The organism is Paenibacillus ferrarius (genome assembly GCF_002027705.1).
In the GTDB taxonomy this organism is placed as follows: domain Bacteria; phylum Bacillota; class Bacilli; order Paenibacillales; family NBRC-103111; genus Paenibacillus_E; species Paenibacillus_E ferrarius.
Map to the genome: position 1 here is coordinate 1 of NZ_MBTG01000015.1, position 57,671 is coordinate 57,671.

Consider the following 57,671-nt stretch of genomic DNA (forward strand, 5'->3'; position numbering starts at 1 on the left):
TTATCCGGTCTTAGCTATCGTTTCCGATAGTTATCCCGATCTGATAGGCAGGTTACCTACGTGTTACTCACCCGTCCGCCGCTAAGCATTCCCCGAAGGAAATACTCCGCTCGACTTGCATGTATTAGGCACGCCGCCAGCGTTCGTCCTGAGCCAGGATCAAACTCTCCATAGTAGCGAACGATTGCTCGTCCGTATATCTGAAAGCTGAAATGCTCAATTGACTTGCTAGCGAGATTTTACAATCTCTTTTTTTGAACGATTGCTCGTTCGTGCTTACTCACTCGTTGTTCAGTTTTCAAAGATCAATTTCTTTCGTTTTCTTCGCCATCCGTTTAGCGGCGACTTTTATAATATATCACATCCGAACCATTCAATGCAAGCTTTTTTTATTTTTCTTTTTTCAAGCTTGGCTTGCATCGTGTAATTCATTTGGTTTTAAATGCGAACCGTTTTTAGCGGCGAGAGTTAATTTATCATAGAATCGCAACCAAAGTCAAGCAATAAAATAAGAATAAAAAAAGAATCAGATTAACTCCTGATTCTTCGCGGGTTTATCCCCTTAAATGCTTGTATATTTGAGCTCAATTTCAGAAATTTCCTCATCCATCAGAATGGCGACTTCTTTGATCAAACCTTTTTTAACAAGCTTATTCAATAATAAAGGAAGTTCAGCCTTCACTTCTACTAATTGAACATGCTGCTGAAGTTCATCTGCGCTTAGAGGCTGTTCACTTTCTCTGAGGATTTGAATTAATGCCTCACAACAACGCTCCATTTTGGACATAACCGAAAATTCGCAAGCAAGCAAAACAAGCTGAACTCTTTGTTTGAGGGTCTCCTTACTCATGGTCAATTCTTCATAGAGCTTGTAAACACCAGGATTAATAGCCCTAATCTGTCTCCAAACCGTGATTTCCGGGTGATAGCCATCTTCAATAATGACGATACGCGCCCAATGATGCAGAGCCTCGAGAATATTATTGTAAGCATCCAATAGATGCTCATCGAGCACATATTCCTTGCTTTGCAAATACTTGCGCAGGAAATGCGAGAATTCAACTAGCAGCTTATGCTCACGCAGATCACTTGGAAATTCCAAAATACGATGGCGCAGGCCTTCTAAATAAGTGTTCTGATCCAGAAGTATCTCCCCTTTTAGCAGCCAGTGAAGAATATTTCGATTGAGACCTTGACGTACCCATAGCTCGAGTGATGAAGGATCTACCCATCTTTCTTGTATCCTCGAATCGTCTCTTATATAATTAGTCGTATGATTGTTCAGGTTCAGGTCGTTCGTTACGATAAGAAATAGCGTATCAAAACCATCTGTCAATGAGGGAAGTTGCTTAGGATTATCAACCGCCATGACACTTATGATCCGCTGGTCGTTTCGAAATTTAAGCAAAAACTGCCCTTTATCGATTCCCATGGGTATCCAAAGCTCCTGTCTCCAAAATGTTTATATCTTAGTTCTACAATGGTGACGGAGTTTCCTGCTGATTTCTGTGACAAATCATACAAAACATGATGGCTAAATGATGGGGAGGAACAAAAATTGCGTTTCAGATCAAGTAAAGTAAATGAATTTCGCTTATGGGGTCTTGCCCTGACTATGGGCGGAATGCTGCTTATGATTATAGGCTTGGCAGGTATCGTCTTTGATTGGGGGAAAGCCGGCCGTATCATCGCCGTGATCTTCATGATCCTCGGGATGATCACGATGATGGTCAGCATGGGCATCTACTTCTGGGCTGGCATGCTGTCGACATCGGCAATTGCTTTGGATTGTCCCGAATGCGGAAGAAGAACGAAAATGCTAGGCAAAACTGATCGTTGCATGTTCTGTAAAACCATTCTAACCGTCGACCCCCAGTTCGAGCATACGGCAGAGAGTGAAACAGCCGCAGCCGCACAAGCGGCTCAGATGGAGCTTAATCGTGATCATGAGCACAAGCCTCATTAAATCAGGAAACAGGCCGTCCCCGGAGAAAACCTGCGAAAGTGCAGGCTTTTTTCAAAAATACGCACGAAAATAGGAAAAGCCTGCGATTATGCAGGCTTTTCTTACTTTTTCATCCTTACCTCAGAAGTAAGGTGCAGAAACATGCAGAATTGCAGGTTTTTATTGATTTCCGGCTAAACCACACTAAAAAAGATGCACAATCGCAGGTTTCTACAAATGCAATCAGAAACGGATGTCCGCATCTCTGCCAAGGCAGATGCTTCGTCTATTTAGGGCTTCGCGGGCACCAATGCATCCTGCATGGTTTTCCACATTGGAGCTTGTTCAAAGCCTCTACGCCACGAGGCGATGCCAGCCAGATCATATTTCTTAACCAGCTCGATTCTCGCCTTCACCGAGGTTTCATCTTCGAGCCAGATGCGGATCAGCTTCTCTCCATCTTTGTACTCCACATAATTCTGACCTGTTTCCGGCAAGAAAGTCGGCGTGAGCTTCTTGTCTTTGATTATGGCCTGGGCAGCTTCCATGGTTAAGGTTTTGGAAGTAGCCGTCGTTTTACCATTTTTGGTTTCTTCTGTCCATTGCCGCGTATAGAATGGTATTCCGAGGACAAGCTTAGATGGTGGCACCTTATCTGTGTTCAGCAATTGCGCAATGGACCGATCTGTCCATGGAAGTGATGAAACAGAGCCTGACTTGGGGCTGGTAGCCCAGTACTCGTCATAAGCCATCAACATCATATAATCCACCACCTCAGCAAGCGCAGGCCTGTCATAGAACATCGACCACATCTCATTGGTTGATTTGGGGGTAACGTCTATGGAAACAGATAAACCCTGTTCATGCATAAATGGCGTCATCTCACGGACAAATTGAACAAGATTGTCTTTATCTTTGAGATAAACATTTTCAAAATCAATATTAATGCCTTGCAGCTTGTAGGTCTGGGCGAAACCAAGCAATTGCTTGATGATTTTCATACGACGGTCATAGGTCGAGAGCGCTTGGGACGTTCGATCTGCTTCAAACCCGTTGCTGAACAGCGCCCAGACCTGATAATCGCGCGTTTGTGCCCATTTGACATAGGAAGCGTCGGCAAGATTCTTAATGCGCCCCTCTCCGTCTGCCAGAGAGAACCACGTTGGGCTAACCACTTGCAAGCCGGGCATGTCCCCTAGCTTCGATGTATCGGGGTTCTTGGTAATGACATGCTCCCAGGTCATATTAAGTTTGCCGTTCAAAGGTTTCCACGGGACATAAGATGTTGACTGCGGCTGAGTAGGAATCGTTTCTTCATGATCAAGCACGAGATCCGCTTTCTTTACATAACCAATCGGACCACTTTGCTGCTGAACTTTATACCAATCCTCTTCCTCGCTTAAAATCATGACTTGCTCATTGCTTGCAATGGTAGAAAGAATTGGCGCTTTAATCGACGCAAAGGTGCGCAATTGCGCTTCCTCTGTGCCGGAATGTTTCCCCCACTTGAGAAGATCGCCTTTTTTAAACAAAAGAACAGCACCAGACTTCTCTGATTCCCTTATATCAAAGGGGTACAGCTCACGTAGAGGCTCGATCGGCACATAAATGTCGTTCCCTTTCTTTTCTACAGGAAAAGACAACGTGATAGGTTTCTCATTCATAAATGCGGATAGCTCGGTTGTTTTTAGGCGAAGCACTTTCTCTTTGGTGGTGATGATCACTGAATCACTGCTTTTTTCATATATAATGGTTGGGTCTATCCACTCCTGAATAAGCTCCAGCGGGAGTTTCAGCCCCTCCTTTTCACCAATGGCGCTTGCTTTATAATAATTGCCTTGATAAAATACCGGCTTGCTCAATTCATGGTAATCCGGGTCTACCTTCATCCGGTTAGGCGCCAGCTCTTCCCATAAGAATGCTGCTGCCCCGGCCGCAACTATGCCAATAAAAAGGGAACTGATAAGAAGAATTTTTTTCGATGATCTTTTGGGTTTTGGTTGCTGCGGATCTGCGGGTGGTCGTTGCAAAATTTCACTTCCTTTATCCGATATAAAAAAGAAAAAAAACGTGCTCTCACTTCTCACTAACAAGAAGTTCGATCACGTTTCATTATACATCATAGGAACAGCGAATGAGGAATTCTGCGCAAGTTAATGCTTGGTAATCCCTATGCAGTCCGGGCAAACACCATATACCTCTAGCCGATACCCACTCACTCGAAAGCCAGTTTGCCCAGCAGCGGTATTCTCAATATCATGAAGTGGCGGATATTCAAAGTCCGCAATCTTCCCGCATCCTTCACAAACTGCATGGTAATGGTCCGTCATATCCGCATCAAAGCGACTCGAGCTGTCTCCATACGTCAGTTCTCGAACGAGTCCCGATTCTATAAACACTTTGAGATTATTATAAACAGTCGCTACGCTCATGTTAGGAAATTTCGATTCTAGAGATTTGTAAATGTCATCTGCGGTCGGATGAGTCATGGAATCCAATAAGAAAGCAAGGATCGCATGCCGCTGTGGCGTCATCCGAACACCGGTTGTCTTCAACTTCGCTAGTGCTTGTTCTAAATGTACAGCCATAGTACTCACCACCTGATGTTAGTCATTAAAACCTTACACTATATTGTACGTGTGTTAATTGACTTTTGTCAATGATGGTTATGGCAATTGCAAGCGTAATAGTTTATTTATTTTTGCGGGAATCCAACAAATACATCGCAATACCTGCAAGTACGAGGACGACCGATCCAAGATAGGAGCCCATCAGATTAAAAAGCCCTGTCACCCAAAGCGGCTTGTTGCTGAGCAGAAAGAAAACAGCTCCCGCGGCGATCAAGATGACGCCCATGTTGGTGCCCTTGATCAGCTTCTGCAGAGGGTCGCGGAATTCAATGTCCTGAGCCCCGGAGAATTCGCCCAGTTCAATGCGCCGATTCACATGGTCCGTCGCCTGGAGTGCATCGAACAGATTATAGAAGTAAATAACCGGGAGAAATAAGGCAAACAAAGTGACTGCAGCAACACTAGCGTTACTTTGACTAGCAAGCGAAGTGATGATGAAGATATCTATGATGAGCAGCATCATAATAAATAAACCACGCTGCATGAGCCCTAAATAGAAATGTCCTGTTCCCGGAACGATGAACGATAGAATTCCAGCCTTCCATTTGCGCTTTTTTGGAATTTGATAATAAGGGGCAAAATGCGAGTAACTAGGTTCCGTATTGTACGAGGGAATTTGAGTGTGATCCTGTGGTACATTCATAGATAAGCCTCCGTTCTAGTAGTGAATTATTGTTATTGGGACAAATGCTGGATAAAGGAAGTCAGCTGCATAATCCCAGCATCTATATTCATTATTTTGTTAATAATACCTGATTGAATAAGAACAACGGTGGCCGCGATGGCAATGGAGCTATTGAGCAAATAGGCTTGTCGGCGAATTTGTGTCTTAGATGCGAGAACTGCTTGTTCTTTCTCTTGAATCCCGCTCATGATACGGTCCGTCAGCTCAGAACTGGGTTCACTTATCGGCATATCGTCCAGCAGCTTATTTAGGTATTGCGTGAGCCGGATGTCCTCCTGCGCCTTTGGCGTCATGCGAATTCACCTCCAACCATTTCTCTTTGAGCATAGCTTTTCCACGGTATAGTCTGGTTTCGAGCGTTTTGACCGGCAAACCGGTTGCCAAGGACATTTCTTGATAGGAAAGCTGCTTATAGTGGAACAAATACATAATTAATCGATACTTGTCCGGGAGCTCAGCCAAAAGTGCCTGCATGCGCTCCTGTTCATCCTTCCGCAAGGCCAGTTCCTCCGGCTGCTCGCGGGCGTCTGTAAACCAGCCCTTCATTTTATCAAGCAGCGCTTCGTATGGCCGCCTCTTCTGGGAACGACGATAATCCGTCACCAGATTCGTCGTCATTCGGTAGAGCCACGTTGTGAATTTCGCATCGCCGCGAAAATGAGCCAACGAACGAAACAGCTTAACGAACACATCCTGGGTTAAGTCTTCAGCAGTTTCCTTATGCCCAACCATGCGGTAGATAATTGTATAGATATAGCTCTTATGACGCTCTACCAGTACACGATATGCATCGGAATGACCATGACGGATCCGATCGATCAGCTGCTCATCCGTCATATTGTCCATGCCTGACTCCCCTTTCTGTTCGTCCTCAATCTTAGACGCTCCCTATCTGCGTACCCCTTCAATTTTTGCTTTTTTCAATGGTAACGCCGGTGACTCCCTGAATTTGATTGATTCCTTCAAGGACAGCGGCGATAATCGGAGGCTTCGGAATGGTCACGTGAAAAGTGATTTGCACTTGATTCGGTTTATCTGGATCCTCGTGCTCTTCCAATGTAATTTTGCGAATATCCACATTTTGCTTGCCAAGGAGAGTGGTAATTACACCAAGGGTCCCTGGCTGATCTGCTGCTTGTATTTTGAGAACCCGCACTTTTTTTCCATTAAAATACTTATGCTCTACTTTATTAAGAATCCATAAGGAAATGAGTACCATAAAACAAACTAAAATTGCCGGATAATAAAAGCCCGCTCCAACAGCTAGGCCAATCCCAGCCACAACCCAAAGCGAAGCGGCCGTCGTTAAACCTGTTATGGACCTTCCATTAAAGATAATCGTTCCAGCGCCTAGAAAGCCGATACCGCTAATCACTTGGGCAGCCAAACGCGAAGGGTCAAGACGTACATTGACTTCGTTCACAAAAGCGCTAAACCCATACATGGATAGCAGCATGACGAGCGAAGAGCCAACACACACCAAAATATGGGTGCGAAGCCCCGCCGCATGACTGCTAACCTCTCTCTCAAACCCAATTAAACCGCCAAGAAAAAGTGCAAGAACTAACCGTATCGTAATGTGAACCTGATCAATGACCCATGGATTGCTCATGATGGAATCGCTCCCTTACCAACTAAGAATGGCTTGCCGGACGCTCAAAGGTACTCAAACATACACCAGGGGGTAACGTAAATACCCGCTTCAACGTGAACCCAAAGCTTTGATATAACTGAATGGCGGGCAAATTGGCTGTGCCGGTAGAAACAAGGAAGAGCAGTGCCCCCTCTTTCTCCTGATCCATTAGTATATGTTGCAAAAGTGACCTAGCAATCCCACGGCGAAAAAAATTCGGATGCACCATCATCCGGCAAATCGTAATTACCGAGCCTTCGCGAGCAAAGGAAATAGCGCCAGCCAGCTTCGTTTCGTTCTCATCCTGAACAAAGTAACCATAAAATGTTTCCTCTGCCTTACGTATAGAATCAATGCCATCCTTCAGGGGAGGAATATCCTCAAAGCCAATCAACTCAGCTTCTACGCGGTAGGAGGCAATTTGCAAGGATAATAGGAGCAAGATCTCCTCGTTCGTTTGTAAAGGTAGTCGTTGTATAGACATCGCGTGCCTCCTCCATATAATTGAAAAAAAGTGGTGTCCTTGGATCGGATCACCACTTCATACTTTATCACTTGCTGTTCAGGCACTCCACAATTAATTTATTGACGAGGCCTGGGTTGGCTTTACCTTTGGTTTCTTTCATGACTTGCCCGACAAGGAAACCTACGGCTTTCTCTTTGCCAGCTTTGAAATCAGCTACGGATTGCGGACTGTTCGCCACTACCTGCTCAACGACGGCCTTGATCGCACCCTCGTCACTAATTTGTACAAGTCCTTGCTCTTCTACGATCTTCTGCGGTTCTTTGCCGGATTCGAGCATTTCCTTGAAGACAGTTTTGGCAATCTTGTTGGAGATGGTGCCTTTCTCAATCAAGCCGATCATCTCGCCAAGACCTTTGCCTGTCACTTTCACATCGGTAAACTCAAGGCTGTTCGCATTCAAATAACCGAGCAAATCACCCATGATCCAGTTGGAGACCGCTTTGGCATCCTGTGTGTACTGCAAGCTCTCTTCGAAGAAGTTAGCGAGCTTCATCGAAGAAGTGATAACTTCCGCATCGTAGCTAGGTAGTCCGTATTCACTGCTATAGCGTGCTTTGCGAGCGTCCGGCAGCTCCGGAATAGATGCTTTGACACTAGCTTTCCAAGCATCGTCGATGTACAAGCTCACCAGATCCGGATCAGGGAAATAGCGGTAGTCATGCGCATCTTCTTTGCCTCGCATCGCAACTGTCTTGCCCTGGGCTTCATCCCAGCGACGCGTTTCTTGATCCACTTCGCCGCCGCTGCGGAGAATGTCCGCTTGGCGGAATTCCTCGTACTCGAGCCCTTTTTGGACACCGCGGAACGAGTTCATATTCTTCAGCTCAGCTCTAGTGCCGAACTTCTCTTGCCCGAAAGGACGCAAGCTGACGTTGGCATCGCAGCGCATCGAGCCTTCTTCCATCTTCACGTCGGACACATCACAGTAGATCATGATCGCTCTGACTTTCTCCAAATAGGCCCGCGCCTCTTCAGGAGACCGCAAATCAGGCTCAGACACAATCTCAATGAGCGGCGTTCCAGCCCGATTGAGGTCAACAAGAGAGGCATAGCCGCCATCGACGTGCGTTAGCTTCCCTGCATCTTCCTCTAGGTGAACACGAGTCACACCAATTCGTTTGCTTACACCGTTCACTTCAATATCCACATAGCCGTTCAAGCCAATCGGCTGATCATATTGCGATGTTTGGTAAGCATCCGGCGAATCCGGATAAAAATAGTTTTTACGATCAAATTTGCTATGTGTAGAAATCGTGCAATTCAGCGCCATAGCGGCCTTCATCGCATATTCAACCGCCTGACGATTCAGTACAGGCAGAACGCCCGGGTGGCCTAAGCATACCGGACATGTATTCGTATTCGGAGGTGCTCCGAATGAGGTTGCGCATCCGCAAAATATTTTGGAAGCGGTATGAAGCTCAACGTGAACTTCAAGACCAACGACCGTTTCAAATTGGGTATCTGTTGCCGACAAAATGAATGCCTCCTTCGTGACTCATGAACTATGAACTTACAATTGCGGGCGCTGTTTGTGGTGATCTGTATGCTGCTCAAAAGCGTGGGCTACACGCAGAAGGGTAGCTTCATCCAGCGCTTTGCCGATGACTTGCAGGCCAACCGGAAGTTCGTTCACGAAACCGCAAGGTACGCTAATCGCAGGAATACCCGCCAAGCTGACCGGAATGGTCATAATATCGTTCAAATACATCGTAAGCGGATCGTTGCTTTGCTCACCGATTCGGAAAGCAGGCGTCGGAGCCGTTGGTCCGATAATGATATCGAATTTCTCAAATACTTGATCAAAATCTTGCTTGATCAACGTACGTACTTGCTGTGCTTTCAAATAATAAGCATCATAGTAGCCTGAGCTTAAGGCATACGTTCCCAGCATGATGCGGCGTTTGACCTCTGGGCCAAAGCCTTCGCTGCGGGACATATGGTAGAGATCAAGCAAGTTGTTCGCGTTGTCCGAGCGCACACCGTAACGCACGCCGTCAAATCGGGCAAGGTTGGAGGACGCTTCCGACGAAGCGAGCAAGTAATAGGTAGCAACCGCATATTCGGAATGCGGCAGCGTGACTTCTTCCCATACAGCGCCTAAGCCTTCCAGCACTTTGAGCGCTTCGAGCACTTTCTCTTTGACAGCCGGGTCGATCCCCTTGCCCATGTATTCCTTCGGTACGCCGATGCGCAGACCTTTAATATCTCCGGTCAAGGCGCTGAGGTAATCAGGGATGTCCACTTTCGCAGAAGTGGAATCTTTGGCGTCATAGCCTGCGATGGCTTGCAGCAAGTAGGCAGAGTCTTCGACGTTCTTCGTCAGCGGCCCGATCTGATCGAGGGAAGACGCGAACGCGACGAGGCCATAGCGGGACACAAGTCCGTACGTCGGCTTAAGTCCGACGATGCCGCAGTAAGCAGCCGGCTGGCGAATCGAGCCGCCGGTGTCGGAGCCCAGCGCGAAGTATACTTCGCCTGCAGCAACCGCCGCTGCGGAACCGCCGCTGGAGCCGCCAGGTACATAATCCGTGTTCCACGGATTGTGGGACGGATGGTAAGCGGAGTTCTCATTGGAGCCGCCCATGGCGAATTCATCCATGTTGAGCTTGCCGATCGTAACGGTTTGCGCTGCTTTCAGCTTCGTGACGACCGTAGCGTCGTAAATTGGATTATAGTTGGACAGGAACTTGCTGGCACATGTTGTGCGCAATCCTTCTGTCACCATGTTATCCTTGATCCCGATCGGCAAACCGAATAGATCGCTCGTAGTCGCACTGCTTGCGAGCTGCTCGTCCAATTGGGCAGCCGTTAATCGGGCATTCTCTTCATCTAACGTAAGGAAAGCGCGAACCTTGCTTTCTACTTGCTGGATTCTTGTATAGGATTGATCCACGAGATCGGCAACTTTAAGTTCTTTGCCTTGAAGCTTCGCGTGAATTTGTTGTAGGTTTAGATCAAACAAAGACAACGACAGGCACTCCCTTTCATCTGGTTCTCTATTCTAAAACAGCTGGAACTTTGAATTGCCCGTCTTCATGATCGGGTGCATTCAGTAAAACCTTTTCAATCGGCAGCGACGGTGCCGTAACATCTTCACGCATGACGTTCACCATAGGCATCGCATGACTTGTCGGAACAACACCTTCCGTATTCAGTCCATTCAGCTGTTCGGCATATTTTAAAATCGCATTCAGCTGTTCCGTAAATAGCTCTTTCTCCGTATCACTTAAATCGAGTCTAGCCAACTTTGCGACGTGATCGACATCTGTTTTGGTTATGCTCAAGTTTTCTACACCCCTTGTATCAGCATTTAGTCATTCTTTTCATTATATCCCAGAAATTTTGCGAACTCAATCCAGAAAAAACCACAGCTCCTTCCCGTTCAGGCTGCAAACCTGGCACATGGCAGAAAACTGTGGTTGATCGCGGATAAAAGCTTGCGGATTACTGGATAAAGCCCGTATCCATCGCTTTGGCTTTTTCCATTAAAACATAATATTTGAGCTTGGCGGCGGCTAAGGTTGTTTCATTTTGACGAACCTTCACTTGAAACTTGTTCAAGTCATGCTTGGAAATGACGCCAACGTCGAAACGAAACTTCATTTTCGTGAAATCAGCCTGGACATCCGTTAAGTTCCGCTGCTCGCTCAGGACAGCCTGATACGCATTTTGGGCGTCATGATAGGTTGTTTGAATTTTTTTTGTGAGATCGAGTTTGGTCTGCTCGTTTTTCTGTCCATTGATGGCCAAATTCGCACCCAAATACGTATTCCCATACGTATTCTGAGTTACCGAAAAGTCGGTTTCCCATAGCGCTTCATCTATATTATTCCCGGAAGATTTCATTTGATAGGAAGATTTCAATAGCGTAGTTGTATCGGTTTCCTTGATCGGGTCAGTCGACATGTTGGCGATATCTTTCAGGACAAGATTAGGATCATAAGAAATGCCGATGTCCGTCGAAAGCTGTACAAGCCCCAAGCGATAGTTATTAAGCAGCGTAGCGATATCATCTTTTTGCTTGTTAATAGCTTTTTGAACGGTCTGAACATCGTCCGCTGAAGCTAAACCCTGCTGCGAGAACAGCGATGCCCGGAGCAAGTCTTTTTCCATCACAGTTTCGTACTCATTCATGAAGTCCAATTGCTTCTTCTGACCCAGCAGCTGCACATACTGCGCAATCGTCTGAAGGCGGATTCCCTCCTTGGCCTCATCGGTTTGCAGCTGCGAGTTCCGTTGATCTGTGCCGAGTTGGTGCGCTGCGGTCTTCATTTGCGCCCGCTGCGCAGAAATGATCGTGTTCATCCCTCCGGCTAGTGCCCCCATCCCCTGCATCATTTGGTTGATGACATTATTCTGCATCACAGTCCAAGCAATATCCGTTGGATCTGTGAGGTTGGGCAGCTGCGGATTGCCGGTGGAAGTAACTTCAGCAGGCGTACTTGGCAAATGCCCAGGCGTAAAAGAAGCCGAGCCCATTGTGTTCATTTGCGACTCCAAATCGGCTTTTTTACTGCCTTGGGCAGCATATTTTAGCGCCAGCAAAGCTAAGTTATGGTTATCCTTTAGTGCTTTATCCAGCACATAAGGCAAATCTACAGACGATACTGTCTCTAGTATATCTGTGTTAATATACACATTTTGAATAGGTTCTTCGTCCGTATCAGCATAGCTAATTGCTTGCGTACTTGAAAAGAGCAGCAGGGCTGCTGATAGGCTGATGAGCGTTTTTTTCAAAAAAATCGCTTCCTTCCTTGATGGTTATACGGAAATATTCGAGCCTGACGGCAGCATAGGCTGCGCGCCAACGGTGGCATCTTGTTCTTTCTTTTTCGAAAAAACTACGAAACGCGTTAGGATCATAGCGATAAAATAGGTCAAGGTGCCCGTCAAAATCAGGGATAGGCAATCATGCCAAATGACCGAGAAATCATTGCCCTTCACGAAGACATTACGAACGCCGTCTAGGAAATAGGTGAGTGGAAGCATATGACCGAACACTTGGAGCGCCTTGGGCATCGCCTCAAAGGGCCATGTGAAGCCCGAAAGCATGAAGGACGGAACAGCAATTAACATAGCCGTCTGTGTCGCCCCCAACTGGTTCGAAGAGAACAAGCTGATCAAGTAACCGATCCCACTGACAGCAAAGGTGAAGCTGAGAATAATTCCCAAGCCGACCAGCAAACTGCCGCTCATTGGCGCACCAAACGCATATAAAGCAATAACAAAGGTGACCGACGTGTTGAATAAGTTGATTAAGAAATAGGGGGCTGTCTTCACGTAAGCGATGCGCCACGGATTCCGTTTCCAAGCTTCGAACCGCTGCCATGTCCCTGCATCCTTTTCACGTGTAATCGTCAAGGCGATGCCCAGAAATAAAACTTGCTGCAAAATCGCTCCTACCAGCCCGTATAGCATGAAATCACTATAATTGAAAGTAGAGTTGTACATGATGCGGTACCGATACGGAATCGGAGAAAGGGTGTTCATGATTTGTTCATTCTGCAGTCCTTGCTGCAGCTGCAGCTTTTTCTGCGAATACCCCATGCTGAAGGTCGTGATTACCTCGTTGGCGCCTTTGGTAGCCGAGTTCGAGATCATCATGTTGCTGCCGTCAATCAGGGTGAGCAGCGGCAATGTTTCTCCATGCTTCAGCTTCGCTTCAAAATTGGAAGGAATGATTAAACCTACCTTGGCTTCCCCCGTTTCCAGCGCCCGCTTCACTTCTTCCTCCGAGTGATATTCCTTCTTAATTTGGAACGATTCACTCTGTTCGAAGGCTTGAATCACCTGCCGACTTAACGGACTCTGGTCTTCATCTATCACGACCGTAGCCATTTCGGTTACTTTGTGATGCACATATATCGAGCCAAACAGCACCGTGTACATGATCGGAACGAAGAACAAGATCAGAAAAAGACGTCGGTCCTTCAGAATGTGCATCCATTCTTCTGTTATTAACTTGCCAATCCGAAGATCCATCTCTTTCATCATCCTTCCGTTTTACCGATCCATTGCAGCGTCATGCCGGTTGTTGCTGTCTCTGGCAGTTTAGTAAATTCAATTTTGATGCCAAACGAACGGATGTCCGTTTCCCCAGAGGTTTGTGTTGCTTTCTTAATGGCAAAATCCGGCGCTGCCGCTAAAGTCGTTATGGTACCTTCGACTTTCTCGCCCGTTGACAGCATCGTCATGCTGATTTTGTTGCCCACTTTGAGGCCGGCTACAGAAGTTTCCGGCATATAGAATTTCGCCCAGCGCTGTTCTGTTGACTCCATGGAGAAAACCGGAAAGCCAGAACCAACCAACTCGCCAACTTGCGCCGATTGATAAAGCACAACCCCGTCTGTCGGTGCCAACAACTCTGTATAGCTCAAGTACGTTTCGGCTTCCAGCTGAGCCGCTTTGGCTTGCAATTCACCGGATTGAGCCGATTTAATCGCGCCTTGTGCTTGCTGAACAGCCGCATCCGCTGCGGTTACGTCCCCTTGTCTGACCTTCACAGTTCCACGGTTCGCTTCAGCCAGCTTCAAAGAAGCATTCGCCTGTGCGAGCAAGGCTTCCGCTCCGCGAATCTCTTCCTCGCGTGGACCTTGATTCGCCATATTTAGCTGCTGCTGAGCCAAATCACGTTTGGTTTTCGCTTCCTCGAAGCTCACTTTCACCTTATCCACGTCCGCTTGCGCGACGAGCCCTTGCGCCAGCATCGCATTCATGCGGTTCAAATTCTGCTCAGCAATGGTGTAAACCTCCGACGCCGCTTGGAACTGAATCTCCGCTTGCTTCTTCTCTTCCGGACGTGCTCCGTTATGAAGTCCGTCTACCTTGGCTTGAGCTGCACTTACAGCAGCTTGAGCTTGGGCTACTTGCTGTTCAGCGGTATCCGCCGTTACGTTCACACCAGCAATCCCTTGCTGCTTCTTGGCTTCAGCGGTAGCTGTTGCCCCCTGGGCTTCAGCGATTTTCCCTTGTGCCAAAGCGACGGCTGCCTTGGCTTGTTGAACCTTGGCTTCAATTTCTGTACTCTGGAGGCGGGCCAGAACTTGCCCTTTCTTTACAGCCTCGCCCTCTTTGACAAGGATTTCTGTAACCCTTCCTCCTACCTTAAAGCTGGCGCTGACTTCGTTTGTTTCAATATAAGCCGTTGGATGAACTTGATTGGCCGCATCCGTTTGGCTAATTGCCTGTTTGGATGTTAAAAGAAATGTACTCGTTCCGATGACAATCGCCATCGCAGAATATACCATTGGTCGAATAAAGCGCATAAATACCCCTCCACGATTAAATAAATAAAAATTACGAGTTCATGAAATTACCGAAATACTCTTGCAGCAGGCTCAAAATACGCTCATCCGATAAGGGCTCGTTCTGCTTCTCCCAATCGAAGACTAATGCCACATACAGCTTGAATAAAATGAAAGCCGTCATCTTCGGATCGCAGCTTTTCATCGTACCGTTATGTATCGCACGCTCCATATGCTCTGAAATGAATTGAACGACTTCCGTCTCAATACTAGCCATAGCCTCAATCGTAACCTGACTGCCATATTGCTGAACCTCATGAGCCAATTGAATGAGCAGTTCGTGCTCTTTGCGAAAAACGAGAATACCGTAAAGCGCGCCATGAAGTTTCTCAAAAGGTGTCGCCCCTTCGACAATGGCTTTCTGTGCGACAGTTTTCATTTCAGTAATTAACGACTGTATAATCTCGTGCAGGAGCTCTTCTTTATTTGCAAAAAAAGTATAGATCGTCGCTTTGCCAACACCCGCTATTTTTGCGATTTGATCCATCGTCGTACCTTTATAACCGAAAAGCGAAAATGATTTCTTCGCCGATTCCATAATAAGCAATTTTTTCGGATCCATTTTCTCACCTCAGAACTAAAATACTAAAATAGTTTTGTGTTCGGATATTAATGTAACACCATTTCATCATTTTATCAACTAAAAAATACCGGATCTTTGTTGTTTCGTAGTGGGATATAACACTTATGATTTCACAGTAGAGGAGATTTTAGACTTCACAGTAGTGTCTGCCTATTGAGGAGACTGGCTATATCTAGTTGGATGCCCCACACTCGGGCAACTCATTCGCGCCATAGGCTGCATTGAAAAGTAGTTGAGGTGCTCGCTGAATTAATGCGTGATTATGTGAAGATGGGTCGAGGATTGATTGATTGATTGATTGATTGATTGATTGCTGCGATGAGTACGAATCCAAACAATTACCGAAGTATGAAGCTCCCCGCATCATTCAGAGCAACCGTGCTTGCTGAAGGAATGATGCGAATCGAAGAATGGGCGTTTTGTCGCGAGGCTCAGATGCGCTTGGGACAAGGATTGCTGCTTGGCACGCCGGCTGAGAAGCCGTTAACTAGTGTGCACGTAACTTCATGAACAGCTTCATGGGGTTTCTATTGATTTTCCCCCTCCAACAACGCCTTCATCCCCACTTGTGTTGTGGCTTTGGATGGATAGGCTTGATCGTCTTGGAAATTAGTAAAAGGATGGAAGCCCTGCGATAATGTATCCTTTTCGTCTCGGAAGTCCTCCAATGAGGGAAAAGCCCTGCGATAATGTACCCTTTTCGTCTCGGAAGTCTGCCAACGAGGGAAATGCCTGCGATAATCCACCCATTTCGTCTCGGAAGTCCGCCAATGTGGGAAAAGCCTGCGATTATGCATCCTTTTTGTCTTAGAAATCAGCAATTGAGGGAAAAGCCTGCAATTATGCATCCTTTAGAGCCCTTTTTTAGATTCAAGGATAAAAAAAGCTTAAAAAGCCTGCACAATCGCAGGCTTTCGCTGTTTTCGCACGTATTTATCGAAAAAGCCTGCATTTTCGCAGGTTTTTCAAAATTGGCGGATCGCTTGCATCGCTTAAACGATGACGCTGCTGCTTACCATGGCTCTGACTCAGCCCATTCCCTCCCCCCTAGAAATAGGAGCACCTAAAGGCTCTTAAACTCCCCAAAGGCAACCCCTTCGAGGGAATAGGAGCCCTAAAGTCCTTTAGACTCCCTCATAAGCGGCCCATTCGAGGAAATAAGTCGTCGGAGACTCCTAACTCTAGCCATCTCCTACTCACCAGCGCGAGCCACTCTTTTCGCCAAATGGGGGCGGGGGCTTCCGCTTGCCCACAACCTCTGTGCCGACACATCTATTATTATCGCTACTTGATGGTTCCTTCCCACTCTTCCCACGGCTCCACTCCCTGCGCGCATCCACTCGGTTTCCCGCCATAGAATAGACGCATACGCATCAATTCGACCACACACGCAGCTCGTTCAATGCGATATTGCCCCACTGACGGTTCCCATTATTAACCTTCAGCCTAATTTTGCTCGTTGTAACCGTAGGGAAAACGACATCTCTCGTCTCCACTGTGCTGTTATTAAGCCCCCAAGCGATAGCCGCATTGGATAGCGCTGCTGCCCAACTGGTGCCGTTGAAATACTCGACATCCACATTCGTAATTCCTTGGCCGATGCCGAAATGGGTGGCTAGGGTGAGCTTGCTCGTGGTGACGGAGGTGCTCCCGAAGTCCAGCGTAATGTACTGCGGGAATGTAAACGAGGTCGCGCTGGACCACGCTGTGGAGTCGCTGTTATCGTTGATATTGCTAATGGGTCCGGCATTGCCCGCAGGGAACGTAGTACTTGCCGCTGCTGAAGTCGCAGCGTTGGCCTTGGCGTTATACAGCTCCAATTCATTCAACGCAATGTTCCCCCATTGGTGGTTTCCGCTATTAACCTTCAATCTGAGTTGTGAAAAGGTTGTTGGCGCAAAGTTTAAGGTTTTGATTTCATCGGCGCTGGTGTTGGCAGCCCATGTGAGATTGATCCCCGATTGAATGGGCAGCCATGCCGAGCCGTTATAGTATTCAAGATCGAAGTTCGTTATCCCCTGCCCCTGACCAAACCTCGTATTTAGTTTCAATTGATTGGCCGTCACCTGAGCCCCGCCGAAATTGAGCGTTATATAGTTCGGAAATGTTGGCGTCGTGCTGCTTGACCAAGCATAGTCGTAATAAGTGTCGTTGATATTTCGGATAACGGCGGTCGTTGTGTTTAAAGAGGCAAATGTCGTGCTTGCCAGAGCACGCGGAGCCAGATCATCGGCTGCAGATTTGGCTATCGTCGGATAAGCGACCGGCGCCCTGTTCGTTGCTGGAGGCACGGAACCTTGGTACTCGTGGGCCCCGATATCAGGGTCTCCGTTATACAAGCTATTTCCGAAATAGTCTCGATCACCGTTCAAGGTAATAGGAACACCGGCGCCAATCAACGGAGATGTGGACTGCAGCTGGTATCCGCTCACCGTATTCATGCCGTTGCCTCCGCTGCCTGGGCTGACGAACTTCGGATCACTCGTCACTTTGTGCGTATCGGAGCTGACAAGCGTACTGCCGCCATAATAGGCGTTGTAATCAAAAGATTGACCCGTTAGATTCCATCCGCGATCTCCTACGCTGTAATAAGCGTTGTTGTAGTTTTTGATGTTGGTCGGAGCGCCTGAGGTCTTCGTGAAATAATCGCTCATCACCGGATTGCCCGATTGGCTGCCTACATAGATCGTATTATTGTGATTTGTCACGTTTTTAATCGAACCGCTGTACCTGTAAATGCTTCTTTTGTCATTTTGGCTGATATTATACCTGACCACCGTATCGACCGTGTAGTATGTATCGTTCACAAAAAGCATAAAACCGCCTGCATTATCATGGCTGTAATTGTACTGAACCAGCGAGCCGATGTTCCCCGCATCAACGTCAAATCCCTCGCCGTCCTCGGCGCCATTATGGCTTCCGAAAGACTCGTTGAATTGCACCACGTTACGATCCGAATAAGCCCACCAAATGGATGCATTCGTTGCCAAATAGGTAGCTTCTTGAACTGTATTGCGCTCAACGACCGCCCCGTCCGTCACGTTCCAAGCTATTCCGCCCGTAGCCGGTCGAATGATTGTATTATTGGAGATTCTCAGATTCGTCGTCGGTGTCCACGGACCGTAAGGCTTAGGCACCCAAGGCCATAAATCGCTCATCCCATAGCGGAGAATACAATTGGAACTGATGTAAATTCCGTAAGCATCCACATCCGTTAATACATTGCCATCGATCAGTATATCGTTGAAAGCACTCGGCACATTCGATCCTACAGAATCGAAAACAATGCCCCCGGCGCGCGTTGTATAGATTCCATCCACATCGTGAATGTTCATATTTTTCACATAAATGTGATGCAAAATCCCGCTTTCCTCATTCAAAATATAAACACCACGCCGTTCACCACGCGCACTATTGGTTAAGGGTCCAGCAAACGGATTGGTCACTTCCAGATTGTTAATTTCCCAATACTGCTGGTTTTTCAAAAGCACGGTCGACAGCTCCGTCGTTACGCCAGCGATAAGCGGCTTGCTGCCCGTCCCATACTGGTCAATCACGATCGGACTTCCGCTGGCACCGGAACCTTTGGGCCATAGCTGACCGCTCCAGCTGCCGCCTGCCTTGAATAAAATGCGGTCCCCGGGAGCAAAACTTGTGGCGTTCACCTTCGCCAATGATTGCCACGCTGCGGACGTACTCGTTCCGCTGTTGCTGTCATTGCCTCCCGCATTATCTACGTAGTAGGTCGTTCCAGCTGCCTCAGCAGTTGGCGGCGTTGCAACACTCAGGCTGAGAAGCATAGCGGTCGCAACGATTAGACTGAGGATTTTTCTTGCCGTCCATTTGGACATAAAACACCTTCCTTCCTATTCTTGTTTATGTAATGCTTCACATGCAATCCCACAAAGGACTCTATATGAAGCGCTTACAACAATCGAATTGCAACCTCTCATTCACCAACTTTCACAGCTTGATATAGCCTGTCATTTACCGTAATCTGCGCTTGTGAAATTCTTGTTTGAAGCTCCTCTTTATATTTGTCCTCTATATAATCTTTGAGGATTTGTTCCTTAATTTCCTCAAACGGGGTATAAGCGGAACCAGGCTCGCTTTTCTCCATACATTTCATGAGGATATAGCTGCCATTCTCTTCAATGACATCGCTTATTTCCCCCTGTTTCATCTTCAGTGCTGCTTGTGCTGCAGGGCTTCTTAAATTTTGTCTAATGTTGTTTGCAGCAAACTGCTGCACGGAAATCGTCCCCTCCGGCATATAAACTTTGGCGGTATCTTCCAAATCTGCCCCAGATGAAAGCTTAGCCTTCACCTCTTCCATCTCCTGCCGTTTCTTTTCTTTCAAAGAAACTTCATGATTCGCATCAAGAAAAGTCAGCACAACCTGCTGCACCTTCACAGAACCAGCTGACGCATATAACGAATCTTTCTTCCTCTCATAAAAGGCTTTCAAGTCATCCGCCAATCCCGCTTCCTGTTCTTGCATTTTCTTCTTCACCGCTAGATTGGCATTGCTGAGCATGTATTCAAAATAGCCATCCTCGCTATACTGGGTTGGTCCGAACACAACCTGTTTGTTCTGGATGGCTTGCTGTCTTCTTTCGTTTTCCCGCTTCCACTGCTGCAAAAAACTCGAATAGCTGATGTCCAGCCATACGCCGTTTTCCTGCGCAATGATTTGCTGCATTTTGATGCTCACGCTGTCATCGAGCGCCTTTTGCTTCCACACATCCGTCGGCGTTTCCCCCGAGTAGGCCCTATTCTTGCGCAATGCCTTATTAAATTCAACGACGCTAATGGGAATCTCATTGACCCAAGCCATGTCATCGCTTTTTGCTTGAACTACAAATAGATTCCCTTTTGCCAAAACAACACTAGCAGCCGCAGTGAGCACCAGTACTACTGCGGCCATCCATTTGCATAAGCCTACTTTACGCTTCATTTATTTCATTCACTTCCCAGAAATCCTTCAAAGCAACAACTTTTCGATCCAGCCTTGACCGCTCCGCCGCAAATGCCATCAAGTGGCTCTGCACCGATTGGGCCGCAGATGTCAACCCATCACCTTTGCCGTCCTCTTGAACCAGCTTGATGAAATCGCGAATCAGACCGAAATCCCCGCCACCGTGCCCGATGTGTCCTCCTGGGATTTCAAGTGAGATTTGCTTAGCTGTGCCTGTTGCGAAATCAATCACTTCGATCTCATTTTTCTCCATCGCACCGCGAATTTCACCTTTCGTTCCCATCAATTTCAGCGTTCGACTGCAATCGTTCGTAAATGCGCTCATCGTAAAAGCAGCCGTCACTTCGTTGGCAAACTCCATATTGACCACTTGATGGTCCACGACATCATTGTCGCAATGATACACGCATCTGCCGTACGGCCCTTCTTGCAGCGCTTTGGTGCGGGCTTCCAAGCTAAGATCATCACTGATCGCAGATGTAGGCCAATATATATCGTCCGTCAGATACACGTTAGGCGCATAGTATAGACATTGATCCGAAACCGGGCATCCGTCCAAACATCGCTGCGGCGCTCCCTCCGGGGCATTTTCCTTTTTAAAATGAGCCAAAGATCCAAATGAGGATACATACGTGCAATCCGCTCCTGCCAACCATAGAATGATATCCAGGTCATGGCACGATTTGGCCAAAATCATTGGACTGGATTCGGCAGCTTTGCGCCAATTCCCTCTAACAAAGCTGTGGGCTTGATGCCAGTACGCTACATTCTCATTGTGTTGAATCGACATGAGCTGACCAATCGCACCCTCGCTTAACAACTTTTTGATCGTTGTGAAGAAATTCGTATATCTGAGCACATGACAAATTGAAAATACGCGTTCAGCTTGCTCCGAGCGCTTCCCCATTTGGATGCATTCCCATGGATCGGAGGACATCGGTTTTTCGAGCAGTACGTGATAGCCCGCTTCCAATGCTTTCATCGTTGGTTCATAATGCATATTGTCCTGCGTGCAAATAAGGACGGCATCTGCAAGATTAGGTTCGCCAAGTAAATCTTCCCAGCTCTCGAAACAGAGCTCATCGGATAGTCCATGCAGCGCTTGAAAATTGTGCCTTCTACTCGTATTAGGTTCAGCGACAGCAACAACCTGCAGTTGATCTGGATGCTCAAGCGCATATCCCGCATAGTTTACTCCTCTTTGTCCTGCTCCGATTAATGCCACTGTTATTTTTCGCATGTGTTACCCCGCCTTCGTTTTATTCCTTCACACTGCCTACAGTCATTCCTTTGATAAAAAATCGTTGTACGAACGGGTATACCACTAAAATCGGCAGCGCCCCCATGAAAATCTGCGCAGTGCGAAGCGTTTTCTCACTCAGATTTTCCAACTGCTTGAGCTGCTCAACATTCACAGACTGCATTTGCGCATTCATTGCAGTGATTAAGGTGGACAGGTAGGTTTGAAGCGGATATTTATCCGGTGAATTCATATATAGAATACCGTCAAACCAAGAATTCCAGTGTCCGATAATGGTAAATAATCCAATCGTTGCAATGGCTGGCAGCGAGACAGGCAAATATATTTTCCACAGCAGCGTCCAATGACTTGCTCCGTCAATCGTTGCAGCTTCTTCCATTTCTTTGGGAATACCCCGGAAGAAGTTCAGCATCATAATCATATTCCATACATTCAATGCGCCAGGCAGAACAAGCGCCCAGATCGTATTGATTATCCCGGTTGATTTGACAATCATATACGTTGGAATGAGTCCTCCGCCCAAGAAAATTGTAACCGCAAAAAACCATACATACACGGTTCGTGAGCGAAATTGCGTCGTTTCTTTGGCCAGCGGATAAGCGGTAATGAAAATCAGGAACATATTGATGAGCGTTCCGAGCACAACCCTTTCCAGGGAAACACGGAGAGACCTAATAAATTCCACCTTATGTCCAAGATACACGTAAGCATCGAGCGTAAATCCAATCGGCAGCAGCTTAACTTCACCGGCCATCGCCGCTGTGTTGGAGCTTAACGAGACAGCGAGCAAGTGAATGAACGGCACAATACCGATGATCATAATGAAGGTAAGTACCAAGGCATTCATCAAGACGAACAGCTTTCTGCTAAACGATGGTTTATAAACCATATGAAATCCCCCAGCCGTCTAAAATATTCGGTAATTGCTGAATTTGTACGCCAGATAGTAGGATAACGAGACCAAACCGACGGATATGCCTGACTTAAATAGTCCCACTGCCGCAGCAGGCGCAAACTGCTGACTGAATAGACCAAGCCTGTAAGTGAAGGTATCAATAATATCAGCTCCCTGATACACGGTTGGATTGTACATGATCAAGATTTGGTCAAACCCTGCGTTCAATATATTTCCAAGGCTTAATGTCGTCATGAGAATGATGATTGGCATCATCCCCGGCAATGTAATATGCATCATTTGCTTCCATTTGCCAGCCCCGTCTACTTCGGCAGCCTCGTATAGACTTGCGTTAATGCCTGTGATAGCAGCCAAAAAAATGATCATATTATAGCCCATGCCTTTCCAGACATCGGAACCGACCATAATCGCCCGAAACCAATTATTGCTGCCCATGAACATAATCGGCTCCAGACCCATACTGGAAATCATGCCATTAACAGGTCCCCTCAAGGAAAACAACTCCAGAATGACTCCGCCGAGAACGGTCCACGCAAGAAAAAACGGGAGAAAAATACTTGTCTGAATCATGCGTTGAAACCACTTTTTGGTGATTTCATTCAGCAGCAGCGCCAGAATAAGCGGAACCGCTAACGAAAAGATAATTTTCAAAGACGCGATGAGCACCGTATTCCACAAAACTTGGTTAAAGTCAGGCAGGTTGAATACGTATCTGAAATTTTTCAGCCCCACCCATTTGGATTTGAAAAAGCCAAGCACCGGTTCATATTTTTGAAATGCCATAACGACGCCAAGGATAGGGCCGTAAGCATAGACAAGCGTAACTAAAACGCCAGGCAGCAGCATTAGATGCAGCGGCATATCTGTTTTTATTCTCAACTGTGTAGCCTCCAATCGCACCTAAATTCAGCCATCTTATTAAAAAAAGGGGGGAGATTGTAAAACTGCCTCCCCCGCTTAATGCTTCACCCTATTTCACTGCATTCTTCGTATACCACTCGTTAACTTCCTTCGTAATATCGTCACCGCCAAGCTTCTTCCAGCTCTCCACATACTTGTCGAATTCGCTTATAGGAGCACCCATAATAATCTTGGTATACGTTTCGTCGAGCAGCTTATCGAGCTGCGCACCTTTCTCCACTTGTGTTTCCGTCGGAACGCCGTAGAACTCGTTGAAGAACACCTGCTTGTTGTCGCGAATTTGGCGCGTCATGCCCCAACCGCCGTTTTTGGCTGCACGGCTGTAGTATTGCCCCCAGTTGGAGCCTTTTGTGGCGTTCGTCGTATCGCCGGCAAGGAACTCCTTGGTTGCTTTGAATACATCCGCAACATTCTTATAGTTTTCATCATCGAGTGTAATGGCATCTTGCTTGGCATCCAAAGCCTTGTTAACCTCTGTATAAATGTTGTCAATTTGAGCAGGATTATAGATTCTTGGCACAAACCAGTTGTAGACGTACCCGTTTTCTGCTTTGTTTTTCTCCAGATATTGTTTTTTGCCCATTTCAATGTAGAAGTTAATCATTTTAATCGCAGCTTCCGGATTTTTCGCTTTTTTGTTTACAGCAATAATGTGGCTCATCCGTACCTTGCCAACCATCGATTTCCCTGGCTGACCGTCCAGCGATGGAATCGGGTAAGCTTCCCATTCTGCATTGGGATCTTTATCCTTGCTAATATTAAGCGGCCAGTTCGGGTACCACCATTCACCGTACGAAATGCCAACCCTGCCGGCCACAATATCTTCAACAACCTTATTCTCGTCTTTCAGCGCGAATTCTTTATCCAGCAGACCTTTCTGATACCAAGATTGCAGCTTGGCAAGAGCGGTTTTCGTTTCGGGCTGAATTTCACCTGCGGCAAGCTTGCCGTCTTTGCCTTTCAGCCAAGCTTTGGGAGCTGTACCATAGCCGTTAAACACACCTCTGGCATCAAATCCCCAGCCGATCAGGGTTTTCTGCATCGCAATGCCATACCGATCGTTTTTGCCGGTTTTGCCAGGATCGTTTTTGACAAACGCTTCGGCAATTTTCTCTAGATCGTCAATTGTTTTCGGCGGCTGGAGGTTGAGACTGGTGAGCCAATCCTTCCGAATCCACAAGAGCTGCGTGGACAAATAAGGATCCTCGAACCCCGGAATACCTAATATTTTGCCATCTGTCGTCGTGGTTTTCATGGCAAACCCGCCGTCCACCTGCATATAATTTTTCAAAACGGGGGAGGCGTATTTATTATAAGCATCTGTCAAATCTGCAAGCATGCCCTGACTTTTCAATTTCTCATATTGCATCGTATCCAGATCCAAAATATCGGGCAAATCGGCAGAAGCAAGCGCAAGCGAAAACTTCTGTTCGAATTGTTCGGTCGGTACGCTCCACATGTATTTCAGATCAATATTGAGCATCTCTTTCAAATCTTTTAGGTAGGCGTTCTGATCAGGCGTAATTCCCTTCGGTGTCTTCGGATCTTCCGGCGGGCGGAAGCCAAGCACTTCGGTAACCGTGATTGGTTTAGCGTATTTACCCAATGGATCTATGTTTTCCGTTTTCGGGGCACCCGTCGTTTGCGGCGCTGCACTCCCTGTACTTGAAGCGCTTTCATTATTGCTGCTGCATCCCATTAGCGCAGTGGATATCAGTGAAGTAAGTAGGACAGAACGGACAAGCTTTTTTCTCATGTTATACCCCCCACATTTTATGCGAATTAAGAAACTGGAACTATCGTTGTTAATGGTCTGTGGTAAAGGCTCGAGCTTTACTGTACTTATTGTAATGCTGCGGAATGAACAACCGCTATACTAAACTGTTTACATCGTTCTGTTTTGTTTACTTCCTTGTTTTATGGAGGATCGCTTCCCTGAATTCCTGTGGCGACACCTCTTTCATCTTTCGGAAAAATGCTGTGAAGTAAGACGGAGATTCAAAACCCAATTTCAAAGCAATTTCATTTATTTTCATCTGCATATCCTCCAGCAGGCTCACCGCTGTCTCCGCTTTGGTTGCATTAATATAATCGGACAGATTCCGCCCCGTAAGCTGCTTATAGAAACGCGATAGATATGAAGGGTTGAAATGGACCACTTCAGCGATTCTGGCAAGGGAAAGATCACCGCTCAAATTCTCGTTAATAAACCTGTGAATGCGCTCAACCAACAAATTTTCTCCCTTTTCAACCTGCTGCTGTTTCTCCAGGCATATCTGTTTGCCGAGTTCGAGATAATACGTTTCCACCGCCATCCAATCGCCGGGAATGTCCATCATAGCAAAACTTTCGATCGGCATCTGATCCTTGGCTCTGTCCGATAGATGTTGATTATTGATATTGGCTAAGAAGACCAGCACAAACGCATAATACCTTTCTAGACCGAGAAGGTAATTCTGAGAAGTTTCATGTTGCAAGCTGATGATCAACTCTTTGCAAATCGTTTCTGCTTGGAGCTCATCCCCTTCATCCAACTTCTTTTCCAGCAAGCGCAGCTTTTTGTTAAATTCGTCCGAATAGGCAGCAAACTTGGAAGGCTCCACTTTAAAAAGTCCGTTCGCCATGCCAAGGTCCATCATCGTCATTTTTTGCCCGGATACCATTCTTTTCTTAATCATCGCTTTCACCAGATCGAATTCTTTATGCAGGTTGTCCCATTCCACGGCGCCTCTTGATATGACGAAAGATACGTCCATTTGTAGCAAATCGCGGCACGCATTTTGAACGGATTCAAGGATGCCTTTTAAATAGGTGACAAGTCCTCTCCAATCGATCGCATCGTCTTCATTTCGAAATCTGTCCGTATTGGCAGCTAGTTGCAGAAACGAAATCATCATCGAATTTTCGTAGACAATCTCTTCGCTTGTCAGCATAGAAGGCCAATACTGTTCAATTAAATTTCGCACGGCATACAGGGCGTTTCGTTTATTGGCATACGACATGCCTTCAGACCAACTGTCAATCTTGCCAACGAGGAGCAGCACAGGCGCTTCCCGATTCAACTTTATGGCTTGTTCAGCAAATAATTCTTCGGATAAAAGGTCATTTACACGCTCTCCTAATAACAGTGCCTCGAACAATTCCTTTTTCAGCAACGGCGCCATGACCAGCATTTGGTTTCGGGCCTTATCCACGATATCCTTGTTCTTAAGCTCATCCTCTATTTTCTTTAACGCATTCGAGACCGCCCCGATAACGACCTTATCTTCTTCCGTTTTCAAAATATAGCTTTCCACATTTTTTTGAATCGCCGTGTAGACATAATCAAACTCGTTATGCCCCGTCAAAAAAATAATTTTGCAGGCTGGCCAATAAAATAAAATTTCATCCATTAACTGCAAGCCATTTTTCTCCGGCATACGAATATCGCTGAGCACAACATCAATCTTCGTCTTCTTGATTATGTCTATCGCCTCAAACGCCGAGTACGCCTTGCAGATATCGAGATCAAGCTCCTCCCTTTCCTGAAACATCTGTACCAATCCTTCAACAATCGCCGGTTCATCGTCAACAATTAAGAGTCTATACATCACTGCCGCCTCCATAATTAAAATGAATGATCACTTCTGCTTTCAGCCCGCCATGTTCGCTTCTGGAAACAAATACGCCGCTAGGTTTGCCGTACTCCAACTGGATTCGCCTGCACACATTGATGATGCCTGTCTTTTCAAGAACAATCGAGCAATTAGCCAGCTTCTTCTGAAGGGCCTGAAGCCTTTCATCCGTCAGCTTATTTCCGTCATCCTCCACACAAATATACAAACTTTTTTTCTCGTAAGTGACCGTAATATGGATATTGCCGCCTTTACGTTCGTTCTCGAAAGCATGCTCAAAGGTATTTTCGATAATCGGCTGCAGGATCAGACGAGGCACCATGAGATGCTTGCAGGCATCTGGAATTTCACCGGCAACGACATGAATCCGATTCGAAAACCGTATACGCTGGATCTCCACATAATCCATAGCATGCCGATATTCCATGTCAAACGGCACCTCATCCGCACCGCTTCTTGTAACAAACTGATAATAACTGCCGAGCTTCTGGGCTAAAGTGGCCACGGTTTCATAATCCTTCGCCTTGCACATCATATAAATATTGAAAAATCCATTATACAAAAAGTGCGGCTTGATCTGCGACTGCAGCTGCTTTAATTCCGAATGCTGCAGCGCCATCTTTTGCTCATAATTTTGCCGGATGGATTGCCTCAGCTTGTCGATCATCTTATCGAAGCTCCTGTAGAGATAGCCAAACTCAATATCATTTTTCGGTCTAATCAAAATATCCAGGTTATCCGTTTCCAGCGTTCTGAACGCAGCAATCAGTTCTTTCAATGGGTTGTGAATCATCAATTTGACTGAAAATGAAAAAACAATAATAATGACAACCGAAACCAGCGACATAACAAGCAGCCAAATATTAAATGTCTTAAGAGACCCCGTGAGCTCATTTTGGTTCATATAGGAATAGAGTGATAATCCGAGCGTACTTATGTGGTTGTAAGTTATCCTGTAACTTTGATCTCCAAATTTCAAGATATGGCTATCATCATTCTTATTGCTCTGCTCCACGGAAACATTATCCTGTATTTTCCTTACAATAGAGTCATCGTGCTTGGACGATATATAGTAGCTAAAATCCTCATTGGTAATAAAAGCTCCCGAGTAGCCGTAATTGCCCACTAATTGATCTAATGTCTTTTCCAGCTTCTTAACGGAAAGCTCCAAATACACAATTACACTTGAATTGTTCGCTGCTTCGATAAAAAACAATCTTCCTCCCTGATAATAAATGGAAGATTTATTGCTATTTGAATATAATTTACCAATTATTTCATACTCCTGATTCGGCAGCTTATTGATACCGCTTTGGGTAGAGATCGTTCTTCCGAATGATTTCATATATACCCCGGTGTTCAGCAAATAATCACTCGAGTTCTGTATCGTGGACAAGCGTTCCTTAACCCTGTTTACGAGTTGGATTTCTTCAAACACATCCAGTGTGCCTGACAGAAAGTTTAGCTTCTGGAGATCGGAATCATTGACAACCTGCAGCTGCTGATTGCGAATGAAGGAAATCTGATCATCCAACTGGTTCGAATAAAATTGCGCCTTAGACTGGATGGAGTCGGAAAATTCCTGTTTAATAAAGGATTGCCCCTTCATATTCATCAGCAGATTGACGAAATAGACAGGAATAATCAAGGCGGCAAAAACGATAATCACTTTTTGATACACGTACAATTTGGGAATCCTTGTTGTTTTTATCACATTTCCCTCCCTAGGACATCCAACTTCAAAATGAATTTATGCCTATAAGCTTAGCATGAAATGAATAAGCCTTGTATACGGGTTGGCAAAAAAAGCAGCCCTCTAAGTAGATAAACCTACTTGAGGGCAGCTTCATTGTATTGAAATTAGGAAGAGTACTGTGGCTTGAGATTGGTGTAAGCTGGTCGTTTGCCTCAGGTTCTTACGTTTCACATATTCCTGCGATTATGCAGGTTTTTCGTCTTGCGAATAGGCAAAATGGTGAAAAGCCTGCGATTGTGCATCCTTTCGAGACCTTTTCTCCATTCCAGGATGAAAAACCTTAAAAAGCCTGCACAATCGCAGGCTTTCTAAGGTTTTCACACGATTTGATCGAAAAAGCCTGTATTTACGCAGGCTTTACACAAGCTTTTCAAAATAAGTAAGTTTTACGCACCTTATTCATTTTCAACCTGATAAGAATTCGCATCCCAGAGCTGTTCCAGCTCTGATGCCTGACTCCACTGAACAGCGAATAGCCATCCTTTGTCATAGGGCGATTCGTTCAGCAGTTGGGCAGCTCGCTCTAGCAGAATATTCACAGCGGTTATTTTCCCGGATAGGGGAGAATGTAGATCATGCTCGTTGTCCACAGTCTCTAGCGAGCCTATGAACTCGTTTTGCTTGACTATTGCTTCCCGCTCTGGCAATTCAATATAAAGTATCATTCCTAGCTTCTCTAGCCCGCTCTCGGTTAACCCAATAACAGCCCGATCCCCTTCTTGGCGGACCCAGAAATGATCTCTTGTATACTTCAAATTCGCAGGTACCGACATCTCTGTTCTCCTTCAAGAAGAAAAGCTCCTCGGCCCGCATTCGCATGCCAACCTGAGGAGCTTCTCTGTATGGTCTAAAGCTTATTTGACAACCAGGTTTTTGTCGCCTGGTTTCCAGTTCATTGGGCACAATCCGCCGGATTGAAGCGCTTGAAGCACACGAAGTGTTTCTTCTACGCTGCGGCCTACGTCGTTGTGGTTAACAACTTCGTATTTCAGTTCGCCTTCTGGATCGATGATGAAAAGACCGCGAAGCGCGATACCTTCTTCTTCAATCAGAACGCCGTAGTCACGAGCTACGGATTTCGTGATGTCAGCAGCAAGTGGGAATTCCAATTTGCCAAGACCGTTGTCGTTGATTGGTGTGTTGATCCATGCTTTGTGAGTATGGATACTGTCGATGGAAACACCTAGAATTTCAGTGTCCAATTCTTTGAATTGAGCAGCTGCATGACTAAGTGCTGTAATTTCTGTTGGACATACGAATGTGAAGTCCAATGGGTAGAAGAAAAGAACTAACCATTTTCCTTTGTAATCAGACAAAGATGCTTTACCAAACTCTTTACCGTCGCCTGTAGCTGTCTCCATTGTAAAATCAGGAGCTTGTTTACCAACTAAACGCTCTGCCATGTATAATTCCTCCTCAAATCTATCTTATTCGTATAAAATGGTAACATCCGTCTACTTGAAAGTCAATAATTAGATCAAATACTATCTAATAATTATTTTAATATATGGAAGGTTCATGACCGAGGCGGAATGCTTGATCTGGACTGCCGCCTTTACGCTTCAGTAACAAGTGCTTCCCCTCAAAAAAAGCTCGCTTTCCGAAGCATCGGGTGCCTCGGCAAGCAAGCTTATTTTTACTATTTACGCATAGCGTCTACGATCAGTTGGCCCATTGCCAGTGTTCCAATCGCTTGGCTCTTATCTACAGCGATGTCGCCTGTGCGGTGACCTGCATCCAATACTTCTTTCACTGCGCGCTCGATTGAATCCGCTGCTTCGTGGTAACCAAACGTCAGACGGAACATCAAAGCAACAGAAAGGATCGTTGCGATTGGGTTGGAAATACCTAGGCCAGCGATATCAGGCGCAGAGCCGTGTACCGGCTCGTACAAGCCGAAGCTGCCTTCGCCAAGAGAAGCGGAAGCCAACATACCGATGGAGCCTGTCAGCATCGCTGCTTCATCGCTCAAGATGTCGCCGAACATGTTCTCTGTTACGATAACGTCGAAGCTGGATGGACGACGAAGCAATTGCATCGCACAGTTGTCCACGAGCACGTGTTCAAGCTCAACATCCGGATAGTCAACGGCAATACGGTTAACCGTTTCGCGCCATAGACGGGAAGTTTCCAGAACGTTCGCTTTGTCTACGGAAGCAAGCTTCTTACGGCGCGTTTGAGCAATTTCAAACGCTTGACGAGCAATACGCTCAATTTCCGTTACATTATATGCGCAAGTATCCACAGCTTCTTGACCGTTCGCTGTTTCACGACGGAATTTCTCACCGAAGTAGATCCCGCCAGTCAACTCACGAACAACGATCAAATCAGTGCCTTCCAACACTTCAGGTTTCAATGTGGAAGCTTCTTTCAAGCAGTCAAAAATGAAAGCCGGACGAATGTTCGAGAACAATCCGAGCGCTTTACGAATACCGAGCAAGCCTGTTTCAGGACGAAGCTCTTTGGAGTTGTTGTCCCATTTGGGTCCGCCAACTGCTCCAAGCAGAACAGCGTCTGCGGATTGGCAAACTTCCAATGTTTCTTGCGGAAGCGGTGTACCTTTCTCATCAATCGCAATACCGCCGAACAAAGCGTGCTCTGTTTCAAATTGATAACCGAATAATTCTTCGGTACGTTTCAATACTTTTTCTGCTTCTGCAACAACTTCTGGACCAATGCCGTCTCCAGCAATGATCGCAATTTTTTTTACATCTGCCATGACTGTCATTCACTCCTTAAATTTGGAAAACTATTTATAAGCATCTACTATCGCTATATGATGCTCTCATTGTAACATAAGATAACCTTCCTCATTAGATATAAAAGCTATTGCTTTTATAGGTTTCACCTATAAAGATGTGTTGGGAAAACTTAATTAGCGGCTTCCCCCGTTTTGGCCGAACATTCGCCTTGCTCGAGCAATGGCTCGTACATCATAATCGCATGATTTTCCGTAATCCATTCGTCTCCAACCAACTCATCCTGTTGATTGAACACTTTGCGATGAATCTCATTGTGGCGAACATAACCACCCCAATATTCTCGCGTGATCCAGTGATTCCGCTCATAAATTTCATACGTATGAATCGGTGGCATTTCCGCTCGCCATTCTCCAACCAAATGTGACTCCGTTAATCGAATCGCAAGTTGATAGGTCTGCTGGGTATCATTGCGAATCTGAAGATCCAAATAATTATAAAAGCATGTAGCTCCTGTGCCAAAAGGCTGAGTCCTGCCTGCATCCGGAAATACGTCATAGCTATGACGATACCTTTCTGTCACCGTTAGCGGCGAGTGGAGAGTCATCCAATAGATTAAATTGGAAAGCTGGCATAAGCCGCCTCCAACCCCTGCTGTTACTTTGCCATGAAAAAGCACCATGCCATCCTGATAGCCTTTGTGACGTGTTGTACGGCCAATTAACCGCCAATAGGAAAAGGTTTCACCTGGTCTCAAGACAATACCATTCAACTTATCTGCCGCAAGTCTTAAATTGGTTACTTTATTATGCTGCAGCCACATCTCCACATCCTTTAGTTTCCTGAGCAGTGGCGTTGCGTGCGTGAAAATGACATGAGGCAATTTCTCCTCTTGTTTCTTCTTGGCATAAGCTTTCCCGTCCAAAATCCATTGAAAATAACGCCTAAGTCGAAAGGCTTTGATACCCAAATAAATACGAGCCCGGCTCCGGTGTATTGGTTTAAGGGACTCTCTCATATTTTTGAAATCACAACGGATGCTAGTATTCCCAGGATAGAGATCCAAAAGAAATAAGATTTAACAATCCTTCCTACGGATGAATCTTGAAGTTTAAACAGTTTCTTCGGGCTGTGCTCCATATTCAAATCGGTCACAGCGCCATGGATCCCATCCAAGCCGGTTACCTTGGTAAATCCTTGGCTCAGCATCCCTTTTGCCACACAAGTAATCAACAATAAGACCAGGGAACCCATGAATAAATAATTAGATACCTCTCTGAGCATGATGTTTTCCTCCTCGTATGATGACCTGTAATTATCATAATTTGGAAAATAATCCAAGTCAACTTATAAAAAAAAAGCACCTCAGCCATCGCTTGGGTGCTTTTCATTGATTAGGCATTTTGCAGATAGGACTCCATAGCTTTCCCTAACTTCTGCATACCCAGAATCGTGTTCGCACGATCGGTATGCGTGTAGTTCAGGCGCATTGTGTTGTACTGCGGATTTTCCGCGAAAAACGTAGATCCTGGAACAAAGGCTACGCCTTCTTTAACGGCAATTTTGAGCAAATCCTCTGCACGGATATGTTCTGGAAGCTCTACCCAGATGAACATGCCGCCTTTCGGTTCTTCCCATTTCAACCCAGGCCAGTTCAGCTCTGCCAGCAGCCCTGACATGAACTTCATACGATCGTGATACTGCTCACGAATCAGGGAGATATGCGCATCAAGATCAAAATTCTCTAGCAAATGATACAGCGTCTGCTGATCAATCGTGCTGGAATGCAGATCAGCCGATTGCTTGAAACGGGCAATTTGGCGGATGATCGTCTCGTCACCGATAACCCATCCTGAGCGGAACGCAGGTGCAACAGTTTTAGAGAACGTGCTCGTGTATACGACATTTCCGCCTTCTGCTTTACCGCCAAGCGAGAAAACTGTCGGGTAGCTTTCATTCTCATCGAATTGAATCTCTCCATACGGATCATCTTCCAGAATGAGCACATCCGCGCCGCGGCAAATATCAAGCAAGCCTTGACGGCGTTCCAAGCTCCATGCACGGCCTGCCGGGTTGGAAAACGTAGGAATGACATACACCATTTTCGGGTTGTACTGTTTGATTTTAGCTGACAAGTCCTCAAGAATCATCCCGTCATTATCGCTGTCTACGGAGTAAATCTTGGCTCCTTTAGCTTGAAAAACTTGAATGGCAGCCAAGTAAGTCGGACTTTCCACCAAAATGACATCGCCTTCATCAATGTACACACGTGTAAGTAGATCAATCGCTTGCTGGGAACCAGTCGTCAGCAGCATCTCATCCGGAGTTACGTGCATGTTCTTGGCAGCCATCCGTTTGCACAGAGACTCACGCAGCGGCTTATAGCCTTCTGTCAGCCCATATTGCAGCGCGGATTTGCCGCCTTCAATAACACGTTTGAACGCATCGCTAACCGCATCCAACGGGAAAAACTCTTCCGCAGGCAATCCGCCGGCAAAAGAAATGATCGAACTGCCTTGTGTCAGCTTGAGAATTTCTCTGACTGCCGAGGATGAGAAGCCTTCCAACGATTTCGAAAATCGATATTTCATAAATGGACGCATCCTTTCACATTTGTAGAAAGCACCCCTCCTCTTGCATGGAGGCGAGGTGCTTATCCGGTTGATTATATCAACGTAACGTTGCTTCTGTTGCTGGTTGGGGTTTTGCGTTTCTCGATGAGCCTGTTCACAGCATCCAAATAAGCTTTGGCGCTTGCTTCGAGGATATCCGTCGAAATACCGCGTCCTTGAACGGACACATCGTTTTGTTTCAACACAACGTGAACTTCGCCGAGCGCATCTTTCCCGTGGGAAACGGATTTGATGGAGTAGTCGTCCAGCTCCACCTCTTCCTTCGTTGCTTTGTCGATCGCATTGTAAATCGCATCAACCGAGCCGTTGCCGACTGCGCTTTCTGCGACTTCACTGCCATCTTCGAAGCGCACGTGAACAGTTGCCGTTGGCGTCATTTGGTTGCCGTACGTCACTTGAAGCGTTCCGAGCGCGAATACTTCCGGCGTCTCGATCAGCTTCTCTTCGATCAGCGCGCGAATATCCTCGTCTTCGACTTGCTTCTTGCGATCCGCCAAATCCTTGAACTTGGCGAAGGCCGCGTTCACTTGCTCGTCTCCGAGATCGTAGCCGAGGTCGATCAGCTTCTCACGGAACGCATGGCGTCCGGAGTGTTTGCCCATCACGAGCTTGCTTTCCTTGACACCGATGGTCTCTGGGGAAATAATCTCGTAGGTCGTTTTCTCTTTGAGCATCCCGTCCTGATGGATGCCGGACTCATGCGCGAACGCGTTGGCGCCGACGATCGCCTTATTGCCTGGCACCACCATGCCGGTCAGCTTGCTGACCAAACGGCTGGTGCGGTAAATCTCTTTCAACACAAGCGAGGTCTTGGCTTGGTAGAAATCTTGGCGCGTTTCGAGCGCCATGACAACTTCCTCGATCGAGGTGTTGCCTGCGCGCTCGCCGATGCCGTTGATGGTGCCTTCGATTTGATCGGCACCATTCAGAACGGCTGCCAGCGCGTTGGCTGTAGCCATGCCGAGATCGTCATGGCAGTGCGCGCTGAGCTGAATCTTCTCGACGCCAGGCACCTGCTCCTTGACGACTTTGAAGATGTTCCCGTAATCATAAGGCGTCATAAAGCCGACGGTATCCGGAATATTGACGACGGATGCTCCAGCCTTTACAGCCATCGCCGTTACTTCAACGATGAAATCAAGCTCTGTACGACCTGCGTCCTCAAGGGAAAACTCAATTTTGCTGAAATATTTCTTCGCATATTTAATGGCAGCTTCCGCGGCTTCCAGCACTTGGTGCTTCTCCATCCGCAGCTTATGCTGGCGATGAATCGGCGACGTTGCCAGGAATAGATGGATACAAGGGTCCACAGCGCCCTTCAGCGCTTCGCGAACAGCCTCAATATCATTCTCTCTCGAACGGGACAAACCGATGACAGAGGCATTCTTGATAGCTCTGGCAACGGCGTTAACGCCAGCCAAATCGCCTGGCGATGCCGCTGGGAAACCAGCCTCCATGCGATCGACACCCAGCTTCTCCAGCTGCAGCGCGATTTCGACCTTCTCCTGCATATTCAGGTTCACACCTGGCGATTGCTCTCCGTCTCTGAGCGTTGTATCAAAGATGTAGATTTTGCGCACCCATGGTCACCTCCTAAAGGATTCGATTGTTCCATTAATCCTCGATAACTAACCTTGACCGTTACGTTCTTCAGCATTTGTCTCCGATCGTTTCTTGAAAACGTGTCCCCTCATCCAATTAAACAAATGGTCGGGACACGTTTTCAAATACGAACGCTACGCTTCTCCGACAAACACTGAGACCTACACTAGGCTGTTCTTCGTAGAATTAAAAGTCACATTTATAATCTTTACTCGTCTGTATAGTATTCACAGGGAGTGATTGGGAAATTCTCCTCAATCACTCCCTGTGGAATGGTATAGCTATGGAATTCGTCAGGATGACGAATTATTATTTTTTGATCCAGTGCATCATTTCGCGCAGTTCTTTACCAACCACTTCGATTGGGTGCTCTGCTTCATTGCGGCGAGTTGCGTTCATGAACGCGAAGTTGGATTGGTTTTCCAAGATGAAGTCGCGAGCGAATTTACCTTGTTGGATATCCGTAAGAACAGCTTTCATCGCTTTTTTCGTTTCAGCTGTGATGATGCGAGGTCCAGTTACATAGTCACCGTACTCAGCTGTGTTGGAGATGGAGCTGCGCATGGAAGCAAGTCCGCCTTCATACATCATGTCAACGATCAATTTCAATTCGTGCAGACACTCGAAGTAAGCCATTTCTGGTGCATAACCAGCTTCAACCAATGTTTCGAAACCAGCTTTAACCAGTTCAGAAGCACCACCGCAAAGAACGGCTTGCTCACCGAACAAATCAGTTTCTGTTTCTTCACGGAAGGAAGTTTCGATAACCCCTGCGCGTGTACAGCCGATACCTTTGGCATAAGCAAGACCGATTGCTTTTGCGTTGCCAGTAGCGTCTTTTTCGATTGCGATCAAGCCAGGAACACCAAAGCCTTCAACGTACGTACGACGTACCATGTGACCTGGGGATTTTGGAGCTACCAAGAATACATCTGTACCTTCAGGAGCTACGATTTGTCCGAAATGGATGTTGAAACCGTGGGAGAACATGATCGCTGCGCCTTGTTTCATGTTCGGTTGAATGGACTCACGGTATACGCGAGCTTGCGTCTCATCCGGCATCAAGATTTGGATCACGTCAGCGCGACGTGCTGCTTCTTCAACAGAAACAACTTCAAAACCATCGTTTTTCGCAGCGTTCCAAGAACGGCCTTCACGAAGTCCGATAATAACGTTCAATCCACTGTCACGCAAGTTTTGTGCTTGTGCGTGCCCTTGGGAACCGTAACCAACCACTGCAATCGTTTTACCTTTAAGTACCGCTAAGTCTGCATCTTTTTCATAATAAGTAGTAACTGCCATTCGAATAAATCCTCCTTTGATATGATGAATCCGTATTTGTCTACCCCTTGAGTGGGTGTTTCAACGATTTACCCTCTGAAGCAAGCGAGCACCAGCATCGCCAGCGATCATCCTTTTAAAGCGCTAAAGAGTACGCCGCTGAAAGCCCCACTCAAGGAGGCTAACCTACTTTTCAACGTTGTTATGAATCTATTATCTTACTGAACCGCGAATCATGGCTGTAGCCCCTGTACGGGAAAGCTCGCGAATGCCGTATGGACGAAGCAATTCTACCATAGCATCTATTTTATCTGAATCTCCGACAACTTGCACGATAATTGAAGCTGGCCCAATATCCACAACCGCCGCGCGGAACGTTTCGACAATTCCGAGAATTTCCGGACGCATAATTGGTTCTGCATTTACTTTAATAAGGGCAAGCTCTCTAGCTACCATCGGGTTCGCGCTCAGATCAACGACTTTAATGACGTCAATCAGCTTGTACAATTGCTTGGAGATTTGCTCCAGCGTATTGTCATCCCCCGTTGTTACGATCACCATCCGGGAAAGCCCGAGTTCTTCGGACTCCCCAACAGTGATGCTTTCAATATTAAAGCCACGGCGTCCGAACAATCCGGATACACGCTGCAGAACACCTGGCTGATTGTTTACGAGTACGGAAACTGTATGTTTAGTAGTTGTCATTCCGAATCCCCCATTAACATGTCACTAATTGTATCGCCGGCTTTAACCATCGGGAACACGTTCTCTCCTTTAGGTACGACGAAATCAATAACGACAGGACCTGGTGTGTCGAGTGCTTCCTGCCATGCTCTTCTAGCTTCTTCTTTGGTCGTTGCCCGCAGGCCTTTCACGCCGTAAGCTTCTGCCAGCTTTACGAAATCCGGGCTGCCAGCCAAATCAATGTGGCTGTAGCGGTTCTCGTAAATGATTTCCTGCCACTGACGAACCATGCCGAGTACTTGGTTGTTAATAATAACAACCTTCACCGGAATGTTGTTAATCGCACAGATCGCAAGTTCTTGCGCGCACATTTGAACGCCGCCATCCCCATTAATGGAAACTACGAGTTTGTCCGGGTTCCCCATTTGAGCGCCGATCGCGGATGGGAATCCGAAGCCCATCGTACCGAGTCCGCCTGAGGTAACCAGCGAGCGCGGGTTTTTGAAGCGATAGAATTGTGCAGCCCACATTTGGTGCTGTCCAACGTCTGTCGTGATGATCGCTTCGCCTTTTGTCGTCTCACTGATCATTTCAACAACGAATTGCGGCTTCAATTCCGTTTCGGTATCCCCGTATTTCAAAGGGAACTTCACTTTATTGTCTTGAAGCTCTGCAATCCATGCCTCGTTCTTCGCAGGCTTTGCTTTCGTATTGGCGTAAGCCAGTACGGCTTTTACGTCGCCAACGCAAGGGATATCCGTCTTCACGTTTTTGCCGATTTCCGCCGGATCCACATCGATATGCGCGATGACTTTTACTTTTGGCGCAAATCCATCTAAATTCATCGTCACACGATCATCGAATCGGGAACCGATGGAAATCAATAGATCCGCATTTTGAATCGCGGTATTCGCTGTATAGGTTCCATGCATCCCCGGCATGCCGAGCCACAGCTCATGTGCGCTAGGGAAGCCGCTTAGGCCAAGCAAGGTTGTCGCAACCGGAATGCGAGTTTTGTTAACAAACTCAATCAGTTCCTCGGAAGCATCGGAGTAAACAACGCCGCCGCCTGCGATAATAACCGGACGCTCTGCCTCTTCAATGGCTTTGATCAGCTTATCAACTTGCAGCTTATTAGGCTGCACCGTTGGGTTGTAGCCGCGGATGCTAACATCTGTAGCTGGTTTAAATATCGTTTTATGAGCGGAGACATCCTTTGGTATGTCAATGAGAACCGGACCCTTACGACCTGAGTTGGCAATATGGAACGCTTCATGAATGATGCGCGGCAGGTCATTGACATCTCTAACCAAGTAGCTGTGTTTCGTAATCGGCATCGTAATACCGGTAATATCCGCCTCTTGGAAAGCATCCGTACCAATGAAGTTTGTAGCTACGTTCCCTGTAATCACGACTAACGGAACAGAATCCATATATGCAGTAGCAATTCCTGTGACGAGGTTGGTTGCCCCCGGTCCGGAAGTTGCGATACAAACACCAACTTTGCCTGTGGAACGAGCGTAACCATCCGCTGCGTGAATGGCGCCTTGCTCATGTCTAGTCAACAAGTGATTAAAATCATCAAAACCATGCATCGCATCATAGATGTACAATACAGCGCCGCCAGGGTATCCAAAGACGCAGTCCACACCCTCCAGCAATAAGCTTCTCAGCAAAATTTCAGAGCCTGTAATCAGGTCTGGCTGTGTCAGCTTTTCAATCAGTTCTTCTTTGGAGCGTTTTGGTTCAGTTTGAACATTCATTGTGATCCTCCTCTCGAAAAGTCAGTTCATGTGAAACGTTAAGCTTTTTTAAAAATAAGAAAAACCCCTATTCATCCCGCACACGCAATAAGCGTGTTAAACGGGACGAAAGGGGTTCAAGCTTCCGTGGTACCACCCAAGTTTGCTACGTACTTCACAGTCCATAGCCTTAGCAGGTATGCTCATGAATGAACAATACCTTCAGCACGATAACGTGTGCTTTTCCGATTCTCCCTACGGCATGCGATTCTGCATGTTTCAGGAAAACAGCTCCGAGGTGACTTCGTACGTAAGGGATTAAGGCGATGGTTTCAGCAGGTCCAACGCTCTCTGCGCATAAGTGCCCTTATTACTTCTTCCTCTTCATAGCCGATTCATTAATGTTGCTTCAGCATCATTGAATATGATTTAGAGATAATTATATGCATCCCCCGAACATTAGTCAATAGTTTGATCAAGAAACTGATCAATAAATTGTTCCGGTTAGGAAAACATATATCCATCTTCACAAAAATACAGCCAGTGACGCCATATGCCGCTCTCTGACATCACGTTCAAATTCCTCAGCGGATTCCATTATAAGCTTGACAACTAGCGGGTTTCAAAATATAGTAAACCTATCGGAATTACATTAACTGACTCGTCAGTTAAGAGATGAGGTGCTTATCACTGTCTACATCGCCGGACCAAGATCAGAACCGCCGTCAGCAGTTAATGAAAGGCGCCCTTGAGTTATTCGCACGCAAAGGTTATCACAGTACGAAAATATCCGATGTGGTTAAATCAGCCGGGGTGTCACAAGGAACTTTTTATTGGTACTTTCCAAGCAAAGAAAAGCTCGCCATCGACTTGATCGAAGAGGGTAGAGAGAAGCTAAGGAAAGTGATCGAGCAAGGCTACCGCAAGCATGCAGGTACAGTTGACGACATGATTCATTCGTCCGCCCGGCTGCTGACCGATTTATTCGAATTCGCCGACGAGAACCGGTATTTGATGGCGCTTTTGCTGATCAAAGGCCAAGGCACGGACCCTCCGGTCCAAGAAGCCGTTTCACAAACGTGGATCGCGTTCGAGGAAGCGTTCAAAGGCAATGTCGCGCGTGCCATTGAATTAGGGATGCTGCCCGGTTCCAAGGATTTGAATATTCGAGTCAACATACTGGTCGCATTATTTACAGGCGTGCTGTCCAAATGGCTGTTCGGGCCTATGCACGACGTCGATTTCCAGTCGCCTTACACTTCTTCCGAAATGGCCGAGGAAACGGCAAGGTTTGAAATTCGCGGTTTATTGGGAAGCTAAAAACACCCATTACATTCTTTACTAACAGGAGGCCACATCATGAACACCCAGACTAAGAAACTATTCAAATCCGTCTCGCTGGTCGGCGCTATCGTCATCGCGCTGACGGGATGCGCAACCAAACAATCCCCTGCCCCATCTCCGGTCAATACGGCGGCAAACACGCCGGCCGCGACGACTGCGTCATCGAACCTGCTGGAAACGATTAAGAAAAACGGCAAGATTCGCATCGGCTTGATGGGCACATACGCTCCTTACAACTTTTTGAACGACAAAAAAGAAGTCGATGGCTTTGACGCCGACGTCGCTAAGCAAGTCGCCAAACGCATCGGCGTACAGGCCGAATTCATCACTGGCGAATTCTCCGGGCTAATCGAAGGACTGCAAAAAGATAAATACGACGCGCTGATCAGTCAGGTAACTATCACAGACGACCGCAAGAAAACGATGGATTTTTCTACACCGTACATTAAAAACTCTGTTAGTATCGTCGTGAAAGCCGACAATACGACCATCAAATCGCTCGAAGACTTCAAGGGCAAAAAGATCGGTGTAGGCCTTGGGACAAACGACGAAAAATATTTGCGCGAAGTCGCTCTTCCGAAGGTCGGCAATTTTGAAATTCCCACCTACAACGACGTCATCACGTCATTGACGGACTTGAACGTAGGCCGAATTGATGCGACCATCAACAACATGTTTGCTATCCAGCCGCTGGTTGAAAAAAACAATTTTAAAATCAAAGCGGTAGGACAGCCTATTAAGGAAGATTTCGCCGGAATCGCGATTCGCAAAAATAATCAAGAACTGCTCGACGCGCTGAACAAGGCGCTGGCCGATATGAAGACTGACGGCACGTTCAAGGAAATTTTCAAAAAATGGTTTGGGGTCGACCCGACGATTTAATCGGCAGGAACGGGAGAGAAAGCATGCATGGAACTGGTTTTTAACAACGTAAACTTCCTGCTGACTGGCGCGTACTATACGCTTCTGATCACGATCATCTCGATGTTTTTCGGCTTTATTATCGCGCTGATCGTGGCGATCGCCCGTTTGAAAGGGAATTGGCTGGTCCGCAATGTGGCCAGAGGATATGTCTCCATCATTCGCGGAACTCCAATCCTTGTCCAAATCTTTATCGTCTACTACGGGTTGCCTGACTTCGGAATCACTTTCGGGCCGCTAACCGCGGCCTATATTTCTCTTAGCATCAACATCGGGGCGTACTTGTCGGAAACGTTCCGCGGCGCAATTCTTTCCGTAAGCAAAGGTCAGACGGAAGCGGCTTTGTCCCTCGGTTTGTCGCAGTGGCAAACGATGGTGAAGGTCATTCTTCCCCAGGCCGCCCGTGTCGCTATTCCCCCGATGGGCAATACCTTTATCGGGATGCTGAAGGAGACATCGCTCGTTTCTGTCGTTACAGTGACGGAACTGCTTCGTTCCGCGCAGCTGCTGATCGCACAGTACTATATTGCGATGCCATTCTACATCGCGATCGGCCTCATGTATTGGATCATGAGCATGGTCTTTTCCGGTATTCTCAACCGCGTTGAAACTAAATTATCTAAGGCTTATTAAGGGTGTGTACGCATGATAGAAGTAAACAGTCTTGGTAAACGTTTTGACGATTTGGAGGTGCTGAAAGGCATCGACATCCAAATTGGTGCGAAAGAAATCGTTGTTCTGATCGGACCGAGCGGCTCAGGCAAAAGCACGCTGCTGCGCTGCCTGAACGGTCTTGAGGAGCCAACGGAAGGCACAATTCGTGTCGGCGGCATCGAATGGAATCAGGCCATGTCGGCAAATATGAAAAAAGAAGCCATCCGGGGGATTCGCAATCTGACCGGGATGGTTTTTCAATCTTTTCACTTGTTTCCGCACATGACCGTCCTTGAAAATGTCACTATGGCGCCAATGACCGCCAAAAAAATGCCCAAGGAGCAAGCCGTTCGGCTTGCCGAATCGCTGTTAAGCAAAGTCGGCTTGCTTGAAAAAAGGGACGTTTACCCTTCCAAGCTTTCCGGCGGCCAGCAGCAGCGGGTGGCGATCGCCCGCTCGCTCGCCATGCAGCCGCAGATCATGCTCTTTGACGAGCCTACGTCGGCGCTGGACCCCGAATTGACCGGCGAAGTGCTTGCTGTTATGAAACAACTGGCCAAGGAGGGCATGACGATGATCGTCGTTACCCATGAAATGAAATTCGCACGGGAAGTTGCGAACCGCGTCATCTTCATGGCCGATGGCATTATTCAGGAGGAAGGCGTGCCCAAGCAGTTTTTTGCGCAGCCGCAAACCGAGCGGGCGCGCAAATTCCTCAGACAGTTGGATCAACAGCCGGACTGATGGGCAGTCATCATTACATTACGATTTGGGGCAACTTTAGGAGGAATCGACATCATGGTCGCTGCAGAACAAGAACATCTGGAGAGCATCGCAGAAAGAGCCCGATTGATCATGGAGAAGGAGCAGCTCGATGCGTTGGTGGCCGTGAGCTGCGAAAACTTCTACTACCTTTCCGGCTACCCGAGCGCTTTCATGTATACGCTGCAAATGAACGAAGTGGCGCTGGCCGTCCTTTTTCGAGATCCGGCCCGGAAGACGGTTCTGATTATGAACGAATTCGAAGCTGCCGGCGTGCCGGAAGAAATGACCCATTGCGAGATGCGTTCGTACCCGACATGGGTCGACGTAGACGATCCGTTTGGCATCCGCGGCAGCAAATTCCAAGGCAAGCGGCCCGTCGCGCCGCTTGTGGAAGAAATGTTCGGGATGCTCGGTGAAGTACTGGCCGAATATGGCGTTTCGAGCGGCGGCCGCGTGGCTGTCGAGCTGAGCGCCATGCGCTATCCTGCCGTGTCCGCATTGCGGCAAACAGCAGGCGCGTTTGAATTCGTTGAAGCGAAAGGCGTCTTTACTGAGCTGCGCGTGTTGAAGACGCCTTGGGAGATCGAACAGCTGCGCAAAGGGTGCTCCTACGCGGAGAAAGGCATTGCCGAAACCGTGCGATCGATCGGCCCAGGCAGCTCAGCAGCGGACATCGTACATGTTTTCCGCAAAGCGCTGATGGAGCACGCAGACGGCCATCCCGCCCGTTTCCATATGATTTCCGTTGGAGACCGCTTCGCCCCCGTAGAGCGGTTTGACACACGGCCGTCCAAGCCCGGCGACCTGATCAAGTTCGACGTAGGCGTCGAGGTAATGGGTTATGGCTCCGACATCGCCCGCACCTTTGTACTCGGCACTCCCTCGGATACGGCCAAGCGCGTCTACGGCGCCCTGCGGGCCGGACACGACCGGCTCCTGGAAATGATTGAGCCTGGGCTTCCGATGCAGCAGGCGTTTCACGAGGGTATGGACTTGATCCGGCGCTCCGGGCTGGACAATTACAACCGCGGGCATCTCGGGCACAGCGCAGGCTTGAGCCTTGCGGCTGAAGAGCCGCCTTTCATCAGCCCCTCCGAAACAACCGTCTTCAGGCCAGGCATGGTCATCTGTGTGGAAACGCCTTATTACGGCTATGGCGTAGGATCGATCATGATTGAGGATATGGTGCTTGTGACCGAGAACGGCTGCGAGCGGCTTAACAAGCTATCGAGGGATTTAATTTCGCTATAGAATAAATTCACATCTCCACATAAGCGCTAGAGTTCTGCTCATTCGAGCATGCTCTGGCGCTTTTCTTTTTCTCAATCGGGTGGCTTACAAAGCCATCAACCCCAATACTCCAAGCCAGATAGCTCCAGACTTACAAGACGCGGCTTGCTTCCACTTCCATGCCAAACGGTCAATCTCTCTCAACTCATGAAGCTGATGTTCCAGCATTACCTCTAAACAGTAAGGATGATTCGGCATTGTTTTCGCTCCTTTTTCAATTAACCCTGATTTCATGATCTCATTGTATAAAAAAAAGTATGACAGCTAGGTGTCATACTTTTTCGTATCGCATAAGTATTTTTCTAATTTTAGCGTGGACCAGTTCCCTGAGCGAGCTGGGTTCCAGCACCTCCACATCTTCTCCAAAGCTCAGGATGGTTGCCGCTAACCAATCCACGCCTGAAGGGTTGACGACCCTGACGGTCAGGCTGCCATCTTCATTGAACCGTTTATCCTCCGCATAAAAACAATCCATTGCCCGTGCACAAGAGCCGGCTGCAAAGTGAAGAACGGCGTCCTCCAGCTTCTCCTCCCTGTTATTTTCAACAGACAGCTCGCTCGCAGGGGTCGTATGGTTTCGGTGAAAAACCTCCGGCAAAACGACCAGATTCACCATCCTCGACAGTTTGAACATCCGGTAATCCTTACGTGTTTTGCAATACGCATGCAAAAACCAGGCGTAATATTTGAACAGCAGGCTCACCGGCTCCACCGTTCGAAAGCTCCTTTCATCCTTCCCATTTATGTATTCAAACCGGACCGCTTGACGGGATGTAATGGCCGACCGCAGCGTATACAAATCATCGTTGTTGGCCCGCCAGCTGCCCAGATCCATCGCAAGGCTGGGCATGTCGGCACCGTTTTGAATCGTCTGAAGCCTATGAAGGGTATCCATCGTTTTGTCGTCCTTGAACACCGTGGCCGTACTACGCAGGAGCGTGATTAACGACTCGATGTCGTTTGAGCCCAGCAAGCTCTTATCCATCTTGTATTCCTTGATGATGCCGTAGCCGCCATTGACACCCTGATACGACACGACTGGAATGCCCGCCGCACAGATCGCCTCAATATCACGGTAGATCGTCCGCTGCGATACCCTGTATTTCTCTGCCAGTTCCGATGCGGACAGCACTTCGTGGTTTAACAATGCATATGTAATCGAAATAAGCCGTTCCAGTTTCATTCTTATCACCGTCTCAATAAATATAGGCCCGAAATACGAACATACGTTCATTGTACCACACTAAAGCGCTCAAAAAAAAAAAGCTTGCCCCGCAATGGGACAAGCTTCTTGGAACGCGGTTTACGCGTTTACTTTTGCTTTTGCAGCTGTTGCCAAATCGTTGAACGCTTTGGAATCATTCACAGCCAAATCAGCCAAGATTTTGCGGTTTACTTCGATACCAGCCAATTTCAGGCCGTGCATCAATTTGCTGTAGCTAAGGCCGTTTTGACGAGCGCCAGCATTGATACGTGTGATCCACAGTCTGCGGAAGTTACGTTTTGTTTGGCGACGGTCACGGTAAGCATACACTAAAGACTTCATTACTTGTTCTTTAGCTGTTTTAAATAAGCGATGCTTGGAACCGAAATAACCTTTTGCTAGTTTTAGAATTTTCTTACGACGATGAGCGCGAATAAATCCGCCCTTGACTCTTGCCATGGTTAACTACCTCCTGGGATGTATAAATAATGTTCGAATTTTAGCTAATAAAGATTAACCTTTGATAAGGGACAATTGTTGTTGCAAACGACGCACATCGCCAGGAGCCATTACTGGGTTCGTGGAAAGTACACGTTTTGTACGTGAAGATTTACCGGAAAGCAAGTGGTTCTTACCTTGTTTGTATCTCATCACTTTGCCTGTGCCAGTGATTTTGAAACGGCCTTTCAGGCTGCTGTGTGTTTTCATTTTCGGCATGGTGTTGTTCCTCCTAATTTAGTATACCGCCTAAGTTGTCGCTTTCGGCGTTAAGATCATGATCATGCTTCTTCCCTCAAGCTTAGGAGCGCGCTCCTGCGAGGAAATGTCAGCTGTTTCTGTAGCTAGACGCTCAAGCACTCTGCGACCAATCTCCGAATGCGCGATTTCGCGGCCACGGAAACGAACGCTGGCTTTCACTTTATCGCCTTCGCCAAGAAACTTAACGGCATTGCGAAGCTTCGTTTGGAAGTCATGTTCATCAATTGTTGCGCTTAAGCGAATTTCCTTGATGTCCACGATCTTCTGGTTCTTGCGAGCTTCTTTTTCTTTCTTCTGTGTTTCGTAACGGAATTTACCGTAATCCATAATGCGGCATACTGGCGGCTTCGCCGTCGGTGCCACGTTTACCAAATCGAGGTTCGCGTCTAATGCGATTTGAAGAGCTTCGCGAATCGGTGTTATACCGAGTTGTTCTCCGTCCGCCCCAATCAGGCGTACTTCCTTCACACGAATCTCATCATTAATCATATGGTCTTTGCTAATAGTGTTCCACCTCCAGAAAGTATGTAACTCTCTATCCATAAAATAAAAAGATGCGGGCGCAGTGGCCCACATCTTCATCAATAACAGGTTCATGACCTATTGAACATACATGATGATTCATTCAAACCAGCCAACAGTGTCGGTCAGGTGAGAAGCGGGCGCTTCTGCTTTTACTTGAAATATAATATCATCTAGGTTTAGAAAAGTCAACTCACTTGTTTACTCTTCATTTCATCCAGTCGAATAACACGTGTGTGCTCGGTATGGCTCCATTGTTTGTTGTTTTGCGTGAAGAACGCATAGAACGTAATCGGCCACCACGAAAGCATGAATATCGGATACAAAATTAAATATTTATACACTTTGCCTGGAGCCTTCTCAACGAACATGGAGATCGGCAGCAGTACATAAATGGCTAAACTTACAGAGTTGAAGAAAACAGGATTGACATCAGCAAGCATCGGCGTTTCGGACCAGCCAGGCGTCACGGATTTAATCCAGAGCAGCACGGTGATAATCGCGCCAAAAAAGAAGTTATATACGTTAGCGGAATAAATCGCCGCGTCAATCTTCGTCCAGCTGCCTTCTTTGATCCCCTGCCACAGCAGAGGGAAGAAATAACGCTTGGCCACATCAAAGTGTCCTTGCATCCAGCGCAGGCGCTGCTTCGCAGATACTTTGAACGTAAGCGGCTTCTCATCATACACGATCGCTTCGTAGTTGTAAGTTGGTCTGATACCAAGTTTAATGCAGCGCATCGAGAACTCTAGATCCTCAACAAGGCTTGTAGCTCCCCAGCCGATTTGTTTAAGCAGCTTGGATTCGAAACACATTCCTGTACCACCCAGGTAATTAGCAAGCCCTAGATTCGTACGAGGCATTTGCCAGAAGCGGTTTGCAAAATAGTAAGAAATCGCGTAAGAACCAGTCACCCATGAGTCAGTCGGGTTCTTGCTGTCCAGATAAGCTTGGATAACGCGGGAACCGGAACACAGATCATTGTTCATGTGAATCAAATAATCGGGACTGGAAAGATTGTCGGCGTCGAACATAACCACAGCATCATACTGACGCTCACGTTTCCAAAGCTCCTTGAGCATCCATTCGATCGCATACCCTTTTCCTCGCAGATTAGGGTTATGGCGTTCCATGGCATAAACACCGTGACTGCGTGCGATATCCGCTGTTTGGTCTGTGCAGTTGTCACAGATCACGAAGATATCATAAAGCTCCTTGGGGTAATCCAAAGCTTTCAGATTCTCGATCAAAGCCCCGACCACCTGCTCCTCATTATGAGCGGCAACCAAGACAGCGAACGATTTTTGCGGAGCAAAGGTTTGTTTGTTTTTCGGACGATACCATCCAAAAAAAGTTAAAAACAATTGATACGCACCAACCAAGGCCAAGCCAATTTGAAAGGTAAGCATAATATTGTCAAGCATGAAGCAAAGTCCCCCTTTTTTGTTTATGCACACAAGCTATCTTTTTATACGCGTATGCGCAGTTTTATGTACAGGTGAATTAACCGTTCTTGATTTTCCTCTCTTTCCCCCTATTTGTCAAAGTCTGCATTAAACGAAAATAAGCCAGTTCTTTGAGATTTAAGGGGAACGCGCACATACTTTGCAGCAAGTGCTTGAAATCAGTTCGTTAATGTCCTGTTTTCATCGTTTTTCATTTTATTGTGTACAAAAAGTTCACCATTTAGACGAAGCGGCCAGTAGTGGGATACGGGGTTTATTATAATTCACCTGAAGTCCCCCTGACAACTTTTGCCGAATTGGCTTCTCAACGAACCATGCGGGCTTCCTGACTATGCCGCGGATTGCCTGAAGTTCCGTAGACAACTTCTTCATAGCTGGCCAGCAATTTATTGAAAATCTCATCCCAAGATTGGCGCAAAGCGTACTCCCTGCCGGCCAAAGCAAGCTTGGAGCATGTTTCCTTTGAATCATACAATCTTAAAAGCGCTTGAGTAAAAGCCGCAACATCCCCTGGCGGACACAGCAAGCCTGTGACCTCATGCTCAATAATATCCATTACCCCACCTGCCGAAGGTCCAATCACCGTTGTCCCGGAAGCCATCGCTTCCAGTACCACATTGCCGAACGTTTCCGTAGCAGAGGGGAACAAGAAGACGTCCGCTGCCGCGTAAAGCTCAGCAAGTCGGGCACCTTGCACGAAGCCGGTGAATGTAATCCCTGGATCCCCTTCATAGCATTCGCGCAGATGACTTGCAGAAGGTCCGTCACCAGCAATGATCAAGTGACAGTTCTCCTTGACCTCCGCCGGAAGTGCTGCATAACTGTCCAGAGCCACGTCAACGCTTTTCTCGGGGGCCAAACGCCCGACATACAGCATAACGAATTTGACGGGGTCAACGCCATAAGCCTCAAGCACTGACTTCCGATCGACAAGCGGCTGAAATCGTTCTGTATCGACACCACGGCTCCATATCTCCAGCTCGCGCAGCCCTTTGGCATGCAGATGATCCAACGTGGATTTCGAAGGCACATACACCCGCTGGCAGCTTTGGTGAAACCACTGCATGTATTTCCATAATGTGGGCTCTACCCAAGGGATTTTATAGTGACTCAAATATTGATCAAAGTGTGTATGGTAAGAGGCGACAAGCGGCGTCCTATGCTTGCGGGCATAGTAGAGGCCAAAAAGTCCTAAATTGAAAGGGGTTGCACAGTGGATGAGCGTAGGCTGAAAGGCATGGAGCGATTTGCGAAGCTGCACGGGGTTGGGGATAGCCAGGCGACATTCTGGGTACAATAAAAAGGGAATACTGTAAAATCGTTCTACACGGAACACATCGTTGTCACCTGCTGTCAAACTAGTAGGGGCAAATACTTGGCATTCGACACCTTTACTCTCCAAGAAACGCGTCCATCTGCCCAGCGTCTTCGCGACGCCGTTAATATCCGGCAGGAAAGTATCCGTAAACAAGGCAATTCTCAACATGCTCAGCCCCTTTACCTTTTAACATGAACAGCCTCATGAAATCCTTTGTCGCTTTCATGCTAGCATGGATTTGTTATTGAAAGATCAGGGGAGCGTAAAATCCTGTTTCGGAAAATTTATTATTCCGTTAATCTTCTTTTAATAAATCTTCTCTACAATGTACATAAGCAGGTATCTCAGGCTATGAAGGGGGCTACTACTCATGAGCAGAGTCGTGAATTGGCTTCAACATCATGAAACACGCGCATTCCACTTTGTGAACCAACGTATTCAGCATTTCTTTCTCGACTTATTCTTTTCCAAAATTACACATGTAGGCGGAGCCACCGCTACGATTGTTATTTCCATATGCTGTGCTTTATTCGGACATGGCGCGCTGCGGACAGCAGGCATTCAAGCGCTGGTTGCTTTAACAATAAGCCATATTCCCGTTGCTATCATTAAGAAGAAGTATCCAAGGCTTCGTCCCTATCTCGTCCATCCCCAAACCATTATAGGTAAAAATCCGCTAACGGATCATTCCTTTCCATCCGGGCATACAACCGCCATTTTCTCCATCATTTTTCCTTTTATGACACTAATGCCTGCACTTGGCCTTGTTCTTGTCCCACTTGCTTTAAGTGTGAGCCTGTCACGTATTTACTTGGGACTGCACTACCCTTCGGATTGTATCGTTGGTTGTTTGATCGGTTCCACCGCTTCTCTACTTACAGTAGCAGCATGGGGGTAATGAATGGATATTTTGCATGGTAAAAAAAGGGTTCTCATCCTCTCCGAGGGCTTCGGAGCCGGCCATACACAAGCGGCCTATGCGCTTGCCGTTAGTCTGGAGAAGCGCTGCTCAACAATTGAGACGCTTGTTCTGGAATTAGGCTCCTTTCTTCACCCGACGATTGCACCTTGGGTCTTCCAAGCCTACAAGAAGACGCTGACGACCAGCCCCAAGCTCTATGGGAAACTTTACCGTTCACAATATAAAAAATCGTTAAATCGCCTGACACAACTGGCGCTGCATCGAATCTGCTATGCACAGACAGCAGCGATTATCCAAGAATGGGCGCCGCAAGCCATCGTATGTACGCATCCTTTTCCCAGCGTTGTTGTCTCCCGTTTAAAAAGAGCCGGCCTCGCCGTTCCCCTATGCACGGTTATTACGGATTATGATGTGCACGGGACTTGGGTAAGCAGCGAAGTGAATAAATACATGGTTTCAACAGCCTGTGTCAAAAACAAGCTCCTCGGCCGGGGCATTGCCGACGCTCAGGTAGCTATTACCGGCATTCCTGTGCATCCTAGCTTTCGTGAAGCGCACGACAAAACGCTGATTCGACAGCAATTTCAGTTGGCCTCCATGCCTACGGTCTTAGTCATGGGCGGCGGCTGGGGGTTAATCGGCGGGGATTCACTCAGTGAGCATCTGGTGAAATGGCGGGATCGCATTCAATTCATCTTTTGCTTAGGCAACAATCACAAAGCGCGGGCAAAGCTTGCAATGGATAGCCGCTATCAGCATCCCAACGTTCATTTGCTTGGATTCACCCAGGAAATCGACAAGCTGATGGAAGCTTCCGATCTACTCGTCACCAAGCCAGGCGGGATGACTTGTTCAGAAGGACTCGCCAAATCGATTCCCATGCTTTTCTATGATCCGATTCCGGGACAAGAGGAAGAAAACGTACACTACTTTACCCAGCAAGGCTTGGGTGAGCGAATCCGCTCAGCAGATACGATTGCCAGCTGGCTGACCATGTTGGCAAGCCGGTATACCGATGTGGAAGCTACACGCGTTTCCAACTACCATCGCAGACTGAAAGAACCTTCACTGGATTGTTCTGAAGTCATTTTGCAATTAATGGGCTAGTTAGTCCCTGCATAGAGAAAAAGCCATCTTACTGAAGCACCAAGGCTGCAGTAAGATGGCTTTTTAACGTTTATTCAGCTTGAGGCTTGCTCAACTGCTCAAGATGTGCGGCAAGCGCATCTTGACCAATCACAACCTCACAGCGGTGAATGTTCATGCCTTGTCCGGCGAACTTCGTTTCGTATTCGGTCATCACATGGTCAGGATGAATGCCATCCACATGCAAATTCAACGAAATATTGCGCATTCTTAGTCCCATATCGGCAAAAGAATTCAAGGAGAATTCAAATAAGGATTGGGAATCGGTTTTCAGATGAATCTCACCCTTCGCATTCAAGATTTGTTTGTATTTCTCAACAAAACCAGGATGCGTCAAGCGTCTGCGTGCGTGCTTTTTTTTCGGCCATGGATCACTGAAGTTCAGATAAACCCGCTCCAGCTCTCCTTCAGCGAAAGCTTCTTCGATATGTTCAATGTTGAAAAGCATCAGCTTCAGATTCGGAATGTTCAGCACAGCATCCGTCTCTTCCTCCGATTGCAGCTCATGAGCAACCTTTGCCTTTTCGCTGGCTTTGCGGATAAGCTCATCATACATATCGACACCGATGAAATTAATATCCGGGTATTTCTTGCTCATCTCGCTGATGAAGCGGCCTTTGCCCATCCCAAGCTCCGCATGAATCGGATTGTTGTTTCCGAACAAGGCAGCCCACTTTCCTTTGTGGTCCTTCGCATTCAAAACAACGAGTTCCTTCTGACGTTCTATATCTTCTCGAATTCCTTTTCTTCCCCGTAAACGCATCTACAATTTGCCTCCTACACGTACAAGCTATCGAATACAAATCATAGACCATTCCACGGAAAAAATCAAAGGGATTTACACATCCAACATGTGACATGCACTGCTTCCCAAGCCAACGCCTCATTAACAGTCAGCGCAACTGACAACGTTTCCGCTGCTGTCGAAGAAGTCGTAGGAGTCATCCACTTTCAATTGCTTTTCTTCAACTCTATAGTAGTAGCTTTGGCTATATGGTTCGCCTTTATGAGTGGCAGATCGTTCTAGTTGGGGTTGAGAGGGCTTTTTTCGCGGGCTCGGGTACACTCTCGAAATAAAAACGCCCTCCAATTGGAAGGCGCCTTGTTCATTACTTAAAGCTTTCGTCTCTTTGTTTGTTGCCACTGCGTAGTCCCACCAGACCCAACAGACCAACAAGGCCAAGCCAGCCCCAATTCATACTTTTGGTCTCTGTGGGAGTTGTTGCATAAGTTCGATAAGAATTAGTATCATAATGACCAATGTTTGTTCCTGTCCCCGTGCTTGTACCTTTCATTTTCGTGCTCATGCGATCCATCATATTATTGCCGTATCCATTAATTTGGCCCATCACACCTGTTCCGTTGCCGGTATATGTGCTGGTTCCTGTCCCATTGGAATAGGAGCTTACGCCCGTGCCCGTTCCTGTCACATTGGGATAAGAGCTTACGCCCGTACCGGTTGTACCTGAATAGGTATTTGTTGTCCCGTTCGTCGTATTCCCCGAGTAGGTGCTCGTTCCTGTTCCTGTTCCTGTTATTGTTCCCGTGGCAGCTCCTGTACCCACCGTGGCGTCGTAGTTACTGCCCGTATAACTCGAAGTTGTCGTAGTCCCCGTTGCTCCAGAATTCCCCGTACCGGTATTCATTGTTGTACTCGTGTTTGCTTGAGCACCCATTGCCCCCAAACTCAATGCAGTCGTCAGAGCTAACGTCAAAGTAATGGTATGAAGCTTCTTCATCTGTCCATTTCCCCTCTCGCCGTGTAATGGTGGTGCAAAGTTATCATGCTCCTTGAAGCCCACTTTTAACGGGGAACTTGTTGGAAAGGCAGGGGTCGCTTTCATAGTTGTTTTTCGCTACAATAAGGTGGAAAGAAAGGAGCAACAACTCATGTCTACTACTTTGCAGGAGTCCCCTCAATTATGGGGAGACAAACGTTTCCATACATGGAATTATGAAATGCGTGATGCTTTCGGCGGAAAAGTGTTTAAAGTTATGCTGGACGCAGGCTTTACTTGTCCGAACCGCGATGGCAAGATCGCAACCGGCGGCTGCACGTTCTGCAGTGCCAGAGGATCAGGTGATTTTGCGGGCAGCCGCCGCGATGATCTTGTTACCCAATTCAATAAGATCAGAGATCTTCAGCATCAAAAATGGCCGGAAGCCAGCTATATCGGGTACTTTCAGGCATATACCAATACGTATGCGCCCGTCGAGGAATTACGGGAATACTATGAAACCATTTTGCAGCAGCCGGGTGTTGTTGGCTTATCGATCGCAACCAGGCCGGATTGCTTACCCGACGATGTTATTGAATACTTGGCGGAACTGAATGAGCGGACCTATTTGTGGGTCGAAATGGGCTTGCAGACAGTCCATGAGTCGACTTCACAGCTCATTAACAGAGCGCATGACACACAATGCTATCTTGATGCGGTTGCCAAGCTCCGCAAGCATAATATTCGCACCTGTGCGCACATTATTTACGGATTGCCCGGCGAAACGCATGAGATGATGCTGGATACCGGACGAGCAGTCGCTCAAATGGATGTGCAGGGCATCAAAATCCATTTGCTTCATTTAATGCGTAAAACACCGATGGTGAAACAATATGAAGCTGGCTTGCTTCAATTCCTCGAAAAAGATGAATATGTGAAGTTGATTGTAGATACACTTGAGTTTCTGCCGCCAGAAATGATCGTTCATCGATTAACAGGAGATGCGCCCCGCGATCTGTTGATCGGACCGATGTGGAGCCTGAAGAAATGGGAAGTGCTGAACGCTTTTGATCAGATGTTGAAGGAAAGAAACACTTGGCAGGGGAAATTCTGGGCAGGGAAAACAAATTAGGACGCCATAAAACCATAACTTCATTTATTCCGTTTCCTTTATATAATGAGAACGCATAGAGGAGATGGGATGAATGAAACAGTGGGTTGGAGTTTCTATTCTTGCAATGATGATCGTTTCCGCGGGGTGCGGCAGCCAAACGGGGTCGCTGACGCCGACCGCCACACCGTCGGCGGTCGCGAGTGCGTCGCCGCTGGCGACCGCAGCGGCAAGCGCCGCGCCGACTGTTGCGGCGACAGTGACTGTGGCCGCGAGCGCAACGCCAGCGGCCAGCTCAACGCCGCAGCCTAGCGCATCGGCGGCACCTATAGCGGCGACTGTGAAGCCGTCGCCGACACCAACGCCAGCGCCTGCAAGCGCGGCGCCAACTCCATCCGCCAAGCCGCAGGCGGCGGATGATGGAGCAACCAGCACCGCAGCGCAGGCGCAGGTGCTTTACAAGGACAACTGCATGGCCTGCCACGGGGAAGGCCTTACCGGAGACTTCGGACCGAACCTGACCAAGGTCGGTTCGCGCAAAACGAAGGATGAGATCGCTGCGCAGATCATCAATGGCAAAGGCGATATGCCGCCATTCCAGAGTACATTGAAATCCGCTGAAATTGAGGCGCTGGCCGCATGGCTGGCCACCAAAAAATAATCCAGCATGGAGGCTTTTCTAGCATGGGTTTTGTTTCTGTTTTGGGCTTTGCTCACCAATTAATCAGCCAGCGTGTCCAAGCTGGCGAGACGGTCGTTGACGCGACCCTCGGCAATGGCGTGGACGCTTTATTCTTAGCGAAGCTGGTAGGCAGCCGCGGCAGCGTGTACGGCTTCGATATCCAGCAGCAAGCGCTGGATCAAACCAAGATGCGTCTGGAGAAAGAGCTTCCAGACGTTTCTTCTTGTGTGCACATGAGCTTATTCAGCCATGCGCTCATGGAAACAGTCGTGCCGCAGGACCGCCATGGCAAGGTCGCTGCGGTCACCTTCAATCTCGGCTATTTGCCCGGCGCCGATCCAAGCACCATTACGAAGCAGGAATCCACGATTCCTGCGCTTGAAGCCGCCCTCCGCTTGCTCCGCAAAGGAGGCATAGTGACCATCGTGCTTTATAGCGGGCACGATGGCGGATCGGAAGAAGCTGCCGCTGTCGAAAATTGGGCGCAGCAGCTTCCGCTTGCCGCTTTTCAGGTGCTAAGCTACCAATTCAAAAATACTAGTACTCACGCCCCCTATCTCCTGGCTCTAGAAAAAAGATAGACGCATGATATAATGCTAGAGAGTGGAAACACCATGATCTAGCAGGAGAACTTAGAGAAAGTAGGGATAGCATTGAAATCATACCCGCTTCAATTTCAACCTGAAATGAAAGAACGTGTCTGGGGAGGAAGAGCCCTGGAGAAGTTTGGTTTTCAGCTGCCGGAAGGCGCTATTGGCGAAGGCTGGATGATCGGAGATCACCCGAACGGCACAACAAAAGTACTTAATGGCGAACTCGCCGGTCTGGGTTTGGATGAAATTCGCGAGAAATACGGTAAAACGTTATTCGGTACCAAAGGATTTTCCGAAAAAAACGGCCGATTCCCGCTTCTTATTAAACTGTTGGACTGTGAAGATGATCTTTCCGTACAAGTCCATCCGAACGATCACTACAAGAATTTGGCTGCTGGTGAACTTGGCAAAACAGAAATGTGGTACATTCTAGACGCGAAGCCCGGCGCCAAAATCATATATGGCATGAAAGAAGGCGTTACCCGCGAAAGCTTGGCTCAAGCTATTGCTGAGAACCGAATCTTGGACTGCTTGCAAGAAGTTCCTGTTGAAGCTGGAGATTCCTTCTACATCCCGGCAGGTACGGTTCATGCTTTAGGTGCAGGCGTGCTTGTTGCCGAAATTCAACAAAACTCCGACACCACCTACCGGTTGTACGATTACGATCGTCCCGGACTCGATGGCAAGCTTCGCGAGCTTCATATTGAGGATTCCCTCAATGTAATCGCGTATGAAGGCTCCGGCTCCACACGGATGAAAACCGATATTGCCGAGTCAGGCACATGGCTGACATTAGCTGAATCACCGTTTTTCACAGTGGAAAAAGGGCTTGTAGGACCAAAGTGGGAGCTCCATACATCACCTGAAAGCTTCGTCATTCTCGTCATCGCAGATGGAAATGGCACTTTATCGTGGGCCGATGGCAGCATTTCCACCAAGCCAGGTGACTGCTTCCTGCTTCCAGCTGATCTAGGGAGCTATGCCTTGGAAGGAACAATGACCGTCATTCGCAGCTACTTGCCTTAAGGCTTCCAAACTTACGGTTATAACACCAAAGGCTCTCCACCTTCATCACTACGATGATTGTGGAGAGCCTTTTAGTGATCTTGCAGCTATTCTTCCGACAAGCTGCTTTCTTTGAGAATTACGTCGTGCGCGCCGCCTTCAACAAGGCTTGTTGCGGAAACAAGTGCAATTCTTGCGTTTATCTTCAATTCATCCAAAGTTAAGGAACCGCAGTTGCACATAGTGGACTTGATTTTGCCAATCGTCTTGTCCAAGTTCTCTTGCAGGCCACCCGCGTAAGGTACATAGGAATCCACGCCTTCTTCGAACAAAAGCTTGTTCTTGCCGCCTGTGTCATAACGCTGCCAGTTGCGGGCACGGTTGGAGCCTTCTCCCCAGTACTCTTTCACAAAGTTGTTGCCAACCTTCAATTTTCTTGTAGGGCTCTCATCAAACCGCGCAAAATATCTGCCGAGCATAACGAAATCTGCACCCATCGCCAACGCTAGGGTAACATGGTAGTCGTGCACGATACCACCATCAGAACAAATAGGAATATACGTACCTGTTTCCTTGAAGTACTGATCTCTGGCTTCCACAACTTCCATAATGGAGGAAGCTTGGCCGCGGCCGATCCCTTTTTGTTCCCGTGTGATACAGATAGAGCCTCCGCCGATACCTACTTTGATAAAGTCTGCGCCAGACTCTACTAAATATAAGAAACCTTCACGATCAACTACGTTGCCGGCCCCTATTTTCACATTAAAGTTCTCTTTTACATACTGAACCGTTTCGCGCTGCCATTCACTGTAACCATCCGATGAATCAATAACAAGAATATCTACTCCCGCTTCGACA

Annotated in this window: 57 protein-coding genes and 1 rRNA gene (1 of these 58 running past the window's edge); 14 read left to right on the forward strand and 44 right to left on the reverse strand. The window is 47.4% G+C overall.

Annotated features, from left to right (window positions below):
- Window positions 1-175: ribosomal RNA gene (locus BC351_RS17360) — 16S ribosomal RNA — on the reverse strand; the annotation flags it as partial.
- 387 nt (window positions 176-562) lie between these two features.
- Entirely contained in the window at window positions 563-1,432 is an 870-nt protein-coding gene (locus BC351_RS17365; protein WP_079414011.1) for a nucleotidyltransferase-like protein, read from the reverse strand.
- A 126-nt stretch (window positions 1,433-1,558) separates the two neighbouring features.
- On the opposite strand from BC351_RS17365, the gene BC351_RS17370 reads away from it, so the two are divergent.
- The gene (locus BC351_RS17370; RefSeq protein ID WP_079414012.1) at window positions 1,559-1,966 is read left to right on the forward strand and encodes a DUF2614 family zinc ribbon-containing protein; all 408 of its coding nucleotides are present in this window, start codon (window positions 1,559-1,561) and stop codon (window positions 1,964-1,966) included.
- A gap of 269 nt (window positions 1,967-2,235) precedes the next feature.
- Here BC351_RS17370 and BC351_RS17375 read toward each other — a convergent pair whose 3' ends face one another.
- The 14 genes from BC351_RS17375 to BC351_RS17440 form a co-directional block, all read right to left on the reverse strand.
- Window positions 2,236-3,975, reverse strand: coding sequence for a glycosyl hydrolase family 18 protein (locus tag BC351_RS17375; RefSeq protein WP_079414013.1), 1,740 nt, complete (start codon window positions 3,973-3,975; stop codon window positions 2,236-2,238).
- Between the two features lie 123 nt (window positions 3,976-4,098).
- Window positions 4,099-4,533, reverse strand: coding sequence for a peroxide-responsive transcriptional repressor PerR (gene perR / locus BC351_RS17380; RefSeq protein ID WP_079414014.1), 435 nt, complete (start codon window positions 4,531-4,533; stop codon window positions 4,099-4,101).
- Between the two features lie 103 nt (window positions 4,534-4,636).
- Window positions 4,637-5,218: a DUF6677 family protein gene (locus BC351_RS17385; RefSeq protein ID WP_079414015.1), complete on the reverse strand. Its 582-nt coding sequence runs from the start codon at window positions 5,216-5,218 to the stop codon at window positions 4,637-4,639.
- A 32-nt stretch (window positions 5,219-5,250) separates the two neighbouring features.
- Window positions 5,251-5,553 (reverse strand): hypothetical protein, encoded by a 303-nt coding sequence (locus BC351_RS17390; protein WP_079414016.1) that lies wholly within the window; start codon window positions 5,551-5,553, stop codon window positions 5,251-5,253.
- Window positions 5,504-6,106, reverse strand: coding sequence for an RNA polymerase sigma factor (locus tag BC351_RS17395; protein ID WP_079414017.1), 603 nt, complete (start codon window positions 6,104-6,106; stop codon window positions 5,504-5,506). The genes BC351_RS17390 and BC351_RS17395 overlap by 50 nt, the downstream gene beginning before the upstream one ends.
- Window positions 6,107-6,164: 58 nt before the next feature.
- Window positions 6,165-6,872, reverse strand: coding sequence for an MgtC/SapB family protein (locus BC351_RS17400; RefSeq protein WP_079414018.1), 708 nt, complete (start codon window positions 6,870-6,872; stop codon window positions 6,165-6,167).
- A gap of 22 nt (window positions 6,873-6,894) precedes the next feature.
- Window positions 6,895-7,377 carry a GNAT family N-acetyltransferase gene (locus BC351_RS17405; RefSeq protein WP_079414019.1) on the reverse strand — a complete coding sequence of 161 codons (483 nt, stop codon included), beginning with the start codon at window positions 7,375-7,377 and terminating at the stop codon, window positions 6,895-6,897.
- A 67-nt stretch (window positions 7,378-7,444) separates the two neighbouring features.
- Window positions 7,445-8,896, reverse strand: coding sequence for an Asp-tRNA(Asn)/Glu-tRNA(Gln) amidotransferase subunit GatB (gene gatB / locus BC351_RS17410; RefSeq protein WP_079414020.1), 1,452 nt, complete (start codon window positions 8,894-8,896; stop codon window positions 7,445-7,447).
- A gap of 33 nt (window positions 8,897-8,929) precedes the next feature.
- Window positions 8,930-10,387 (reverse strand): Asp-tRNA(Asn)/Glu-tRNA(Gln) amidotransferase subunit GatA, encoded by a 1,458-nt coding sequence (gene gatA / locus BC351_RS17415; RefSeq protein ID WP_079414021.1) that lies wholly within the window; start codon window positions 10,385-10,387, stop codon window positions 8,930-8,932.
- Between the two features lie 28 nt (window positions 10,388-10,415).
- Entirely contained in the window at window positions 10,416-10,703 is a 288-nt protein-coding gene (gene gatC, locus BC351_RS17420; RefSeq protein ID WP_079414022.1) for an Asp-tRNA(Asn)/Glu-tRNA(Gln) amidotransferase subunit GatC, read from the reverse strand.
- 160 nt (window positions 10,704-10,863) lie between these two features.
- Window positions 10,864-12,156, reverse strand: a complete 1,293-nt coding sequence (locus tag BC351_RS17425) for a TolC family protein (RefSeq protein ID WP_079414023.1) — start codon at window positions 12,154-12,156, stop codon at window positions 10,864-10,866.
- 24 nt (window positions 12,157-12,180) lie between these two features.
- Complete coding sequence (locus tag BC351_RS17430; RefSeq protein ID WP_244209069.1) at window positions 12,181-13,401, reverse strand: ABC transporter permease; 1,221 nt, start codon at window positions 13,399-13,401, stop codon at window positions 12,181-12,183.
- Between the two features lie 8 nt (window positions 13,402-13,409).
- The gene (locus BC351_RS17435; RefSeq protein ID WP_079414025.1) at window positions 13,410-14,684 is read right to left on the reverse strand and encodes an HlyD family secretion protein; all 1,275 of its coding nucleotides are present in this window, start codon (window positions 14,682-14,684) and stop codon (window positions 13,410-13,412) included.
- Window positions 14,685-14,715: 31 nt separating this feature from the next.
- Complete coding sequence (locus BC351_RS17440) at window positions 14,716-15,285, reverse strand: TetR/AcrR family transcriptional regulator (protein WP_079414026.1); 570 nt, start codon at window positions 15,283-15,285, stop codon at window positions 14,716-14,718.
- 339 nt (window positions 15,286-15,624) lie between these two features.
- Between BC351_RS17440 and BC351_RS41610 the strand changes: the two genes are divergently transcribed.
- Both BC351_RS41610 and BC351_RS41615 read left to right on the forward strand, forming a co-directional pair.
- Window positions 15,625-15,816: a hypothetical protein gene (locus BC351_RS41610; protein WP_144028435.1), complete on the forward strand. Its 192-nt coding sequence runs from the start codon at window positions 15,625-15,627 to the stop codon at window positions 15,814-15,816.
- Window positions 15,817-16,076: 260 nt separating this feature from the next.
- The gene (locus BC351_RS41615; protein ID WP_144028436.1) at window positions 16,077-16,373 is read left to right on the forward strand and encodes a hypothetical protein; all 297 of its coding nucleotides are present in this window, start codon (window positions 16,077-16,079) and stop codon (window positions 16,371-16,373) included.
- Window positions 16,374-16,679: 306 nt separating this feature from the next.
- Here BC351_RS41615 and BC351_RS17450 read toward each other — a convergent pair whose 3' ends face one another.
- From BC351_RS17450 to ilvB, 18 genes are all read right to left on the reverse strand, one after another.
- Window positions 16,680-19,157 carry a right-handed parallel beta-helix repeat-containing protein gene (locus BC351_RS17450; protein WP_079414028.1) on the reverse strand — a complete coding sequence of 826 codons (2,478 nt, stop codon included), beginning with the start codon at window positions 19,155-19,157 and terminating at the stop codon, window positions 16,680-16,682.
- A 98-nt stretch (window positions 19,158-19,255) separates the two neighbouring features.
- Window positions 19,256-20,263, reverse strand: a complete 1,008-nt coding sequence (locus tag BC351_RS17455; RefSeq protein ID WP_079414029.1) for a peptidylprolyl isomerase — start codon at window positions 20,261-20,263, stop codon at window positions 19,256-19,258.
- Window positions 20,253-21,524 carry a Gfo/Idh/MocA family protein gene (locus BC351_RS17460; RefSeq protein WP_079414030.1) on the reverse strand — a complete coding sequence of 424 codons (1,272 nt, stop codon included), beginning with the start codon at window positions 21,522-21,524 and terminating at the stop codon, window positions 20,253-20,255. The genes BC351_RS17455 and BC351_RS17460 overlap by 11 nt, the downstream gene beginning before the upstream one ends.
- A 19-nt stretch (window positions 21,525-21,543) precedes the next feature.
- A complete protein-coding gene (locus tag BC351_RS17465) occupies window positions 21,544-22,434 on the reverse strand; it encodes a carbohydrate ABC transporter permease (protein WP_079414031.1) in 891 nt (296 codons plus the stop codon).
- An 18-nt stretch (window positions 22,435-22,452) separates the two neighbouring features.
- The gene (locus BC351_RS17470) at window positions 22,453-23,322 is read right to left on the reverse strand and encodes an ABC transporter permease (protein ID WP_079414195.1); all 870 of its coding nucleotides are present in this window, start codon (window positions 23,320-23,322) and stop codon (window positions 22,453-22,455) included.
- Window positions 23,323-23,431: 109 nt separating this feature from the next.
- Window positions 23,432-25,138 (reverse strand): extracellular solute-binding protein, encoded by a 1,707-nt coding sequence (locus BC351_RS17475; protein ID WP_079414032.1) that lies wholly within the window; start codon window positions 25,136-25,138, stop codon window positions 23,432-23,434.
- Window positions 25,139-25,286: 148 nt separating this feature from the next.
- Window positions 25,287-26,972 (reverse strand): response regulator transcription factor, encoded by a 1,686-nt coding sequence (locus BC351_RS17480; protein ID WP_158082126.1) that lies wholly within the window; start codon window positions 26,970-26,972, stop codon window positions 25,287-25,289.
- Entirely contained in the window at window positions 26,965-28,710 is a 1,746-nt protein-coding gene (locus tag BC351_RS17485) for a sensor histidine kinase (RefSeq protein ID WP_079414034.1), read from the reverse strand. The genes BC351_RS17480 and BC351_RS17485 overlap by 8 nt, the downstream gene beginning before the upstream one ends.
- A 437-nt stretch (window positions 28,711-29,147) precedes the next feature.
- On the reverse strand, window positions 29,148-29,525 hold the full coding sequence (locus BC351_RS17490; protein WP_079414035.1) for a glycine cleavage system protein H: 378 nt from the start codon (window positions 29,523-29,525) through the stop codon (window positions 29,148-29,150).
- An 81-nt stretch (window positions 29,526-29,606) separates the two neighbouring features.
- Window positions 29,607-30,155, reverse strand: coding sequence for a peroxiredoxin (locus tag BC351_RS17495; protein ID WP_079414036.1), 549 nt, complete (start codon window positions 30,153-30,155; stop codon window positions 29,607-29,609).
- 236 nt (window positions 30,156-30,391) lie between these two features.
- On the reverse strand, window positions 30,392-31,471 hold the full coding sequence (gene leuB, locus BC351_RS17500) for a 3-isopropylmalate dehydrogenase (RefSeq protein ID WP_079414037.1): 1,080 nt from the start codon (window positions 31,469-31,471) through the stop codon (window positions 30,392-30,394).
- A gap of 152 nt (window positions 31,472-31,623) precedes the next feature.
- The gene (locus BC351_RS17505; protein WP_079414038.1) at window positions 31,624-32,469 is read right to left on the reverse strand and encodes a VanW family protein; all 846 of its coding nucleotides are present in this window, start codon (window positions 32,467-32,469) and stop codon (window positions 31,624-31,626) included.
- Window positions 32,466-32,735 (reverse strand): hypothetical protein, encoded by a 270-nt coding sequence (locus BC351_RS17510; RefSeq protein WP_079414039.1) that lies wholly within the window; start codon window positions 32,733-32,735, stop codon window positions 32,466-32,468. Before BC351_RS17510 ends, BC351_RS17505 begins: the two co-directional genes overlap by 4 nt.
- Before the next feature lie 110 nt (window positions 32,736-32,845).
- The gene (locus tag BC351_RS17515) at window positions 32,846-34,042 is read right to left on the reverse strand and encodes an aminotransferase-like domain-containing protein (RefSeq protein WP_079414196.1); all 1,197 of its coding nucleotides are present in this window, start codon (window positions 34,040-34,042) and stop codon (window positions 32,846-32,848) included.
- Between the two features lie 74 nt (window positions 34,043-34,116).
- Window positions 34,117-35,664, reverse strand: a complete 1,548-nt coding sequence (locus BC351_RS17520) for a 2-isopropylmalate synthase (RefSeq protein WP_079414040.1) — start codon at window positions 35,662-35,664, stop codon at window positions 34,117-34,119.
- 331 nt (window positions 35,665-35,995) lie between these two features.
- Window positions 35,996-36,988, reverse strand: a complete 993-nt coding sequence (ilvC, locus tag BC351_RS17525) for a ketol-acid reductoisomerase (RefSeq protein WP_079414041.1) — start codon at window positions 36,986-36,988, stop codon at window positions 35,996-35,998.
- Window positions 36,989-37,180: 192 nt separating this feature from the next.
- Window positions 37,181-37,672: an acetolactate synthase small subunit gene (gene ilvN / locus BC351_RS17530; RefSeq protein ID WP_079414042.1), complete on the reverse strand. Its 492-nt coding sequence runs from the start codon at window positions 37,670-37,672 to the stop codon at window positions 37,181-37,183.
- Window positions 37,669-39,414, reverse strand: a complete 1,746-nt coding sequence (gene ilvB / locus BC351_RS17535) for a biosynthetic-type acetolactate synthase large subunit (protein ID WP_079414043.1) — start codon at window positions 39,412-39,414, stop codon at window positions 37,669-37,671. Before ilvB ends, ilvN begins: the two co-directional genes overlap by 4 nt.
- A gap of 714 nt (window positions 39,415-40,128) precedes the next feature.
- Between ilvB and BC351_RS17540 the strand changes: the two genes are divergently transcribed.
- Genes BC351_RS17540 through BC351_RS17560 form a run of 5 tightly spaced genes read left to right on the forward strand, consistent with a single transcriptional unit; the run spans window position 40,129 to window position 44,328 of the window.
- Entirely contained in the window at window positions 40,129-40,713 is a 585-nt protein-coding gene (locus BC351_RS17540) for a TetR/AcrR family transcriptional regulator (RefSeq protein WP_079414044.1), read from the forward strand.
- A 39-nt stretch (window positions 40,714-40,752) separates the two neighbouring features.
- Window positions 40,753-41,619: a transporter substrate-binding domain-containing protein gene (locus BC351_RS17545; RefSeq protein ID WP_079414045.1), complete on the forward strand. Its 867-nt coding sequence runs from the start codon at window positions 40,753-40,755 to the stop codon at window positions 41,617-41,619.
- Between the two features lie 27 nt (window positions 41,620-41,646).
- Window positions 41,647-42,291, forward strand: coding sequence for an amino acid ABC transporter permease (locus BC351_RS17550; RefSeq protein ID WP_079414046.1), 645 nt, complete (start codon window positions 41,647-41,649; stop codon window positions 42,289-42,291).
- Between the two features lie 12 nt (window positions 42,292-42,303).
- Window positions 42,304-43,056 carry an amino acid ABC transporter ATP-binding protein gene (locus BC351_RS17555; RefSeq protein WP_079414047.1) on the forward strand — a complete coding sequence of 251 codons (753 nt, stop codon included), beginning with the start codon at window positions 42,304-42,306 and terminating at the stop codon, window positions 43,054-43,056.
- Between the two features lie 54 nt (window positions 43,057-43,110).
- The gene (locus BC351_RS17560) at window positions 43,111-44,328 is read left to right on the forward strand and encodes a M24 family metallopeptidase (protein ID WP_079414048.1); all 1,218 of its coding nucleotides are present in this window, start codon (window positions 43,111-43,113) and stop codon (window positions 44,326-44,328) included.
- A gap of 84 nt (window positions 44,329-44,412) precedes the next feature.
- Here the strand turns inward: BC351_RS17560 and BC351_RS42280 are convergent, their stop codons facing one another.
- The 7 genes from BC351_RS42280 to BC351_RS17590 all read right to left on the reverse strand — a co-directional run bounded on the left by BC351_RS42280 (window position 44,413) and on the right by BC351_RS17590 (window position 49,804).
- Entirely contained in the window at window positions 44,413-44,565 is a 153-nt protein-coding gene (locus tag BC351_RS42280; protein ID WP_158082127.1) for a hypothetical protein, read from the reverse strand.
- A gap of 73 nt (window positions 44,566-44,638) precedes the next feature.
- Entirely contained in the window at window positions 44,639-45,550 is a 912-nt protein-coding gene (locus tag BC351_RS17565) for a helix-turn-helix transcriptional regulator (RefSeq protein WP_079414049.1), read from the reverse strand.
- A 120-nt stretch (window positions 45,551-45,670) separates the two neighbouring features.
- Window positions 45,671-46,030, reverse strand: coding sequence for a 50S ribosomal protein L20 (gene rplT, locus BC351_RS17570; RefSeq protein WP_028553998.1), 360 nt, complete (start codon window positions 46,028-46,030; stop codon window positions 45,671-45,673).
- 54 nt (window positions 46,031-46,084) lie between these two features.
- Entirely contained in the window at window positions 46,085-46,288 is a 204-nt protein-coding gene (rpmI, locus tag BC351_RS17575) for a 50S ribosomal protein L35 (RefSeq protein ID WP_079414050.1), read from the reverse strand.
- Between the two features lie 30 nt (window positions 46,289-46,318).
- Window positions 46,319-46,819 carry a translation initiation factor IF-3 gene (gene infC, locus BC351_RS17580; RefSeq protein WP_141224956.1) on the reverse strand — a complete coding sequence of 167 codons (501 nt, stop codon included), beginning with the start codon at window positions 46,817-46,819 and terminating at the stop codon, window positions 46,319-46,321.
- A 221-nt stretch (window positions 46,820-47,040) separates the two neighbouring features.
- Complete coding sequence (locus BC351_RS17585) at window positions 47,041-48,276, reverse strand: glycosyltransferase family 2 protein (RefSeq protein ID WP_079414051.1); 1,236 nt, start codon at window positions 48,274-48,276, stop codon at window positions 47,041-47,043.
- Window positions 48,277-48,622: 346 nt separating this feature from the next.
- A complete protein-coding gene (locus tag BC351_RS17590) occupies window positions 48,623-49,804 on the reverse strand; it encodes a glycosyltransferase family 4 protein (RefSeq protein ID WP_208629760.1) in 1,182 nt (393 codons plus the stop codon).
- Window positions 49,805-50,006: 202 nt separating this feature from the next.
- Here BC351_RS17590 and BC351_RS17595 point away from each other — a divergent pair, with 202 nt between their 5' ends.
- Together BC351_RS17595 and BC351_RS17600 are read left to right on the forward strand one after the other, a co-directional pair.
- On the forward strand, window positions 50,007-50,534 hold the full coding sequence (locus BC351_RS17595) for a phosphatase PAP2 family protein (protein ID WP_079414052.1): 528 nt from the start codon (window positions 50,007-50,009) through the stop codon (window positions 50,532-50,534).
- 3 nt (window positions 50,535-50,537) lie between these two features.
- Complete coding sequence (locus BC351_RS17600; protein ID WP_079414053.1) at window positions 50,538-51,665, forward strand: MGDG synthase family glycosyltransferase; 1,128 nt, start codon at window positions 50,538-50,540, stop codon at window positions 51,663-51,665.
- 70 nt (window positions 51,666-51,735) lie between these two features.
- Here the strand turns inward: BC351_RS17600 and trmB are convergent, their stop codons facing one another.
- Complete coding sequence (gene trmB, locus BC351_RS17605) at window positions 51,736-52,467, reverse strand: tRNA (guanosine(46)-N7)-methyltransferase TrmB (RefSeq protein ID WP_079414054.1); 732 nt, start codon at window positions 52,465-52,467, stop codon at window positions 51,736-51,738.
- A 346-nt stretch (window positions 52,468-52,813) separates the two neighbouring features.
- A complete protein-coding gene (locus tag BC351_RS17610) occupies window positions 52,814-53,443 on the reverse strand; it encodes a WGxxGxxG-CTERM domain-containing protein (protein WP_079414055.1) in 630 nt (209 codons plus the stop codon).
- Between the two features lie 151 nt (window positions 53,444-53,594).
- On the opposite strand from BC351_RS17610, the gene mnmL reads away from it, so the two are divergent.
- The 4 genes from mnmL (at window position 53,595) to BC351_RS17630 (ending at window position 56,834) form a co-directional block, all read left to right on the forward strand.
- Window positions 53,595-54,554 (forward strand): tRNA modification radical SAM protein MnmL/YtqA, encoded by a 960-nt coding sequence (gene mnmL / locus BC351_RS17615; protein WP_079414056.1) that lies wholly within the window; start codon window positions 53,595-53,597, stop codon window positions 54,552-54,554.
- A 73-nt stretch (window positions 54,555-54,627) separates the two neighbouring features.
- Window positions 54,628-55,194, forward strand: coding sequence for a c-type cytochrome (locus BC351_RS17620; protein WP_079414057.1), 567 nt, complete (start codon window positions 54,628-54,630; stop codon window positions 55,192-55,194).
- 23 nt (window positions 55,195-55,217) lie between these two features.
- Window positions 55,218-55,796, forward strand: coding sequence for a tRNA 5-(aminomethyl)-2-thiouridylate-methyltransferase MnmM (gene mnmM, locus BC351_RS17625; RefSeq protein ID WP_079414058.1), 579 nt, complete (start codon window positions 55,218-55,220; stop codon window positions 55,794-55,796).
- 72 nt (window positions 55,797-55,868) lie between these two features.
- A complete protein-coding gene (locus BC351_RS17630) occupies window positions 55,869-56,834 on the forward strand; it encodes a type I phosphomannose isomerase catalytic subunit (protein WP_079414059.1) in 966 nt (321 codons plus the stop codon).
- Window positions 56,835-56,920: 86 nt separating this feature from the next.
- Here the strand turns inward: BC351_RS17630 and BC351_RS17635 are convergent, their stop codons facing one another.
- Window positions 56,921-57,671 carry the 3' portion of an IMP dehydrogenase gene (locus BC351_RS17635; protein ID WP_079414060.1) on the reverse strand. It continues 749 nt past the right edge of the window, so 751 of the gene's 1,500 nt are visible here — the last part of the coding sequence; its start codon lies beyond the right edge, outside the window — the gene reads right to left on this strand; its stop codon occupies window positions 56,921-56,923.

Excerpts from the sequence above, each read along its gene's own strand:
- BC351_RS17365 (WP_079414011.1), bottom strand. The coding sequence starts at position 1,432 with ATGGGAATCGATAAAGGGCAGTTTTTGCTTAAATTTCGAAACGACCAG.
- perR (WP_079414014.1), bottom strand. The coding sequence starts at position 4,533 with ATGGCTGTACATTTAGAACAAGCACTAGCGAAGTTGAAGACAACCGGT.
- BC351_RS17385 (WP_079414015.1), bottom strand. The coding sequence starts at position 5,218 with ATGAATGTACCACAGGATCACACTCAAATTCCCTCGTACAATACGGAA.
- BC351_RS17390 (WP_079414016.1), bottom strand. The coding sequence starts at position 5,553 with ATGACGCCAAAGGCGCAGGAGGACATCCGGCTCACGCAATACCTAAAT.
- BC351_RS17395 (WP_079414017.1), bottom strand. The coding sequence starts at position 6,106 with ATGGACAATATGACGGATGAGCAGCTGATCGATCGGATCCGTCATGGT.
- BC351_RS17400 (WP_079414018.1), bottom strand. The coding sequence starts at position 6,872 with ATGAGCAATCCATGGGTCATTGATCAGGTTCACATTACGATACGGTTA.
- BC351_RS17405 (WP_079414019.1), bottom strand. The coding sequence starts at position 7,377 with ATGTCTATACAACGACTACCTTTACAAACGAACGAGGAGATCTTGCTC.
- BC351_RS17430 (WP_244209069.1), bottom strand. The coding sequence starts at position 13,401 with ATGGATCTTCGGATTGGCAAGTTAATAACAGAAGAATGGATGCACATT.
- BC351_RS17435 (WP_079414025.1), bottom strand. The coding sequence starts at position 14,684 with ATGCGCTTTATTCGACCAATGGTATATTCTGCGATGGCGATTGTCATC.
- BC351_RS17440 (WP_079414026.1), bottom strand. The coding sequence starts at position 15,285 with ATGGATCCGAAAAAATTGCTTATTATGGAATCGGCGAAGAAATCATTT.
- BC351_RS41610 (WP_144028435.1), top strand. The coding sequence starts at position 15,625 with ATGAGTACGAATCCAAACAATTACCGAAGTATGAAGCTCCCCGCATCA.
- BC351_RS41615 (WP_144028436.1), top strand. The coding sequence starts at position 16,077 with ATGTGGGAAAAGCCTGCGATTATGCATCCTTTTTGTCTTAGAAATCAG.
- BC351_RS17450 (WP_079414028.1), bottom strand. The coding sequence starts at position 19,157 with ATGTCCAAATGGACGGCAAGAAAAATCCTCAGTCTAATCGTTGCGACC.
- BC351_RS17455 (WP_079414029.1), bottom strand. The coding sequence starts at position 20,263 with ATGAAGCGTAAAGTAGGCTTATGCAAATGGATGGCCGCAGTAGTACTG.
- BC351_RS17460 (WP_079414030.1), bottom strand. The coding sequence starts at position 21,524 with ATGCGAAAAATAACAGTGGCATTAATCGGAGCAGGACAAAGAGGAGTA.
- BC351_RS17465 (WP_079414031.1), bottom strand. The coding sequence starts at position 22,434 with ATGGTTTATAAACCATCGTTTAGCAGAAAGCTGTTCGTCTTGATGAAT.
- BC351_RS17470 (WP_079414195.1), bottom strand. The coding sequence starts at position 23,322 with ATGCCGCTGCATCTAATGCTGCTGCCTGGCGTTTTAGTTACGCTTGTC.
- BC351_RS17475 (WP_079414032.1), bottom strand. The coding sequence starts at position 25,138 with ATGAGAAAAAAGCTTGTCCGTTCTGTCCTACTTACTTCACTGATATCC.
- BC351_RS17480 (WP_158082126.1), bottom strand. The coding sequence starts at position 26,972 with ATGTATAGACTCTTAATTGTTGACGATGAACCGGCGATTGTTGAAGGA.
- BC351_RS17490 (WP_079414035.1), bottom strand. The coding sequence starts at position 29,525 with ATGTCGGTACCTGCGAATTTGAAGTATACAAGAGATCATTTCTGGGTC.
- BC351_RS17495 (WP_079414036.1), bottom strand. The coding sequence starts at position 30,155 with ATGGCAGAGCGTTTAGTTGGTAAACAAGCTCCTGATTTTACAATGGAG.
- leuB (WP_079414037.1), bottom strand. The coding sequence starts at position 31,471 with ATGGCAGATGTAAAAAAAATTGCGATCATTGCTGGAGACGGCATTGGT.
- BC351_RS17505 (WP_079414038.1), bottom strand. The coding sequence starts at position 32,469 with ATGAGAGAGTCCCTTAAACCAATACACCGGAGCCGGGCTCGTATTTAT.
- BC351_RS17510 (WP_079414039.1), bottom strand. The coding sequence starts at position 32,735 with ATGCTCAGAGAGGTATCTAATTATTTATTCATGGGTTCCCTGGTCTTA.
- BC351_RS17515 (WP_079414196.1), bottom strand. The coding sequence starts at position 34,042 with ATGAAATATCGATTTTCGAAATCGTTGGAAGGCTTCTCATCCTCGGCA.
- ilvC (WP_079414041.1), bottom strand. The coding sequence starts at position 36,988 with ATGGCAGTTACTACTTATTATGAAAAAGATGCAGACTTAGCGGTACTT.
- ilvN (WP_079414042.1), bottom strand. The coding sequence starts at position 37,672 with ATGACAACTACTAAACATACAGTTTCCGTACTCGTAAACAATCAGCCA.
- ilvB (WP_079414043.1), bottom strand. The coding sequence starts at position 39,414 with ATGAATGTTCAAACTGAACCAAAACGCTCCAAAGAAGAACTGATTGAA.
- BC351_RS17540 (WP_079414044.1), top strand. The coding sequence starts at position 40,129 with ATGAAAGGCGCCCTTGAGTTATTCGCACGCAAAGGTTATCACAGTACG.
- BC351_RS17545 (WP_079414045.1), top strand. The coding sequence starts at position 40,753 with ATGAACACCCAGACTAAGAAACTATTCAAATCCGTCTCGCTGGTCGGC.
- BC351_RS17550 (WP_079414046.1), top strand. The coding sequence starts at position 41,647 with ATGGAACTGGTTTTTAACAACGTAAACTTCCTGCTGACTGGCGCGTAC.
- BC351_RS17555 (WP_079414047.1), top strand. The coding sequence starts at position 42,304 with ATGATAGAAGTAAACAGTCTTGGTAAACGTTTTGACGATTTGGAGGTG.
- BC351_RS17560 (WP_079414048.1), top strand. The coding sequence starts at position 43,111 with ATGGTCGCTGCAGAACAAGAACATCTGGAGAGCATCGCAGAAAGAGCC.
- BC351_RS42280 (WP_158082127.1), bottom strand. The coding sequence starts at position 44,565 with ATGCCGAATCATCCTTACTGTTTAGAGGTAATGCTGGAACATCAGCTT.
- BC351_RS17565 (WP_079414049.1), bottom strand. The coding sequence starts at position 45,550 with ATGAAACTGGAACGGCTTATTTCGATTACATATGCATTGTTAAACCAC.
- rplT (WP_028553998.1), bottom strand. The coding sequence starts at position 46,030 with ATGGCAAGAGTCAAGGGCGGATTTATTCGCGCTCATCGTCGTAAGAAA.
- rpmI (WP_079414050.1), bottom strand. The coding sequence starts at position 46,288 with ATGCCGAAAATGAAAACACACAGCAGCCTGAAAGGCCGTTTCAAAATC.
- infC (WP_141224956.1), bottom strand. The coding sequence starts at position 46,819 with ATGATTAATGATGAGATTCGTGTGAAGGAAGTACGCCTGATTGGGGCG.
- BC351_RS17585 (WP_079414051.1), bottom strand. The coding sequence starts at position 48,276 with ATGCTTGACAATATTATGCTTACCTTTCAAATTGGCTTGGCCTTGGTT.
- BC351_RS17590 (WP_208629760.1), bottom strand. The coding sequence starts at position 49,804 with ATGTTGAGAATTGCCTTGTTTACGGATACTTTCCTGCCGGATATTAAC.
- BC351_RS17595 (WP_079414052.1), top strand. The coding sequence starts at position 50,007 with ATGAGCAGAGTCGTGAATTGGCTTCAACATCATGAAACACGCGCATTC.
- BC351_RS17600 (WP_079414053.1), top strand. The coding sequence starts at position 50,538 with ATGGATATTTTGCATGGTAAAAAAAGGGTTCTCATCCTCTCCGAGGGC.
- trmB (WP_079414054.1), bottom strand. The coding sequence starts at position 52,467 with ATGCGTTTACGGGGAAGAAAAGGAATTCGAGAAGATATAGAACGTCAG.
- BC351_RS17610 (WP_079414055.1), bottom strand. The coding sequence starts at position 53,443 with ATGAAGAAGCTTCATACCATTACTTTGACGTTAGCTCTGACGACTGCA.
- mnmL (WP_079414056.1), top strand. The coding sequence starts at position 53,595 with ATGTCTACTACTTTGCAGGAGTCCCCTCAATTATGGGGAGACAAACGT.
- BC351_RS17620 (WP_079414057.1), top strand. The coding sequence starts at position 54,628 with ATGAAACAGTGGGTTGGAGTTTCTATTCTTGCAATGATGATCGTTTCC.
- mnmM (WP_079414058.1), top strand. The coding sequence starts at position 55,218 with ATGGGTTTTGTTTCTGTTTTGGGCTTTGCTCACCAATTAATCAGCCAG.